Origin of the sequence: Sulfurovum sp. AR (genome assembly GCF_000296775.1) — a bacterium.
GTDB lineage: Bacteria > Campylobacterota > Campylobacteria > Campylobacterales > Sulfurovaceae > Sulfurovum > Sulfurovum xiamenensis.
The window spans coordinates 57,672-115,342 of the sequence record NZ_AJLE01000006.1 but is presented as its reverse complement, the minus strand read 5'-3'; the positions used below and the strand labels follow the sequence as shown (position 1 = coordinate 115,342).

Annotated in this window: 58 protein-coding genes (2 of these 58 cut by a window edge); 43 read left to right on the top strand and 15 right to left on the bottom strand. The window is 38.9% G+C overall.

Translation table 11 applies throughout. From position 1 onward, the window contains the following. From SULAR_RS05595 to SULAR_RS05550, 10 genes are all read left to right on the top strand, one after another. Positions 1-569: the 3' portion of a cell division ATP-binding protein FtsE gene (locus SULAR_RS05595; RefSeq protein ID WP_008243902.1), read on the top strand. The gene continues 106 nt to the left of window position 1, outside the view; only the last 569 of its 675 coding nucleotides appear in the window; its start codon lies beyond the left edge, outside the window; the stop codon is at positions 567-569. Then, the gene (locus SULAR_RS05590; protein ID WP_008243901.1) at positions 556-1,371 is read left to right on the top strand and encodes a hypothetical protein; all 816 of its coding nucleotides are present in this window, start codon (positions 556-558) and stop codon (positions 1,369-1,371) included. The genes SULAR_RS05595 and SULAR_RS05590 overlap by 14 nt, the downstream gene beginning before the upstream one ends. Continuing rightward, the gene (locus SULAR_RS05585; protein WP_008243899.1) at positions 1,368-2,735 is read left to right on the top strand and encodes a murein hydrolase activator EnvC; all 1,368 of its coding nucleotides are present in this window, start codon (positions 1,368-1,370) and stop codon (positions 2,733-2,735) included. Before SULAR_RS05590 ends, SULAR_RS05585 begins: the two co-directional genes overlap by 4 nt. Before the next feature lie 70 nt (positions 2,736-2,805). Then, positions 2,806-3,513, top strand: coding sequence for a UMP kinase (pyrH, locus tag SULAR_RS05580; protein WP_008243898.1), 708 nt, complete (start codon positions 2,806-2,808; stop codon positions 3,511-3,513). A gap of 28 nt (positions 3,514-3,541) precedes the next feature. Then, entirely contained in the window at positions 3,542-3,748 is a 207-nt protein-coding gene (locus SULAR_RS05575) for a DNA-directed RNA polymerase subunit omega (RefSeq protein ID WP_038000277.1), read from the top strand. A 6-nt stretch (positions 3,749-3,754) separates the two neighbouring features. Continuing rightward, a complete protein-coding gene (locus tag SULAR_RS05570) occupies positions 3,755-5,908 on the top strand; it encodes a bifunctional (p)ppGpp synthetase/guanosine-3',5'-bis(diphosphate) 3'-pyrophosphohydrolase (RefSeq protein ID WP_008243893.1) in 2,154 nt (717 codons plus the stop codon). 16 nt (positions 5,909-5,924) lie between these two features. Then, positions 5,925-7,124, top strand: coding sequence for a tyrosine--tRNA ligase (gene tyrS, locus SULAR_RS05565; RefSeq protein ID WP_008243891.1), 1,200 nt, complete (start codon positions 5,925-5,927; stop codon positions 7,122-7,124). Then, a complete protein-coding gene (locus SULAR_RS05560) occupies positions 7,124-8,233 on the top strand; it encodes a nitronate monooxygenase (protein ID WP_008243889.1) in 1,110 nt (369 codons plus the stop codon). Before tyrS ends, SULAR_RS05560 begins: the two co-directional genes overlap by 1 nt. After that, positions 8,217-9,386, top strand: coding sequence for an N-acetylmuramoyl-L-alanine amidase (locus tag SULAR_RS05555; RefSeq protein WP_008243886.1), 1,170 nt, complete (start codon positions 8,217-8,219; stop codon positions 9,384-9,386). Before SULAR_RS05560 ends, SULAR_RS05555 begins: the two co-directional genes overlap by 17 nt. 32 nt (positions 9,387-9,418) lie before the next feature. Further along, positions 9,419-10,189: an N-acetylmuramoyl-L-alanine amidase gene (locus SULAR_RS05550; protein ID WP_008243884.1), complete on the top strand. Its 771-nt coding sequence runs from the start codon at positions 9,419-9,421 to the stop codon at positions 10,187-10,189. 51 nt (positions 10,190-10,240) lie between these two features. Here the strand turns inward: SULAR_RS05550 and ppa are convergent, their stop codons facing one another. Next, positions 10,241-10,759, bottom strand: coding sequence for an inorganic diphosphatase (gene ppa / locus SULAR_RS05545; RefSeq protein WP_008243882.1), 519 nt, complete (start codon positions 10,757-10,759; stop codon positions 10,241-10,243). 206 nt (positions 10,760-10,965) lie between these two features. On the opposite strand from ppa, the gene SULAR_RS05540 reads away from it, so the two are divergent. The 9 genes from SULAR_RS05540 to SULAR_RS05500 all read left to right on the top strand — a co-directional run bounded on the left by SULAR_RS05540 (position 10,966) and on the right by SULAR_RS05500 (position 22,258). Continuing rightward, positions 10,966-12,606: a cache domain-containing protein gene (locus SULAR_RS05540; RefSeq protein ID WP_008243880.1), complete on the top strand. Its 1,641-nt coding sequence runs from the start codon at positions 10,966-10,968 to the stop codon at positions 12,604-12,606. Beyond that, positions 12,587-13,249, top strand: coding sequence for a response regulator transcription factor (locus SULAR_RS05535; RefSeq protein WP_008243878.1), 663 nt, complete (start codon positions 12,587-12,589; stop codon positions 13,247-13,249). Before SULAR_RS05540 ends, SULAR_RS05535 begins: the two co-directional genes overlap by 20 nt. Positions 13,250-13,398: 149 nt before the next feature. Beyond that, on the top strand, positions 13,399-14,787 hold the full coding sequence (locus tag SULAR_RS05530) for an OprD family outer membrane porin (RefSeq protein ID WP_008243876.1): 1,389 nt from the start codon (positions 13,399-13,401) through the stop codon (positions 14,785-14,787). Between the two features lie 61 nt (positions 14,788-14,848). Continuing rightward, positions 14,849-15,169 carry a DUF485 domain-containing protein gene (locus tag SULAR_RS05525; RefSeq protein ID WP_008243874.1) on the top strand — a complete coding sequence of 107 codons (321 nt, stop codon included), beginning with the start codon at positions 14,849-14,851 and terminating at the stop codon, positions 15,167-15,169. Then, a complete protein-coding gene (locus SULAR_RS05520) occupies positions 15,169-16,836 on the top strand; it encodes a cation acetate symporter (protein ID WP_008243872.1) in 1,668 nt (555 codons plus the stop codon). The genes SULAR_RS05525 and SULAR_RS05520 overlap by 1 nt, the downstream gene beginning before the upstream one ends. A gap of 42 nt (positions 16,837-16,878) precedes the next feature. Next, positions 16,879-18,705: a putative nucleotidyltransferase substrate binding domain-containing protein gene (locus SULAR_RS05515; RefSeq protein WP_008243871.1), complete on the top strand. Its 1,827-nt coding sequence runs from the start codon at positions 16,879-16,881 to the stop codon at positions 18,703-18,705. Continuing rightward, complete coding sequence (locus SULAR_RS05510; RefSeq protein ID WP_008243868.1) at positions 18,706-19,320, top strand: 3'-5' exonuclease; 615 nt, start codon at positions 18,706-18,708, stop codon at positions 19,318-19,320. 19 nt (positions 19,321-19,339) lie between these two features. Beyond that, positions 19,340-21,295, top strand: a complete 1,956-nt coding sequence (acs, locus tag SULAR_RS05505; protein ID WP_008243866.1) for an acetate--CoA ligase — start codon at positions 19,340-19,342, stop codon at positions 21,293-21,295. 66 nt (positions 21,296-21,361) lie between these two features. Then, positions 21,362-22,258, top strand: coding sequence for an AEC family transporter (locus SULAR_RS05500; protein WP_008243863.1), 897 nt, complete (start codon positions 21,362-21,364; stop codon positions 22,256-22,258). A 15-nt stretch (positions 22,259-22,273) separates the two neighbouring features. Here the strand turns inward: SULAR_RS05500 and SULAR_RS05495 are convergent, their stop codons facing one another. The 4 genes from SULAR_RS05495 to rpoD form a co-directional block, all read right to left on the bottom strand. Continuing rightward, positions 22,274-22,882, bottom strand: a complete 609-nt coding sequence (locus SULAR_RS05495; RefSeq protein WP_051002498.1) for a tRNA-uridine aminocarboxypropyltransferase — start codon at positions 22,880-22,882, stop codon at positions 22,274-22,276. Continuing rightward, a complete protein-coding gene (locus SULAR_RS05490) occupies positions 22,869-24,065 on the bottom strand; it encodes an MFS transporter (protein ID WP_008243860.1) in 1,197 nt (398 codons plus the stop codon). Before SULAR_RS05490 ends, SULAR_RS05495 begins: the two co-directional genes overlap by 14 nt. A 5-nt stretch (positions 24,066-24,070) precedes the next feature. Next, the gene (locus tag SULAR_RS05485; protein WP_008243858.1) at positions 24,071-24,820 is read right to left on the bottom strand and encodes a molybdopterin-binding protein; all 750 of its coding nucleotides are present in this window, start codon (positions 24,818-24,820) and stop codon (positions 24,071-24,073) included. Positions 24,821-24,933: 113 nt separating this feature from the next. Continuing rightward, a complete protein-coding gene (gene rpoD / locus SULAR_RS05480; RefSeq protein ID WP_008243856.1) occupies positions 24,934-26,787 on the bottom strand; it encodes an RNA polymerase sigma factor RpoD in 1,854 nt (617 codons plus the stop codon). A gap of 241 nt (positions 26,788-27,028) precedes the next feature. Here rpoD and SULAR_RS05475 point away from each other — a divergent pair, with 241 nt between their 5' ends. The 8 genes from SULAR_RS05475 (at position 27,029) to mnmC (ending at position 35,069) form a co-directional block, all read left to right on the top strand. Then, complete coding sequence (locus tag SULAR_RS05475) at positions 27,029-27,532, top strand: 3-isopropylmalate dehydratase small subunit (protein ID WP_008243853.1); 504 nt, start codon at positions 27,029-27,031, stop codon at positions 27,530-27,532. Positions 27,533-27,536: 4 nt separating this feature from the next. After that, positions 27,537-28,607 (top strand): 3-isopropylmalate dehydrogenase, encoded by a 1,071-nt coding sequence (gene leuB, locus SULAR_RS05470; RefSeq protein ID WP_008243849.1) that lies wholly within the window; start codon positions 27,537-27,539, stop codon positions 28,605-28,607. Positions 28,608-28,680: 73 nt separating this feature from the next. Next, the gene (locus SULAR_RS05465; RefSeq protein WP_008243847.1) at positions 28,681-29,829 is read left to right on the top strand and encodes a CCA tRNA nucleotidyltransferase; all 1,149 of its coding nucleotides are present in this window, start codon (positions 28,681-28,683) and stop codon (positions 29,827-29,829) included. Between the two features lie 36 nt (positions 29,830-29,865). After that, positions 29,866-30,702: a formyltetrahydrofolate deformylase gene (purU, locus tag SULAR_RS05460; protein ID WP_008243845.1), complete on the top strand. Its 837-nt coding sequence runs from the start codon at positions 29,866-29,868 to the stop codon at positions 30,700-30,702. Further along, positions 30,702-31,193, top strand: a complete 492-nt coding sequence (locus tag SULAR_RS05455; RefSeq protein ID WP_008243842.1) for a tRNA (cytidine(34)-2'-O)-methyltransferase — start codon at positions 30,702-30,704, stop codon at positions 31,191-31,193. The genes purU and SULAR_RS05455 overlap by 1 nt, the downstream gene beginning before the upstream one ends. Positions 31,194-31,580: 387 nt before the next feature. Next, complete coding sequence (glyS, locus tag SULAR_RS05450) at positions 31,581-33,629, top strand: glycine--tRNA ligase subunit beta (RefSeq protein WP_008243838.1); 2,049 nt, start codon at positions 31,581-31,583, stop codon at positions 33,627-33,629. Beyond that, positions 33,629-33,943 (top strand): hypothetical protein, encoded by a 315-nt coding sequence (locus tag SULAR_RS05445; RefSeq protein WP_008243836.1) that lies wholly within the window; start codon positions 33,629-33,631, stop codon positions 33,941-33,943. Before glyS ends, SULAR_RS05445 begins: the two co-directional genes overlap by 1 nt. Position 33,944: 1 nt before the next feature. Next, positions 33,945-35,069, top strand: a complete 1,125-nt coding sequence (gene mnmC, locus SULAR_RS05440; RefSeq protein ID WP_008243834.1) for an FAD-dependent 5-carboxymethylaminomethyl-2-thiouridine(34) oxidoreductase MnmC — start codon at positions 33,945-33,947, stop codon at positions 35,067-35,069. Here the strand turns inward: mnmC and SULAR_RS05435 are convergent. Continuing rightward, positions 35,061-35,816, bottom strand: a complete 756-nt coding sequence (locus tag SULAR_RS05435; RefSeq protein ID WP_238536365.1) for an arginyltransferase — start codon at positions 35,814-35,816, stop codon at positions 35,061-35,063. The two genes, mnmC and SULAR_RS05435, sit on opposite strands and share 9 nt — an antisense overlap. Before the next feature lie 50 nt (positions 35,817-35,866). Between SULAR_RS05435 and SULAR_RS05430 the strand changes: the two genes are divergently transcribed. The 4 genes from SULAR_RS05430 to trpC are packed head-to-tail and all read left to right on the top strand — an operon-like array spanning position 35,867 to position 39,026. Beyond that, on the top strand, positions 35,867-36,562 hold the full coding sequence (locus SULAR_RS05430) for a tRNA1(Val) (adenine(37)-N6)-methyltransferase (RefSeq protein WP_038000195.1): 696 nt from the start codon (positions 35,867-35,869) through the stop codon (positions 36,560-36,562). A gap of 2 nt (positions 36,563-36,564) precedes the next feature. Further along, a complete protein-coding gene (locus SULAR_RS05425) occupies positions 36,565-36,939 on the top strand; it encodes a YkgJ family cysteine cluster protein (protein WP_008243827.1) in 375 nt (124 codons plus the stop codon). After that, a complete protein-coding gene (locus SULAR_RS05420) occupies positions 36,921-38,174 on the top strand; it encodes a lipopolysaccharide assembly protein LapB (RefSeq protein WP_008243825.1) in 1,254 nt (417 codons plus the stop codon). Before SULAR_RS05425 ends, SULAR_RS05420 begins: the two co-directional genes overlap by 19 nt. 57 nt (positions 38,175-38,231) lie before the next feature. Then, entirely contained in the window at positions 38,232-39,026 is a 795-nt protein-coding gene (trpC, locus tag SULAR_RS05415) for an indole-3-glycerol phosphate synthase TrpC (protein WP_008243823.1), read from the top strand. A gap of 153 nt (positions 39,027-39,179) precedes the next feature. Here trpC and SULAR_RS05410 read toward each other — a convergent pair whose 3' ends face one another. Then, positions 39,180-39,623, bottom strand: coding sequence for a GatB/YqeY domain-containing protein (locus tag SULAR_RS05410; protein ID WP_008243821.1), 444 nt, complete (start codon positions 39,621-39,623; stop codon positions 39,180-39,182). Positions 39,624-39,671: 48 nt separating this feature from the next. On the opposite strand from SULAR_RS05410, the gene SULAR_RS05405 reads away from it, so the two are divergent. Further along, entirely contained in the window at positions 39,672-39,941 is a 270-nt protein-coding gene (locus tag SULAR_RS05405; protein WP_008243818.1) for a hypothetical protein, read from the top strand. Between the two features lies 1 nt (position 39,942). On the opposite strand, the gene msrB is transcribed toward SULAR_RS05405, so the two are convergent. Further along, positions 39,943-40,341 (bottom strand): peptide-methionine (R)-S-oxide reductase MsrB, encoded by a 399-nt coding sequence (msrB, locus tag SULAR_RS05400; RefSeq protein ID WP_008243817.1) that lies wholly within the window; start codon positions 40,339-40,341, stop codon positions 39,943-39,945. Between the two features lie 93 nt (positions 40,342-40,434). On the opposite strand from msrB, the gene SULAR_RS05395 reads away from it, so the two are divergent. After that, entirely contained in the window at positions 40,435-41,079 is a 645-nt protein-coding gene (locus SULAR_RS05395; RefSeq protein WP_008243815.1) for a tetratricopeptide repeat protein, read from the top strand. Then, positions 41,072-41,296 (top strand): hypothetical protein, encoded by a 225-nt coding sequence (locus SULAR_RS05390; protein WP_008243813.1) that lies wholly within the window; start codon positions 41,072-41,074, stop codon positions 41,294-41,296. The genes SULAR_RS05395 and SULAR_RS05390 overlap by 8 nt, the downstream gene beginning before the upstream one ends. A gap of 110 nt (positions 41,297-41,406) precedes the next feature. Here the strand turns inward: SULAR_RS05390 and pdxA are convergent, their stop codons facing one another. Both pdxA and SULAR_RS05380 read right to left on the bottom strand, forming a co-directional pair. Beyond that, a complete protein-coding gene (pdxA, locus tag SULAR_RS05385; protein WP_008243811.1) occupies positions 41,407-42,327 on the bottom strand; it encodes a 4-hydroxythreonine-4-phosphate dehydrogenase in 921 nt (306 codons plus the stop codon). A gap of 1 nt (position 42,328) precedes the next feature. Continuing rightward, positions 42,329-43,111: a pyridoxine 5'-phosphate synthase gene (locus SULAR_RS05380; RefSeq protein WP_008243809.1), complete on the bottom strand. Its 783-nt coding sequence runs from the start codon at positions 43,109-43,111 to the stop codon at positions 42,329-42,331. 94 nt (positions 43,112-43,205) lie between these two features. Between SULAR_RS05380 and SULAR_RS05375 the strand changes: the two genes are divergently transcribed. The 3 genes from SULAR_RS05375 (at position 43,206) to SULAR_RS05365 (ending at position 45,632) form a co-directional block, all read left to right on the top strand. Next, positions 43,206-43,547, top strand: coding sequence for a thioredoxin family protein (locus tag SULAR_RS05375; protein WP_008243807.1), 342 nt, complete (start codon positions 43,206-43,208; stop codon positions 43,545-43,547). Positions 43,548-43,711: 164 nt separating this feature from the next. Beyond that, positions 43,712-44,275 (top strand): hypothetical protein, encoded by a 564-nt coding sequence (locus tag SULAR_RS05370; protein WP_008243803.1) that lies wholly within the window; start codon positions 43,712-43,714, stop codon positions 44,273-44,275. 85 nt (positions 44,276-44,360) lie between these two features. Then, positions 44,361-45,632, top strand: a complete 1,272-nt coding sequence (locus SULAR_RS05365; RefSeq protein WP_008243802.1) for an argininosuccinate synthase — start codon at positions 44,361-44,363, stop codon at positions 45,630-45,632. 6 nt (positions 45,633-45,638) lie between these two features. On the opposite strand, the gene SULAR_RS05360 is transcribed toward SULAR_RS05365, so the two are convergent. The 5 genes from SULAR_RS05360 to SULAR_RS05340 form a co-directional block, all read right to left on the bottom strand. After that, positions 45,639-46,154, bottom strand: a complete 516-nt coding sequence (locus SULAR_RS05360; RefSeq protein WP_008243799.1) for a hypothetical protein — start codon at positions 46,152-46,154, stop codon at positions 45,639-45,641. A 61-nt stretch (positions 46,155-46,215) separates the two neighbouring features. Then, positions 46,216-48,165 carry a M3 family metallopeptidase gene (locus SULAR_RS05355; RefSeq protein WP_008243797.1) on the bottom strand — a complete coding sequence of 650 codons (1,950 nt, stop codon included), beginning with the start codon at positions 48,163-48,165 and terminating at the stop codon, positions 46,216-46,218. A gap of 89 nt (positions 48,166-48,254) precedes the next feature. Further along, positions 48,255-50,744 carry an RND family transporter gene (locus SULAR_RS05350; RefSeq protein WP_008243795.1) on the bottom strand — a complete coding sequence of 830 codons (2,490 nt, stop codon included), beginning with the start codon at positions 50,742-50,744 and terminating at the stop codon, positions 48,255-48,257. A gap of 42 nt (positions 50,745-50,786) precedes the next feature. Further along, positions 50,787-51,350: an ABC transporter substrate-binding protein gene (locus tag SULAR_RS05345; RefSeq protein ID WP_008243793.1), complete on the bottom strand. Its 564-nt coding sequence runs from the start codon at positions 51,348-51,350 to the stop codon at positions 50,787-50,789. A 19-nt stretch (positions 51,351-51,369) separates the two neighbouring features. After that, positions 51,370-52,206 carry a VacJ family lipoprotein gene (locus SULAR_RS05340; RefSeq protein WP_008243790.1) on the bottom strand — a complete coding sequence of 279 codons (837 nt, stop codon included), beginning with the start codon at positions 52,204-52,206 and terminating at the stop codon, positions 51,370-51,372. 138 nt (positions 52,207-52,344) lie between these two features. Between SULAR_RS05340 and rplI the strand changes: the two genes are divergently transcribed. The 6 genes from rplI to SULAR_RS05310 form a co-directional block, all read left to right on the top strand. Next, the gene (gene rplI, locus SULAR_RS05335) at positions 52,345-52,788 is read left to right on the top strand and encodes a 50S ribosomal protein L9 (protein ID WP_008243788.1); all 444 of its coding nucleotides are present in this window, start codon (positions 52,345-52,347) and stop codon (positions 52,786-52,788) included. A gap of 2 nt (positions 52,789-52,790) precedes the next feature. After that, positions 52,791-53,321 carry an ATP-dependent protease subunit HslV gene (gene hslV, locus SULAR_RS05330; protein WP_008243785.1) on the top strand — a complete coding sequence of 177 codons (531 nt, stop codon included), beginning with the start codon at positions 52,791-52,793 and terminating at the stop codon, positions 53,319-53,321. Between the two features lie 9 nt (positions 53,322-53,330). Next, positions 53,331-54,659, top strand: coding sequence for an HslU--HslV peptidase ATPase subunit (gene hslU / locus SULAR_RS05325; protein WP_008243784.1), 1,329 nt, complete (start codon positions 53,331-53,333; stop codon positions 54,657-54,659). A 121-nt stretch (positions 54,660-54,780) separates the two neighbouring features. Continuing rightward, complete coding sequence (gene era, locus SULAR_RS05320; RefSeq protein ID WP_008243783.1) at positions 54,781-55,689, top strand: GTPase Era; 909 nt, start codon at positions 54,781-54,783, stop codon at positions 55,687-55,689. 184 nt (positions 55,690-55,873) lie between these two features. Next, positions 55,874-57,406 carry a hypothetical protein gene (locus tag SULAR_RS05315; RefSeq protein ID WP_008243782.1) on the top strand — a complete coding sequence of 511 codons (1,533 nt, stop codon included), beginning with the start codon at positions 55,874-55,876 and terminating at the stop codon, positions 57,404-57,406. Further along, positions 57,403-57,671: the 5' end (the start) of a hypothetical protein gene (locus SULAR_RS05310; RefSeq protein ID WP_008243781.1), read on the top strand. Its footprint extends 388 nt past the window's final position; 269 of the gene's 657 nt are visible here — the first part of the coding sequence; its start codon is at positions 57,403-57,405; its stop codon lies beyond the right edge, outside the window. The genes SULAR_RS05315 and SULAR_RS05310 overlap by 4 nt, the downstream gene beginning before the upstream one ends.

Below are 57,671 nucleotides of genomic sequence, written 5' to 3'. Positions count from 1 at the left end.
TTATCACCGGACCGAGTGGTTCAGGTAAATCTACACTGCTCAAAGCACTGTACGGAAAGCTAAGACCGAGTGAAGGCAACCTTGTTGTGGGTGGATTGGATCTGGCACATGTCAGTCAACGTAAACTGCAAGAACTCAGAACCCATATGGGTATTATTTTCCAGGATTATAAACTTGTGAATGAATGGACCGTGAAAAAAAATGTTGTTTTACCGTTAATGATAGCTGGATACGATAGTGAGATACAGGAGACTCAGGCACGAAGACTGCTTAAGCATGTAAAACTTCCTGATCATGCCGATAAGTATCCGTTAGAATTGAGTGGTGGAGAACAGCAGCGTGTGGGTGTGGCAAGAGCATTGTCTAAAAATCCGGTGGTGATATTGGCAGATGAACCTACGGGTAACCTTGATGATTATTCATCTAATGTGATCTGGGACCTCATGGAAAATGCCTGTCAACAGCTTGATACAACCGTTTTGGTCGTAACACACAAAATCCCAACGATCTTCTCTTTACCTTACAGACATTTTATTATAGAGAGTAAGGGTGTCTATGAAGTTCATTAAAAACCATCTTATGTTTATTTTGCCGCTGATGGCAATTTTATTGGGTATTGAATTTTATCTGGTATTTGAACGTACAACAAACACGTATGAAAAAGGGCTTAAAGAGGGTTATTTTATGCTTGCTGTGACAAAAAAGTCTATGGAGCTTTCTGATTTTCAAGCACTGAACGACCACATCAGCACGGCTGAAAAGATCAAGCGTGAGAGTATCGTCTCCGAGGTCGCAAAAGGTATCAGTCAAAGCAGCAGTAAAGAAATATTGGCTGCACTCCCATATTTTTATAACCTTGGGTTAGATTCCTATCTTCATACTTCAGGGTTGGAAGAGATCAAAAAAACTCTTGAAGCGGATGCCAACATTAAACAAGTCGAGACATTCGGCAGTAGTTATCAGTCCAATTACAGACTTTTTGCATTTATTAAGTTTATACTCAAAATATTTATCGTTTTTATGGCCGTGGTGAGTCTCTTCCTTATTATCAAACAGATGGAGATATGGAAATATGCACACAAAGAGCGTATGCAGGTCATGGAGATATTCGGTGCACCATTGATGCTTAGATCAGGTATACTTTTCAAAGTTGCTTTTGTAGATGCGATATTTTCAACGATATTGGTCTCTGCGATCTTCTTTTATACCAAATTTTACTGGGCTGCCCAAAGCGGGATAGACATCATGGTGCAAAACCAGGAAGCACTTTTTAAGGTTAGCGATATCGGTATTTTGTTGGGCTCTTCGATTGTGATCGTTGTAATTGCTGTCTATACGGTTGTATTTAGCAGTAAGGGGGTACAGGAGTGAGATCTTTAATTCTGATCTGCTTTGTCGCAATAGGATTGCTTCACAGTGCATCAACGACTGTAAAGATCGAAAAGTCCAAAGAGAGACTCTCTGCTGCATCGGCTGCCCAAAAAAAGACAAGCAGGCAGCTTGACAAAATTGCTAAGGATATACAGGTTGCAGAAAAGGACATCGTTTATCTTGAAAATAAAATAGGTGAACTTGAAATAGAGCAAAAAAAATCAGAAGAGCAGTATGCCGTATTAAAAACCGAATTGGCTAAATCTGAAAAAGAGTTAGATTCTACAAGTCAGGCATTGGAAGAGAAACATCAAAAGTTCGTCTCTTTGCTTTCTGAACAATTCTCTATTGTTTTTGCTATGGAAAAAGCACATGAACCTACGAAAGAATCTATACTTTCTCATGAAGTCTACATTGCCTATAAAAACCATAATACCAAAATGTTAGCGGAATTAAAAAGAGATCTGGAAAAGCTGAAAAAACAGAAAGAAGACAAAGTCTATCTGCGCAATAAAACAAAAAACGAGATTGCACGTATTGTGAAAAAAAGAGAGGAGTTTACGCAAAAAAAAGCAGCAAAAGAGAAGTTGCGTAAAAAGCTTGCTTCAGATGAAGAGAAATACAATGTAAAACTTGCAAAGATCGTGGATAAACAGGATTCCCTTCGGTCTACACTGGCTAAACTGAATATCTTACGTACACAAGAGGTCAATGAAGCACGTAAGAGGGCAGAAGCTGAAAAAGAAGCAATGCGTCTTGAAAAACAGAGACAAAGAGAGATACGTGAAGCAAAGGCATTGGCTCGTATCAATGCAAGAAAAGCCCAAGAGGCCTTAAAACAAGCAAAAACAGAGCAAGAGAGAAAAAGAGCACGTTTGGCTGCATCTGAAGCAAGAAAAGCAGAGCAAAAAACCTATAAAGAGAGTGAAAAAGTACGACAGGTAAACTCTTCGTATCAAAAGTCTAAAACCTATGCGTATAGAGGCGGGAAAACAATCTCTCCATTACCGGGAGCAAAGCTCGTCAAAAAGTTTGGTACCTATGTGGATCCTATTTACAAGATCAAGATCTTTAATGAGTCTATTACACTCAAATCACCTGTGGCAAACTCAAAAGTAAAAAATATTTTGAACGGGAAAGTGGTTTTTGCCGGGAAAAGCAGTATGTTGGGCAATGTGGTGGTCGTTTCTCATAGCAGCAAGATACATACAGTCTATGCAGGACTTTCTAAAATTGCGCCTACGATACATGTCGGGGCAAAGATACAAAAGGGATATGTGGTAGGAAAAGTGAATGAAAAACTCATTTTTCAGGCAACAAAAGACTCCAAGCATATTAACCCCTTGAAACTGATAACAATTTAGGCATTTAAGAGTTTAAACGCCTCCTAAACCACAATTAGATATAATCGCGAAATTATATAAAGGTGCATCTGTGACTAAAAGAGTTTTGGTAAAATTTTCTGGTGAAGCATTGGCGGGTGAAGAAGGGTATGGTATAGATACTCAGATTCTTAATTTTATTGCAGGTGAGATCAAAGACCTTGTAGACAATGGTGTTGAAGTCGGTATCGTTGTAGGCGGTGGTAATATCATTCGTGGTGTGACGGCTGCTGCAGATGGTATCATCAAAAGAACATCTGGTGACTATATGGGAATGTTGGCTACAGTGATCAATGGTGTAGCGATCCAAGAAGCATTGGAACATGCTGGGCTTGAAGCAAGACTACAGTCTGCCATCGATATGCAAGAGATAGGTGAAGCATTCATTGTACGTCGTGCAAGAAGACATTTGGAAAAAGGACGGGTTGTTGTATTTGCCGGTGGTACGGGTAACCCATATTTCACAACGGATACCGCGGCAACCTTGAGAGCCTCTGAAATAGAATCTGACCTTCTTATCAAAGCAACCAAAGTCGATGGTGTTTATGATAAAGATCCGAATAAATTCGATGATGCTGTAAAACTTGATACGTTATCGTATGATCAGGCATTGGCAGATAATATTAAAGTCATGGATGATACTTCCATCGCTTTGGCGAAAGAGAATGGATTACCTATCGTGGTGTGTAACATGTTTGAAAAGGGCAATCTTCTTAGAATTATCAAAGGTGATATGAGCCTTTGTTCAGTAGTAAAATAGAGAATGAAATAATAAAGGAAAGAATATGATGAGAACAGAACAATTAACAGCAAAAGCACTTGAAAAAGTAGATTTTGATAAATACCTTCTTGCAAATGCAGTAGGAAAAAGAGCAGAGGCTATCGCTAACGGTGCTGAAGTACTTTTAGATATCGATACATCAGGCATGAAATATTCAGATATTGCATTGCAAGAAATAGCTGAAGGTAAAATCACTGTCAGCCTAGAAGGTTAAACTCCTTTGGATGCTTTTCTCGATAAAGCTAAAAAGATAAAGACTATAGAAGAGGCAAGTGCCCTTCTTTGGGAAGTAATCCCATCTCCTCTACCTGAAACAACCAAAGCACTAGAACATTCACTCGAAGCACATAAAGGGCAGACACGCAAAAGTGGAGAACCTTATATTGTCCATCCTATTTTGGTTGCAGCGATCACTGCAAAGATCTCCAATGATGAAATGATGGTACAGGCTGCTCTTTTGCATGATGTGGTGGAAGATACACATTATACGATCGAAGAGTTGGAAGACGAATTCGGGTACGATGTTGCCCATATGGTTGAGGGACTCACCAAGATCGTCGAGATACGTGATGAAGAGTTGGTTCCTTCAGGCTCCGATGAAAGATTGATCAACTCCGCGCTTTCATTTCGCAAAATGCTGATTGCATCGATCAAAGATGTACGTGTACTTGTGATCAAACTGTGTGACAGACTGCACAATATGATCACACTGGATGCACTGAGTTTTGCAAAACAAAAACGTATCTCTGAAGAGACCCTTGTCGTATATGCACCTATTGCGCATAGACTAGGTATCTCAAGACTTAAAAATCATTTGGAAGATCTGAGTTTCCGTTATATCTATCCTGAAGATTATAAACGTATAGATACGTATATGAAGTCCAATGCACAAAATTTGAAGTTTAAACTCAACGCTTTTATTCAAAATGTTAAAGATACGATGTTAAAAGACGGGTTTGATGAAGATGATTTTGAGATCATCGGAAGGGTCAAACACTACTATTCCATCTATTTAAAGATGCATCGTAAGGGTGTGAGTATAGAAGAGGTATTGGACATGCTGGCGATCCGTATCATTGTGAAAAAGCCCATAGAGTGTTACAGGGTCTTAGGACTTGTACATTTAAGGTTTACACCTCTTATCTCCAGGTTCAAAGATTATATCGCAGTGCCTAAGGAAAATGGCTATAAGACCATCCATACGACACTGTTCTCCGAGGAGGGGATCGTGGAAGCGCAGATACGAACCGTAGAGATGCATAGACTGGCAGAGTATGGTGTTGCAGCACACTGGAAATACAAAGATGGAAATATGGGTGTGAACCTGTCATGGCTAGAGAGTTTGCATTATCAAAATGAATCTATAGAAGAGTTCTATGAACTGGCAAAATCCGATCTTTTCTCTGAAGATATTACTGTGTTTTCACCTAAAGGGGATTACTTTACCTTACCGAAAGGATCAGTGGCCCTTGATTTTGCCTATGCCGTCCACTCTCAGGTTGGTGCCAATGCAGCAGAAGCTTTGGTCAATAAGCAAAAAGTACCACTCTTGACCATTTTAAAAAATGGTGACATTGTGAATATTATCAAAGACAGTGAAGTGCATTTGTACTGTTCATGGCTTGATACTGTAAAAACATCCAGGGCCAAAGAGGGTATTAGAAGCTCATGCAGAGCCAGAATAAAAGAGGCAGATACCTTAAGTGCATACAATATCCTGGGAACACTGTTCTCTCAGGAGAGCAGTGCTATGAAAGAGCTTTTAGAAAGTATGGGGCATATGGATGCCATTTATAAATTGCCGGTTCAGCTTGACTATTACAAAGAGACCATACACAAAGTGGCAGATTATATGGGTACCAAAGTCGTACGTTTTTGGGAATTACTCAAAAAAGGGTATAAAAAACCGTATCTTAAAGAGTTAGAACACTTTAGATTCTTTACGAACAAGCCTATAGACGGTGTAGAGTTTGATTATTGTTGTCATCCTAAAGTTGGTGACCAAATCGTTGCATTTTATAAGGGTAGTAAAGCTATTATACACCACAAATTATGCAAGAAAGCCTACGATAAGATGTTAGAGGGGCAAGAGATGGTCTATGTGAGTTGGAGTGGTTCCAAGCTCTCCAGATATAGACTCACTATCAGTCTTCAAAACAAAAAAGGTATTTTGGCAGACCTGCTGGTGAAACTTACTGATCTTAATCTCAATATTTTGAGTATAGAGTTGGGGATCAGGAATTCAGAACAAGCAGAGTTCTGCCAGATAGAAGTGGAGAGCAATGAGTCTAAAAAGCAGCTTCTTGCAGAAAAAATTTCACGTCAGTTCAAATTGATCGAGATCATTAGTTTGGATGACGCATATAATAAATAAACAAGGGTAAGTAAAAATGGTACAAAAAGCATTAGAAGAGATCAGTAGAGGTACTGCAGAAGTTATAGATATGGAACGCATTGAGAAATTGGTTTCAAAATATTATAATGATGGCAGTACATATACAGTGAAAGCAGGATTTGACCCTACCGGTGCGGATCTGCACCTGGGGCATACTGTCCTTCTTCAAAAGCTTCGAACATTTCAAAACCACGGAGGAAGGGTACAACTTCTTATCGGTGACTTTACGGCAACGATAGGGGATCCTACCGGTAAGAGCGAAACAAGAAAAGTACTGGATAATGATACGATCATGGCCAATGCAAAAACGTACCAGGAACAGGTGTTTAATATTCTTGATGAGAGTAAGACAGAGGTAGTATTTAACTCTACCTGGCTCAATAAATTAGGTGCTGCGGGTATGGTTGCATTGACAACAACCTTTAGTGTGGCACGTATGCTTGAGCGTGATGATTTTACAAAACGTTTTAAAAATGAACAGAGTATCTCTATCTCAGAATTTTTATACCCACTGCTTCAGGGGTATGATTCTGTTGAACTCAAAAGTGATATTGAGATCGGTGGAACAGATCAGAAATTCAACCTTTTGATGGGAAGACACCTTCAGCGTGTGTATAATGTAGGGAAAGAGCAGGCTGTATTGATGATGCCTATCTTGGAAGGACTGGATGGTGTACAGAAGATGAGTAAGTCTTTGAACAACTACATCGGTATCACTGAAGAGCCCAATGATATCTATGCAAAAACACTTTCAACTTCAGATGAATTGATGTGGCGTTATTATGAGCTTTTGAGCGAGAGATCACTGGAAGATATCGCTACGATGAAAGAGGATGTACAAAAAGGCACACTTCACCCTAAAACAGTGAAGGAAAATCTGGCACTTGAGCTGGTTACAAGGTTTTATAATGAAGAGTTGGCTACACTAGCCAAAGGAGAGTTTGATAATGTATTTAAATCAAACCAGCTCCCAACAGATATGAATGAAGTAGAAGTAGAAGAGGGTATCTGGATATGCAAGGCATTGGTAGATGCGGGTATCGAACCTTCTACATCCCAAGCAAGAAGAGATATTAAACAAAATGCAGTCAGCATTGATCAGGAAAAGATCTCTGATGAGAAGTTAAATCTTACAGCAGGAGAGTATATCCTGCAGGTAGGAAAAAGAAAGTTTGCAAAAGTGAAGGTGAAGTAGTGGCATTTAAATCTTTAAAAATTGGAAAATATACCATTGAAAAACCTATCGTGCAAGGTGGTATGGGTGTTGGTATATCTTGGGATCAATTAGCCGGAACTGTTTCAAAAGAGGGTGGTCTCGGTGTTATCTCTGCTGTAGGAACCGGTGTGTATAAAAATAGAAAATACCTTGATGCTAAAGAGATGGTAGGTAAAGAGCACAGACCACTTGATGCGATCAACTTTTACTCCTATACAGCACTCAAAAAAATATTTGAAAATGCAAGAAAAATTTGTGGAGATAAGCCTTTAGCTGCGAATGTACTCTATGCACAAAGTGAATACAACCGTGTGGTAGAAGATGCATGTAAGGCTGGAGCAAATATTATCATCACAGGTGCAGGTTTACCACTTACGATGCCTGAAGCAACGAAGAACTATCCTGATGTTGCATTAGTTCCTATTGTATCAACGGCGAAAGCATTAAAGATATTATGTCGTCGTTGGAAAAAGACACATAATAGACTCCCCGACGCTGTTATTGTCGAAGGTCCGCTCAGTGGAGGACACCAGGGATTCAAATATGAAGAGTGTTTCATGCCTGAAAATCAGTTGGAAGCGATTCTACCTCCTGTGGTTGAGGAAGCTAAAAACTGGGGTTCTATGCCTATTATCGCTGCAGGTGGTGTGTGGGATCATGATGACATTGTCAAAATGATGGAACTGGGTGCAGATGGTGTACAGATGGGTACACGCTTCATAGGTACAGTGGAATGCGATGCCAGTCAAGTAATGAAGGATATTATCATTAATGCAAAAGAAGAGGATATTAAACTCTTCAAATCTCCAGTAGGATATCCTGCCCGTGGTGTAAAAACACAGCTTCATGAAGATATAGAAAAAGGCACTGCACCAAAAGTGGCATGTATCTCAAACTGTGTTGCACCATGTCATCGTGGTGAAGAAGCGAAAATTGTAGGATATTGTATTGCAGATAGACTGACCGATGCGTATGATGGTATTAAAGAGACGGGTCTCTTTTTTACAGGTGCCAACGGGTATCGCCTTACAGAGATCATCACAGTGAAAGAACTGATGGATAAATTGATGAATGGAGAAGATAAGTAAAACGATGCCTAAGTTGAGTAGGGTTTTTCTTTTACTGCTGCTACTGAATACACTACTGTTCCCCAGCGGAAACATGTTACAAAAGGCTATTGTCAAAAAAGATGAACTGCGTCTTCTTTTTTCTAAAAATTTTAATAAAAAGAGTGTCAAACACTTTACACTCAGTAATCCCCCTAGAGAAATTTACGACTTTAAAGATACACGTATCGCGCATAATCGCGTACCGCTGGGACTGGGACCACATGTCCGCCTGGCTCAGAATAAAGCCGATACTGTACGTGTGGTGATCACAGGGTATGGATCGTCAAAACCACTAGCGTATCAACCATTTTTTTCAAATAAGAGTTATCATATTTCTTTACCTAAAAATAGCAGTGTGCTTCCTGCTAAACGCTATCATAAACCTCATGGTAACACTAAAAAAGTGACAAAAAAGCCTACATTGATCCGATCCAATAAAGATAAATTGATTGTGATAGATGCTGGACATGGTGGACACGATACGGGTGCCATAGGAGGAGGAAAAAGAGAAAAAGACCTTGTGCTTCAAATATCAAAAAGACTCGAAAGACAACTGAAAAAAGAGGGTTATTCTGTACATATGACACGCAGGAAAGACCGTTTTTTAAAACTTCCGCAGCGTACCAAAATCGCTGATAAGAAGAATGCAGCAATCTTTATTTCTATCCATGCGAACTCCGTACCCAAAAGAAAACGCAACAAGGTACACGGTGTTGAAACATTTTTCTTACAAAAAACAAGAGATGCAAAATCTCAACGTATTGCAGAACGGGAAAATAGAGCCGTACTGAAAGGTATGAACAAACTGAGTCGTAATGTTGTTATTGATTCAGTGCTTTCCGGACCCAAGATCGTTGAGTCTAATAAGCTTGCCATTGACGTGCAGCGAAGGATCATGACCAATTTGCATACAAGGTATAAAGGCGTGAAAGATGGTGGAGTGAGACATGCACCTTTTTGGGTACTTGTGGGTGCCAGTAGACCTTCCATACTTGTGGAAGTAGGATATATTTCACATCCAAAAGAGCGTAAGAGGCTCTTTACTCCACGTTATCAGGAGTTGATTGCTAAAGGTATTGCCGAGGGTGTAGATATCTATTTAAATAATCGAAAAAAAGAAATTGACTTATAATAAATGATATGCATTTTAAAATAGGATAAGAAATGACAAAACTCATAGTTGGATTTAGTGCACTATTTTTATTAGTGGGGTGTGGTGGTCCCAGTGTTGACAGGTCAGACAGTCTTGTTGTGATAGATGCAGGGCATGGTGGGCATGACTGCGGGGCATTGTGCGATAGCAGGAAAGAAAAAGACCTTGTTCTTCAAATCACTAAAAAACTTAAAAGAGAATTTAAAAGTGAAGGGTATAAGGTCTATCTCACAAGAAACCGTGACAGATTCCTGACACTAGGACAGCGTACAAGAATAGCAGACAGGAAAGATGCGAAGGTGTTCATCTCTATCCATGCCAATGCCATTGGTGACACCAGCCGTTTTGATGAAGTTGAAGGGGTTGAGACTTATTTTTTACAAAAAACAAGAGACGAAAAGTCCCAACGTATTGCTGCAAGAGAAAATGCATCCGTTCTCAAAGGCACTGATAAGTTAAGTCAAGAGGTGATCATTGATTCTGTATTGAACGGACCTAAGATCATACAGTCTCATAAGCTTGCTATAGATGTACAACAGAATATTATGAAGCATTTAAAGAGTGAGTATGACGATGTAAAAGATGGCGGTGTAAGGCCGGCACCATTTTATGTACTTGTGGGAGCCAGCAGACCTTCTATTCTTGTAGAGGTAGGGTATATTACTAATTCCAAAGAGCGTAAAAGACTCTTTACATCAGATTATCAAGAAGAGATCGCTGAGGGTATTGTTGAAGGAGTGAACAGGTATTTAGATAATAGAAAAAGAGAAATTGGATTTTAAATTTAGAGAATTGATTGATTCCCGGGGATATCCCGAGAATGATAACATATATTATTTGTAGTTTTTGATCGCTTTTTCCAAGATAGCTGTTGCAGCTGCTTTGTCTTGAAAACCAGATACTTTTACCCATTTGTTTGGCTCAAGCATTTTGTATGTTTCAAAGAAATTCTTGATACGGTTGAGTGTATGCTCCGGCACATCACCTAAGTCTTGAATGTTTTTATAAGTTGGATCTATTTTTTCTGTAGGAACAGCGATCAGCTTTTCATCTCCACCACTTTCATCTTCTGTCATCAGTACACCTACAAGTCTACATTTAATATATGAACCTGCTTGAAGCGGATAGTCACATAGTACAAGGATATCAGCCGGGTCACCGTCATCTGACAATGTATTGGCTACAAACCCGTAGTTTGCAGGGTAGTGCATAGCAGAGTAAAGTACTCTATCTACTTCAACAGCACCTGAATCTTTGTCTATTTCATATTTGATCGCTGAGTTAAGTGGTACTTCTATAATTGCTTTTACAGCATCTGGGTTTTCACCAGGTCCGATTTTAGTAATATCCATAAGAACATCTCCATAGGTTAAATTTTGGAGATTCTATCATAAATATCATAAATAGTTTATCAAATCATGGTATTATCTTACATATCATAAAACTTAATATACTGGGTCCTATATTAAAAAAGCTTTTTGGTTCTTGGTATGATTTGAAAGCAGAATGGCAGTGAAGTCGAACAGACTGACCCATGCTGCCACTGTAGATGGAGCGTATGATCAATTTTTTAAAAAATAAAACCATTGCAAGTATACATGTAGCCGGTATGCTACTGATGCTTATGGTCATCGTAGTTTTTTCGGCTATCGTTGCCTATAAAGAGTATCAAAATTTTGAAATTGAAGCACAAAGTCTGCATGCTGAATTTATTCAGAAACAAAAAGATACGATCGTTTTTGATACCACACGTGTACTTAACTTTATTAATGATGCCTATGACTATAGAGACAAAGTACAAGATGAAGCAACTGTAAAGAAACAGATACTTCATGCCATAGAAGAACTTTACGGACGTCAAGACGGTACAGGATACATTTTTGTCTATGATTTTAACGGTGTGGTAGTTTCTGACCCTATCCAAAGACAAAATGTAGGTAAAAACCTCTATGAGACTCAGGATACCAATGGAGTGATGGTGATCAAAGATCTTATAGATATCTCACGGACCAAAGGGGGTGGGTTTGTTGAGTATCAATGGTTAAAACCTACTACAGGTCTGTTAAGCCCAAAGATATCGTATGCAAAATCATTCGAACCCTGGGGTTGGATGGTCGGAACAGGTGTCTATCTTGATGAAGTAGAAAAACTGATCCAAAACCAAAGGGAAACACTCAAAAATAAACTCAATCACTATTCTCTTCAAATGGTACTCCTGCTCGTTATTTTATTTATCGTAGGAATGGTAGGAATTCTCATTACGAATCATATACTTAACAAAGAGATATCACTATTCAACCGTTATTTTGAAAAAGCTGCATTCACGTATGAAAGGATAGATGAAGAGAATATACGGCTCTTTGAGTTTAAAAAGATGGTACATTACATCAATACCATGATCACTGCTATTCAGGAAAGAAAACAGAAACTCAAAGAGTTGAATCTTACACTCGAATCAAAGGTTGAACAAAAAACAAAAGATTTGAGTGAACAGAATATCTTACTGGAACAGGAAAAAGACTTCAATGCTTCACTGGTGAAGGCTCAAGACAGTTTCATCAAACATTCCATTCATGAGATCAATACACCTTTGGCAGTCATCATGACCCATATAGATCTGTTTAAAATGAAAGAAGGAGAAAACAGGTATCTGACTAAAATAGAAGCAGCAAGCAAGATCATCTCCAATATCTATGCCGATTTGAGTTATATGGTGAAAAAAAACCGTTTTGACTATAGAAAAAAGCATTTTAATATGTCTGATTTTCTTAAAGAGAGAGTGGACTTTTTTGAAGAAATTGCAGCAGGTAATAAACACAAGATCATAGAAGAGATACAAAATGACCTTTGGATCTATTTTAGTGAAGAAGAGCTGCAAAGAATAGTGGACAACAACCTATCCAATGCGATCAAATATGCTAACCGGGGTACAGACATAAAGGTAGTACTGAAAGAAGAAAATGAAGAGATCATTTTAGAGTTCATAGGTAATTCACCCAAAATAGAAGATACTGAACGTATCTTTAAGCCCTTCGAACGTGAGAATGATGTCAGGGGTGGATTCGGATTGGGACTGGAGATCGTCTATAGCATATGTCAAAAAGAAAATGTTAAAATAGAAGTACAGTCTGATGATGACAGAACCGTGTTTTGCTATAGGTTCAAAAAAAAGGAGCAGGATGAAAGTATTATTACTTGAAGATGAGTTGATGCTCCAGGGTGCTATCAAAGAGTATCTGTCAGATACCGGGTTTGAAGTGACAGCATTTGAAGATGGCAAGGAAGCCTATGAGAATATAGCTTCGAACAGCTATGATCTTTTTATCTTCGATATCAATACACCAAGTATGGATGGGCTCTCTTTACTTGACAAACTGCAAAAAGAGAAGATCTATGTGCCTACTATCTTTATCTCTGCTATTACAGAGATAGAGCAGATCAGTCAGGCCTATGCATTGGGCTGCTATGACTACTTGAAAAAACCTTTTCATCTCAAAGAGTTAAGTTTACACATTGAAAGATTGTTAAAAATGGCAGATATTAGGGCAAAAGATTTGATAAAGATATCAAAGATGTACAGCTATGATGCAGAAAATCAATCTCTATTTTTTGATGGAGAAGCACAGCTGCTCACACAAAAACAATTACAGATCATGGACCTGTTCGCAAAAAATATAAACAAAGTGGTAGATTTTGAAATGCTCAGACACTATGCCTGGGATGACAACCCTGTAGATAATGCCATTATACGGGCAGAGATACATCGACTTCGTCAAGTACTTAAAGAAGATCTCATCACCACACTGAAGGGCGTAGGATATACACTTTCTAAACAAATATGATCTTCTGGATACATTTTTATCGCTTTAATTGTAACCAATATACACACCTATAATTTTTTTTAATACAACTTTTCCTCTCTTTGATCGAATGCTATGTTAATGCTACGTTCACCCTTCATACTGCCAACGTATAAATATAAGGAGACACAATGAGAAAACATTTAGCATTATCTGTCATAGCATCAACATTGCTCATGGCGGGAGGAGATATTGCACCGGTAGAACCGGTTGTAGCTGTGCAAGAAACAGAAGTAGATTATGGTGAAGTGTTTGGACAATTCAGAACATTTTATGTTGATAGAACATATTTAGGAGGGATAGAAAATAACCGTAATACACTTGCAACAGGGGGTTATATAGGATATAAGTCGCCAGACTTTAATGGATTTACAGCAACTGTGGCAGCTTATGGTGTATATGGATTTGATATGCATGATGAAGATCTTGACGGTGGTGGTTCTGCTAGTTATGACCCTTCACTGACTGGTCGTGATGGAGAGAATTATGTATTTATAGGGCAAGCATACCTTAACTATGCATTTGGAAATACAAACATCAAAGTGGGCCGTCAAAGACTTGATACACCATTAGCAGGGGCTGATGATGCAAGAATGCTGCCGAATCTTTTTGAAGCAGCGGTATTGACAAATACTGACATTGAAGATACGACATTGACCTTGGCACATATTACTAGAGAGACGACTGGTACATTCAGTAACATTTATGACGATGGTTATGGACTTGGTATTATCAGTGGTTACGGTGCAGGTACAACATTGGCACAAAGTGGCGATTTTGTTAATATGGGTACTGTCGCATTGGGTTATAATGATTTTAATAACGATGGAAGTATTGATAATAAAACAGATGGTGTAACGGTGGGAGCTGTAATCTATAAAGGATTTGATGGACTCACTTTACAGGCATGGGATTATTATGCACATGATATCTTGAATGCAGTCTATCTTCAAGCTGATTATGGTTGGAAGTGTTTGTTGAACGAGAATGTAAAAATGAATGCTTCAGCACAGTATATCGGCCAAAGCGATGTAGGTGGTTCACTCGCAGGTAATGTTGACAGTGATTACTGGGGTGTAAAATTAGGTGCAAGTTCAGGTGCATTAAGTGGATATGTTGCTTATTCTCAAACAGGTGAGAGTGGTGATAGTAATTTTATGAATGGCGGTATCATTACGCCATGGGGTGGAATGCCGGCATTTACCCAAGCAATGGTAACAAGACACCAGTTCTTTGCAGATACTGATAGCTGGAAAATCGCAGCAGCATATAATTTCAATGAACTACTTGATGCAGATGTGAAAGCTTCTGTCTATTATACAGAATTTGATGTTGGAGAAAACTCAAGTGCTTATGCTGCCGGATTAAAAGCAACAGAGCCTGGTTTTGACATTCAATACCAAGCAACAAAAGACTTGAATCTAAGATTTAGAGGAAATTTCCCAAATAAATTTGGTTATAAAAATGATGTTCCATTTGACTGGGATGAGTATAGACTGATTGTAAATTATAACTTTTAATAAAGTTTAAACATTATGGTATGTGAATCAATATACCATATGATAATAAAAAGGAGAAAAAATGACACAAGAACAAGTACAATTGATTAAAAACAATCCTAAGTACCAAAAACTTGTAAGTACAAGAAGCAAGTTTGCCTGGACACTCACAATTATTATGTTAGTGGTCTATTATGCATTTATTTTATTTATTGCATTTAGCCCAGAAACATTGGGAACTAAAATCAGTCCAGACGCTATGGCTACATGGGGTATACCTATTGGTATTGCTATTATCGTTTTTGCATTTGCAATGACGGGAGTTTATGTAAGAAGAGCCAACGGTGAATTTGATGGACTCTTAAATGATCTAAAAATTGACATTGAAAAGGAGATGAATTAATGTTAGGTAGAATTTTATCTCTATTTATGATTGCTTCTATTACAGTTGCATTTGCAGCGGGAGCTGATCTGGGGGCTGGTACAAAAGCTGAAGAATTGAATGTGCCTGCTATAGTTATGTTCTTTATTTTTGTTGCTGCAACCCTAGGTATTACTTACTGGGCTTCAAAAAGAACAAAATCTGCCAGTGACTTCTATACTGCAGGTGGTGGGATCACAGGTACGCAGAACGGTACAGCGATTGCAGGTGACTACATGTCAGCAGCATCGTTCCTCGGTATTACCGGTATGGTTTATCTTAAAGGGTATGATGGTCTTATCTTCTCTATCGGTTTCCTGGTAGGTTGGCCGATTATTCTTTTTATGATCTCTGAGCAGCTTAGAAACTTGGGTAAATATACATTTGCCGATGTGACTGCCTATAGATTAAAGCAAAAGCCTGTAAGAATTTTAGCTGCACTGGGTTCCATTTCAGTGGTGATTCTTTACCTTATTGCTCAAATGGTAGGTGCTGGTAAATTGATCGAGATCTTATTTGGATTGGATTATGAGTTTGCCGTGGTACTTGTTGGTATCCTTATGATCCTGTACGTTGCGTTTGGTGGTATGCTTGCCACTACATGGGTACAGATCATTAAAGCAGTATTGTTACTTGCAGGTACGACGTTTATGTCGATCATGGTGATGGCAAAATTCGGATTCAGTTTTGATGCACTCTTTACACAAGCAACAGAGATCCACTCAAAAGGTGTGGAGATCATGAGCCCTGGTGGTCTTGTTTCTGATCCTATTTCAGCCATTTCACTTGGTATCGCTTTGATGTTCGGTACAGCAGGTCTTCCTCATATCCTTATGAGATTCTTTACGGTTGCAGATGCAAAAGAGGCTAGAAAATCAGTATTTGTTGCCACTGGACTTATCGGTTACTTCTACGTACTTACATTCATCATGGGATTCGGTGCGATCGTTCTTGTACTTGGGGATCCGGCTGGTACATATTTGGCGGCAGATGGTGTAACACTTAAAGGGATGAACAACATGGCAGCAGTATGGCTAGCTCATGCAGTAGGTGGAGACTACTTCCTTGGATTTATCTCAGCGGTTGCATTTGCTACGATCTTGGCAGTTGTTTCCGGTCTGACACTTGCAGGTGCATCAGCGATCTCTCATGACCTTTATGCCAATGCATTTGCAAAAGACAAAGTCGATGAGAAAAAAGAGATGAACGTTTCTAAAATGGCGACTATTGCCATTGGTATTGCTGCTATCTTCTTTGGTATTGCCTTTGAAAAGCAAAATATTGCATTTGTTGTGGCACTGGCATTTACCATTGCAGCATCCGCTAACTTTCCTGTCCTCTTTATGTCGATATTCTGGAAGAAGCTTACGACAAGAGGTGCAGTGCTTGGTGGGTATGTTGGATTGATCTCTGCATTGGTTCTTGTTATACTTGGTCCTGTAGTATGGACTCAGATACTAGGTAATGCTGAAGCGATTGTCCCATACAAGTTTCCGGCAGTATTCTCTGTGCCAATGGCATTCATAGCAATATGGTTCTTCTCGATCACTGACAGCAGTGAAGATGCGAAGAGATGTCAAGAGGAGTTTGATGCACAAGATATTAGATGTCAGACAGGTATCGGTTCTGATGGGGCAGTAGCCCACTAATCAATATTTTCCAAGGCTTTGGCCTTGGGCCTAGGAATGTCAGTGATAACATTATTAGAAAACTTAAAATCATATCTTCCTTTTACGATTCTGAATAAACATGAGTTTGATCGTATAGAAAGCTATGCACAAATTGCATACTATCCGAACGAAACAGTGCTTATCGATCAAGATAATATCCCCCAAAATCTTTTTATTATTATTAAAGGTATGGTAGAAGTACTTGATGAGAATGATGAACAAATTGATATCTATCAAACCCATGATATTTTTGGCGGTATAGAGATCATAGAAGATCAACCGTCCTCATATAGTTACATCGTTACAGAAGAATTGATATGTTTTGAAATTTCCAAAGCACTGTTTTTAGAACTTTGTGAAAGCAATAAAGCATTCAAACACTATTTTTTTTCGAGTATCGTAGAACGTATCGAAATGCTTAAAGAGAAGAAAGAATATGCCTCTATGAGTGATCTGATGATAGCAAGATTGGATGCATCTATTTTGCATCAAGGGGTTGTGGTTGATCCAAATATGCCTATCGTTGAAGCACTTCAGCGTATGGATGAAGAGGGTGCAAGTGCTCTATTGGTACAGAATGATCAAGGATATGGGATCGTGACTGATGCTGATTTCAGAAATTATATTCTGCAAAAAGAAGAAAAAAGTTTAGAAACAATCTCACAGATACAAACCTATCCTGCCATTTCTATCGAGAATGGGGAATTGCTTTTTAATGTGTTGCTTGTGATGACAGAACACAGCATTAAACATCTTCCTGTGTTAGATGAAGAGAGCAATGTTGCGGGCGTACTTGAACTTGTCGACCTGTTAAGTTTCTTCTCTAACCAGTCTCATCTGATTACCGTTCAAATGGAAAGAGCGAAAGATCTTGAAAGTGTCATTGATGCAGCCAAACGTTTGGATGTGATGATAGGTGCTTTGCATGCAAAAGGGGTGAAAAGTAGGTACATAGCCAAGTTGGTCTCTGAGATCAACAAAAAAATGTATACCAAGCTCTTTGAAATGATCATCCCACGTTCATGGCATGATAAATGTACACTTGTATTGCTTGGAAGTGAAGGGCGTGGTTCACAGATTCTTAGAACAGACCAGGATAATGCCCTTATCTTTGAAGAAGGTTTTATGCCTAAAGATGCACCATCTGTCACACAGAGGTTTATCGAAACACTTGATGAGATTGGTTTCCCTCGCTGTGAAGGCGATATTATGATGATCAATCCTAAGTGGTGCAAATCGATTGACATGTATAAAGAAGATATCTACCGTTGGGTTGAAGAACCAAACTATGAGCATTTTATGGATATGGCTATTTTCTTTGATTCGACACCTGTAGCAGGTAAGCGTGAACTTCATACTGAATTGGTTGATTACCTCTTTAGTAAAGTGGAACAAATGCCGTCCATCCTTATGCATTTTGCACGGGCGATCGAGACTTTTGAATCCCCATTGGGACTCTTTTCACAATTCATACATGATAAGGAGCACAAGCATGAAATAGACATTAAAAAAGGTGCACTTTTCGCTTTGATACATGGTGTACGTTCATTGGCCTTGGAGCATAAGATTAGAGCGACCAATACGACTGTACGTATCAAAGAGCTCAATAATAGTGGTTTTTTGAGTAAAGAAGATGCAACAGAGATGATGGAAGCACTCGAGATTTTCAATACTTTGAGACTTCATTCACAGCTTCAGCAGTTGTCAAAAGGAGAGAAGATGACTAATTATATTTCAGTGACTCATATAGGAAAACTTGAACGTGATCTTCTCAAAGATGCCATTAAAACAGTAAATAAGTTTAAAAAGATGGTGAGTTATCACTTTCACCTTTCTATGGTAGGGTAAATGTTCAGATCGTTGAAAAAAAAGTGGAATCTGAAGTACCTGAAGGATGAACGTTTTAGGTTTTTATTTGATGACTCTGAAGAGGATGAGATAGTTGTTTTTGATTGTGAGACAACAGGTCTCAATCCAGCTGTGGATACTATTGTCTCTATCGGGGCGGTAAAGATCAAGGGCAACAAGATTTTAACCAATGAGGCCATACATATTTATGTTGATCAAGATAAAGAGATCGATCATAAAAGTATTACGATCCATCAGATCAGGAACTGTGATCTTCATGGTGCCATACCAATTGAGGAGGCTATCGAAAGATTTCTTTTTTATGTTGGGAACAGGTCCTTAGCAGGTTACTACCTGAAATTTGATGTGGCAATGATAAATAAATATATCAAACCAATGTATGGCATTACACTGCCCAATAAACAAGAAGAGGTATCAGCGATCTATTATGATAAAAAGATCTCGACCATACCTCAAGGAAATATAGATCTGCGTTTCGATACGATCTTAGAAGATTTGGATCTACCCAAACTTCAGGCCCATGATGCATTGAATGATGCCATCATGACGGCTTTGATCTATCTTAAATTAAAACATACAACGAAATTAAAATAATAACTTTATAGGAGAAACAATGTTACAAGAACTCTATCAACCAAACCAAGACTTTGCAAAAGATGCAAGAATAAAAAATATGGATGAATACCATGCTCTGGTTAAAAAAGCAACGGATGATTATGAAGGATTCTGGAAAGCTTTTGCTGATGAGAAGATCGATTGGTTTAAACCGTACGACAAGGTGTTGGATGAGTCGAATGCTCCATTTGTAAAGTGGTTTGATGGTGGAAAGCTCAATGTTGCACACCAGTGTATAGACCGTCATTTAGAGACACAGAAAAATAAAGCAGCGATCATTTTTGAAGGTGACAGAGGGGACAAGCAAGTGATCACTTATCTTGATCTCTATGAGGAAGTAAACAAATTTGCCAATCTGCTTAAAGAAGATTTCGGTGTACAAAAAGGTGATAGGGTCGTGATCTATATGCCGATGATCCCTGAAGCGGCCTATGCAATGCTTGCCTGTGCACGTATAGGTGCTATCCACTCTATCGTATTTGGAGGATTCTCTTCAGAAGCACTGCGCGACAGGATCGAAGATGCTGAGGCAAAAGTAGTGATCACTGCAGACGGTGCTTACAGAAAAACAAAACCATACATGCTAAAACCTGTAGTGGATGAAGCACTGACAGGTGAAACACCGGTTGAAAAAGTGCTGGTTGTCGAGAGAAACCATGAAGAGGTTACATGGGTAGAAGGACGTGACTATTCGTACAATGAACTTATCAAGAACAAATCTGCTCAATGTGATGCAGAACCTATGGAGAGTGAAGATCCTCTCTTTTTGCTCTATACTTCTGGTAGTACGGGAAAACCAAAAGGTGTACAACACAATACGGCCGGATACATTCTTTGGGCACAAATGACAATGGAATGGGTCTTTGATGTAAAACAAAATGATACCTACTGGTGTACAGCAGATATCGGCTGGATCACAGGACATACGTACATCGTATATGGACCGCTTGCAATGGGTGCAACCACTATCATGTTTGAAGGTGTCATTACCTTCCCTGATGCTGGTCGTCCTTGGAAAATGGTAGAAGAGCATAAAATTAATCAGTTCTATACCGCACCAACAGCGATCCGTGTACTTCATAAAACTGGTGAAGATGAACCGGCCAAATATGATCTTTCATCACTTAAGGTACTTGGAACAGTAGGAGAGCCGATTGATCCCCCTGCATGGAAATGGTACTATGAAGAGGTAGGTCAAAGTAAATGTGCAATTGTAGATACCTACTGGCAGACTGAGACAGGTGGTCACATTGTTTCTCCACTTCCTGGTGCAACACCTATCAAACCGGCATGTGCAACACTTCCATTGCCAGGTATCATGGCTGAGATACTTGACCCTGAAACGGGTGAAAAAGTAGGTGAGGGCGAGAGCGGATATATGTGTGTTACACGTCCTTGGCCGTCACAGATCCGTGGTGTATGGGGTGATGATGAACGTTTCAAAAAATCTTATTTCGGTGACGTGACAAAAGAGGGCAGACCTGTATATTTTACAGGTGACGGAGCGATCTATGGTGAAAATGGTTATATTACGATTACCGGTCGTACCGATGATGTGATCAATGTATCTGGTCACCGTATGGGTACAGCCGAGGTAGAAGCAGCGATCAAAAAGCATGACAATGTTGCTGCTGTAGCAGTGGTAGGTAAACCGCATGAACTTAAAGGAGAGGGAATTTTTGCTTATATTGTACTCAAATCTGTTAAAGATGATGTAGCCAATGAACTTGAGACCATGAAAGAGATCAACGCGATCATTAAAACAGAGATCGGAAACATCGCACTGTGTGATGATATGGTCTTTGTCCCGGACCTTCCAAAAACAAGATCAGGAAAGATCATGAGAAGGATACTAAGAGCACTGGCAAAAGGCGAAAAGATCACGCAAGATACTTCTACACTTGAAGATCCAACTATTGTAGGTCAGATAGAGGCACTTGTTAACGCATCATAATAAAAAGAATTTGCCTTCTTTTTTGTAAAGGAGGCTGATGCAACATAGGTAAGAGGTATTTCATTGATGGAAAATTTTATTTTAATCGTATTGGCTATTTTCATTGGCTATCTATTCAGGAAATTACGTATTTTCCAGGAAGAGGCAGCAGCTATACTAAACAGATTTGTTATATTTATTTCTCTCCCTGCAATGATTTTACTGCAAATACCTAAACTGATGCTTTCGATGGATATAATGATCCCTGTGATCATTGCCTGGGTTGTTATGTCATTGACAGCCCTTTTGACACTGTTCATTTCCAATAGATTTCATTTTAGCAGAGAGGTGACAGGTGCACTCATGCTTGTTGCTGTATTGACGAACTCCTCTTTTTTGGGTATTCCTGTCATCAATGCGTATTTAGGTGATGAGGCACTGCCTTATATCTTGGTCTATGATCAAATGGGTACTTTTTTGGCGCTTGCCACGTATGGTATATTTGTCACTGCATATTATTCGAATAAAAGTGAGATCAATGTACAGATCATGGCAGTAAAGATCCTTACATTTCCTCCATTTATTTCATTGGTCATTGCACTGTTTTTTATAGGTACACCTTTCCCTGAAGAGATATTAAAAGTATTAGCAACTTTGGCCAATACGATCGTACCTCTTGCATTGGTTGCAGTGGGATTACAATTACAACTCAAGCTACCGGGTCATGAGATAAAACCGTTTGGTATCGCACTGTTTATCAAATTAGTGATCGCACCTCTGATCGCACTTGTTGTAGTGTCTATGGCAGGATGGTCAAATTTGGCAGCAAGCGTATCTGTGATGGAAGCAGGCATGGCACCGATGGTTACAGCAGGAGCGATGGCTTCTTTATCTGGGCTTGCTCCAAGACTCAGTTCTGCGATCGTAGGCTATGGAATACTGTTTTCTTTTTTTACTACAGCACTCCTGTTTAAACTCTTGTAGAGTGAACACTCCTATTTAGACACAAGAGAGTTGGTATTCCACCATCTTCTCAAAAGGAAGCAAAAAGCGTTCCAGTTTTTTACTCTCAATATCTTCAATATGATGCGTGTTCAAACGTTTCAATACACATAAGGTAGATTCCATAGTACTGAGGCAGTACTCTTTAGGCTGTTCTTTAAATGTAAATTTTGAAACTTCCGTATGCATGAAACTCACTTTAGGTAAAGCATCGATATTGGGGCTTGCAGCAAGTATGGCCTTTGAACAGGGCCATGTAGAGTCTATAAGAAAGATGACCGTATTTTTTTGATTTTCTCCTATAGGTTCTTCATTAAGATTGATACTATTCTCATGCGGGTAGAGCGTGTAACAGATATTTGAAGGATCGTTGAGGATAGCATTGATAGCTGTATGCTTTGTAAAATCTATGCCTACATGGATCTCGCAGTTTTTCAAAGAGAGGTTGGTAAAGTGACCGGTGCCGTTCTTTGTTTTTTTAAACTCCTTTGGATGCATCAAGATGACAAATCGTGTGTTGGTTTCTATAGGAGTGATGTAGGTGCACATGCAAGAAGTTTGTGGACGGTAGCAAGTGTAGCAGACGCTTCTGTTAGTTATTTTCATCAATGTATCGCTTTTTAAACCAATGATAATATATTGCAAAAACTATAAAGCCAAATCCTAATGTAAATGTAATACCTTCAAGAGATAAGCCCCATTTTGCAGCATATCCAATGAAGAGTGCTGTTGTGACATTTGAAAGCATAAAAACCATGTCATTATAAGAGATGACCCTTCCCATGTATTTACTTTCTGTCTCTTCTTGTATGAGCAAATAGGTATATGACCATAATGTGGTAATGAACAGACCGGTAATAAAAAGTCCTATCAGTGCCAGATAGAAATTAAATTCTAAAAAAGACCAAAGCATAATAGCCAGTCCCTGTAGTATGAAAAAGTAGTGTAAATTATTTTTGGAGATAATCCTGCCTATGATAAAGGGACCGATCATTAAACCTATAGCTCTTGTAGCATTCATCCAACCAATAGCAAGTGGCACAGCGATGAACTCTTTATATTGCAAATCTGCAAGCAAGGTAATGAGTGCATCAAAAGAGGTTAGACCTATGGCAGCGTGTAAAAATATGAGATGTTGTATCTTTTTTTGCGATATGATGTAGTTAAATCCATCTTTAAGCATCTGCATATTTGATTCAACATGGGTGATTTTTTCTATAGAGATATGTAGCCCTATAAGTAAAAGTACCGCAACAGTGTAGAGCATCGCATCTATCATAAAAGCCAGGTCAAATCCTACATAATGAGTAGCGATTCCCCCAGCAGCCATACCTAGTGCATAACAAAGTGACCAGATCACTGAGTGTATCTCATTCGTATTTTTTAGCATCTTCCCGGATACCAGTTTAGGGAAGAGTGCCATCTCTGCTGAGAAGAGAAGTGAGGCCGCAGCCGAACGGATAAAAATAAGTATCATCAATATCCATACATACTCTAATGAGTTTATAAATATAAATCCAAGAGTCATTAATATTTCAATCAGCAGTAGTACACTCATAAGTTTTTTAAACTCTATACGATCGATAATAAGTCCTATGATCGGCGCAAGTACGACTGCAGGTAGCATTGCCATTGCGGCAGTAAGAGCGATGGTGACTTCACTTGCACCAAATGAGACGATCATGGAGAAGATGGCTACTTGAGAAAACCATGTACCAAAGTATGAGATGAATTGGATAAGTGAAAGTCGTCTAATAACAGGGTGTTTCAGTGTGTCTAGATAGGTCATATGTGTTATTCGCCATCATTCAGTGCATAGATGATATTTCTACTTTTAAGAAGATGAATATACTTATCAAATGATTCTTTGGCCAATACTTCATCCTCTGATGCCACAGAGATAGTAACCTTCCAACCAGTACTATGGAGTTTTGGTAAGGAAGAGAATTCCACACCCTTAGGCATACTTTCCATCAATTGTATAAAAATATTTTCTTTGCAGTGTGCAGTGAGCGTATGACGATAGTATGCTTTTTTATTAGGTATCAGCTGTGTGAGTATCTTTTCTACCATAGGATGGCTCATTTCCGGGAAGCCTGGCATAAAATAATAACGTTCATCCAATGCAAAAGCAGGCATTTGATTGACAGGGTTTTCCAAGAGTGTTGCACCTTCGGGGAGCTCCGCCATACGTACGGAGTAAGGGTAGGCTTTTTCACCAAGTTTGTTGACGATGATCTCTTTAGCCTCTTCATGTAGGTGTAGGGTTCCATCCCTAAGTGCTATGGCTGCACATTGTCTGGTATGGTCATCCGGTGTAGACCCTATACCGCCAAATGAAAAGAGTACAGCATTTTTCTGTGAAGCGATGAATATAATCGTTTGAACGATCAGTGCAGGGTCATCTTCTATAATAAAAGATCCGGTGAGTTTGTGACCCTTTTCCGCCAATGCTTTGGTGACAAAGTCAAAGTGCTTATCAGTCCTTCGACGATTAAGGATCTCTGTACCTATGATAAGAGCAAAAAATCTAGGTTCAGACACAGTATTCTCTCTTTTATAAATTATGTCACTGCGAACGCCTTTGTAAGCAAAGCGATTCGAGAGCAGTGACGACTTTTGTCTACTTTTCTAGAAAAGTAGACAAAGAATAAGCATTATTCTTCAATGTAGTTTTTAAGGTTTCTTCCCACTTTAGGGTGCTTGAGTTTCTTGATCGCAGAAGATTCGATCTGTCTGACTCTTTCACGTGTTACACTCAGCTCTTTACCGATCTCTTCAAGTGTTCTGTCACTTTCATCTTCAAGAAGACCAAAACGCATACGGATCACGGCTTTTTCTCTTTCATTAAGCTGGTCAAGTACGTCATCTATCTGGTTGTTAAGGTCATCTTTGAGTACGACATCTGTTGGGCTCAATGTTGTTTTATCTTCGATGAAGTCACCAAATCTACCATCATCCTCATCCCCTACCGGTGTTTCAAGACTGACAGGTTCTTTCGTGATCTTAATGACATTTTTTACTTTGTCTACAGAGAGTCCCACTTCTTCAGCGATCGTATCAAGATCCGGCTCTTTTCCTGTCTCCTGAAGGTGTTTTCTGATGATCTTGTTGATACGGTTGATCGTTTCTATCATGTGAATAGGGATACGAATGGTTCTAGCCTGATCTGCAATGGCTCTAGAGATAGCCTGACGTATCCACCATGTTGCATAGGTTGAAAATTTGTATCCTTTTTCATATTCAAATTTATCAACAGCCTTCATCAGACCGATGTTCCCTTCTTGAATAAGGTCAAGGAATGGCAGCCCTCTGTTCGTATAACGCTTAGCGATAGAAACAACCAATCTAAGGTTAGACTTTGCCATTCTAGTTTTGGCCACTTCACTTTTCGCTTTACCTTGACGGATCTGTTCTAGGATCTCCTGGAGCTTCTCTTCAGAAAGATCAAACCCGCCTTTACTCGCTTCTCTGGTTTCAAAAAGTTTTTTGATCTCAACATAAGTGCTTACCATGGTTGTCTCTGGTACAGCATCGATAATGTCATCTTTATCCATCTTAATGATATTATCGAGCAGTTTTTTATGGTTCGCTTTGAGTGTATCATTAAACAGTGGGAGTTTGTATTCTAAACGTTTAAGCTCTTTCTCAAAACTGTCATCACTTTTGAGTGCAGTTTCCATAGCTTTCACAAGTTCATTGATCAGTTTAGAGGTCGGTCCAAGATTTAAAAGTGCAGCTTTTAGTGCTTCTTTTTTAAAGGCTATTTTGAGACGTTCATGAAGGATCTTAACTTCATCTGTCTCTGTTTCCAAGAAGGTATCTAGGTCTTCACGTGCCTTCATCCACTCTTTTTTTGCTTTTTCAAGTCGTTTAAAGCTGTCAACTACCTGTTTAACTCTTTTATCATCTTTAGGTGCACTTGTTTCTGTTTCATCATCAGAGTCATCAGAATCATCAGAATCATCTTTATCTGATTTGTCATCTTCAAAGCTTTTGAAAAGTTCTTTTACACGTCTTTCACGGTTCAGTAAAGGCTCTTTATAGTTGATGATGTAGCCTATAAGGTAAGGGACAGAACAGATAGCATCGATGATGATATCTTCTCCCTCTTCGATACGCTTAGAAAGGTCAACTTCCTCTTCTTTGGTCAGAAGAGGGATCTTCCCCATTTCACGTAAATACATTCTGACAGGGCTGTCTGAACGGCTCCATTCAAGAAGCTCTTTTTCCTTATGGAGATCGAACTCATCTTCTGCACTGCCTTCTACAAGTTTTTTTCTTGCCTCTTCTTTCTTTTTCTTCTCTTTGGTTGTGACAAATTTTGCATATTCTGAGGCAGATATGATTTCTATGTTGGCATCTGAGGCAAGTTTATGGATCTTTTTTGCTTGTGCTGCTGTGGGTTGTTTGGTAAATTCTTTTGCGATGTTCTCTAGTGTGACCACATCACCTTTTTTCTTAGACTGAATTAATGTTTCTATACTCTTCATACTGTCTTTTGGTGCCATTGAAAACCTTTGATGTGTGAGGTGAAAATCCTCTGGAGATAATTAAGATGGATTATACCGAAATTTTATTAGTTTTTGGCATGGAATTTGTTAATTTTCCTTTTTTTGGTTATAATCGCGAAAATTTTTATCGTATCAATATCTAAAATGTCGAACTATTTTGAATGGCGTTTGAGTGAGAGGAGTTACAAAGAGACATTGGTCTTTTTTGTAAGGAGATAGTAGAAAAAAGGATAATACTTTGCAAGGTAAAGTTTGGAAATTTGGTGACAATATCGATACGGATTTGATCATCGCAGCAAGATATCTTAATACAAGTGAGCCATCGGAATTGGCAAAATATGTAATGGAAGATGCAGATCCTGAGTTTGTTTCGAAAATGACAGAGGGCGACATTATCGTTGCAGGTGAGAACTTTGGTTGTGGTTCAAGTCGTGAGCATGCACCTATCGCATTAAAAGCAGCGGGTGTAAGTGCTGTGATCGCACCTACATTTGCACGTATCTTTTACAGAAATGCGTTTAATATGGGATTGCCTATCTTTGAACTTAAAGAAGCGTCTGAGATCAATGAAGGTGACGTTGTGAGAATTGATATGGATGCGGGAGAAGTGATCAATGTCACACAGGCTAAAACCTATAAGTTCTCTCCTATTCCTGAATTCATGCAAGAGTTGGTAGATGCAGGCGGCTTGATAGCGTTTGCAAAAAAAGAGATTGAAAATAAAAAAGAAGCGAAGGCATAAGCAGATGGGTAAAAGTTATAAAATAGGTGTAATCAAAGGTGACGGGATTGGCCCTGAAATTATTGATGAAGCAATAAAAGTACTGGATGCAGTTTCTGTCACACAAGGATTTAACCTTAAGTATGAAGAGATGCTGCTTGGTGGTGCTGCGATAGATGAGACAGGTGTACCACTACCGGAAGAGACGATCCAGGGTGTAAAGAAGTGTGATGCTGTTCTCTTTGGTGCGATAGGCGGACCGAAATGGGACAATCTTGAGAGACATTTACGTCCTGAAACAGGGCTTTTGGGTCTCCGTAAGGAGATGGGAACATTTGCTAACTTAAGACCTGCTATGGTCTATGATGAGTTAGTGAATGCATCCAGCCTTAAGCCTAAGATCATTAAGGGTGTAGATATCATGGTTGTACGTGAACTGACTGGTGGAATCTATTTTGGTCAGCCAAGAGAACTGAATAAAGACAATGCATTTAACACGATGATCTATACAAGAGAAGAGGTTAGACGTATTGCTGTTGTGGCATTTGACATCGCGATGAAACGTAAAAAACGTATCTGTTCGGTTGATAAAGCCAATGTACTAGAAGTAAGCCAGTTCTGGAGAGAGATCGTAGAAGAAGTATCTAAAGATTATCCGGAAGTTGAACTTTCACATATGTATGTAGATAACGCTGCAATGCAGCTTATCCGTGATCCTAAGCAGTTTGACGTGATCTTGACGGGAAATATCTTTGGTGATATCCTTTCAGATGCTGCGAGTATGTTGAGTGGTTCTATCGGACTTCTTCCGAGTGCCAGTACAGGTGAGGGTGTAGGGTTGTTCGAACCGATTCACGGTTCTGCACCGGATATCGCTGGACAGGGTATCGCTAATCCGTTGGCGACCATTTCATCGGCAAGTATGATGCTTCGTTATGCTTTAGGTGAAAGTGAAGCAGCAGACAAAATAGATGCTGCGATTAAAAAAGCATTGAGCGAAGGGTATCGTACAGGTGACATTGGTGACTACGATGCAAAAGAGATTTGTACGTGTAGTGAGATCGGTGATATTATCGCTGACTATGCATCCAAATAGGACTTAAACGCTGATATCGAGCCAACTTTTATAGTTGGCTCTTCTAACTTCCAATGATTTCAAAAGGGATGCCATGCCCACTATTAAATCTTTCCCAAACTTTTTCTCACAAACAGACCCAGATATACTTCAAAATATCAAAACAGTCACAGAGTATTTGACACAAAAGTATCATGCCAAATGTTACATCGTCGGTGGTGCTGTACGTGATCGTATCTTGGGAGATGAGTGTAAAGATTATGATATCGAGTGTTTTGGGATCAGTATAGATGATTTTGAAACGGCGATGGAGCATTTAGGTGCACAAGGTGTGGGGAAAAGTTTTTTTGTCTATAAGTACCATGACCTGGATATTTCTTTACCCCGTACTGAGAAAAAAATAGCCAAGGGGCATCGCGGATTTGAAGTCTCTTTGGCACTAGAAGAAAAAGAGGCATCAAAAAGACGGGATTTCACGATCAATGCATTGATGTATGATATTCAAAATGAACAGATACTCGACTTTTGGGACGGATTGGGTGATCTAGAACATAAAGTAATTCGGGTAGTCGATGAAGATACATTTGTGGAAGATAGTTTACGTGTATTACGTGCTATGCAGTTTGCGGCACGTTTTGGGTTTAAGGTGGATGAAGAGAGCTGTAGACTGTGTCAGAGTATTTCGTTGGATGACCTGCCTAAAGAACGTATATTCAAAGAGTTTGAGAAAATGTTCAGAGGAAGATACTTGCACTACGGCCTTTATTATCTGCTTGCGCTGGGTATCGCGAAACAGCTTTTTGATGAACATATGGAGAGAAAGACATTTATCGCTTTAAGCAGGGTTTTGCAAAAGAGTCAAAAAAACTTTGTAGAAAAACTTAGACCCTATTATTTCCTTTTTATTTGCAAAGCGTATTTCTCATTGGATATCACAGAACTCTTAGAGAGATTAGGTGCACCCACTGTTTATTATAAAAAGGTTGCAGCATCACCGTCACCTACAGAGATCAGCATCCCCTTCATAGCACATTTGTCACTGAGAGAGGGCATTAGAGAGTATGTAGGGAACTATCATATGGATGTGATAGCGATGGCAAAGAAATTGGATGTATGGGATAAACCTTTTGACAGAGGTGTCACTCCCACAGAGTTATTGGAGGAAGGCTTTTCAGGTAAGGCCCTGGGTGATGAGCTTGAGAGACGGACTGAAGAGAAAATCATGAGTTTGAAAGAAAAATAGGTATAATTTTACAATTTAATAGCAACTAGGGTGGATATGGTAACAAGAGCAAGAGTTTTAATTGATTGTGAAGATGCAAAAGGTTTAGTCTATCAGATCGCGAAAGTCTTTTATGATAGAGATTTAAATATCGATAATAACCGCGAATTTGTTGACAAAGAACAGGGACGATTTTTTATGCGTACAGTCGTTTCAGGTATGTTTGATATTCAGGAGTTACTAGAAGAGTTGAAAACAGTAGCACCTGAGGATGCACATATCCGGGTCGTAGAACCAAAAGATAAGAAAATCATCCTTATGGCTACAAAAGAGTCTCATGCTCTTGGTGATATTCTTGTACGTCATGCAAATGGTGAACTTGATGCACAGATAGAGTGTGTTATTGCTAACCATGATACACTTGAGAATTTCGTACGGAGATTTGATATCCCGTTCTTTCATGTCCCGGCAGAGGGTATGAGCAGAGAAGAGCATGAAGAACATGTGATGAAACTGATAAGCGAATTTGAGTTTGACTATATCGTACTTGCAAAGTATATGCGCATACTTACACCTGCATTTGTCAAAGCATACCCTGAAAAGATCATTAACATCCATCACTCTTTCCTCCCTGCATTCATAGGTGCTAATCCGTATAAGCAGGCATTTGAAAGGGGTGTAAAGATCATAGGGGCTACAGCACACTTTGTGACAAATGATCTGGATGAAGGCCCTATCATCGCGCAAGACGTGATTCCGGTCAATCATCGTCTTTCGTGGAGAGATATGCAAAGAGCAGGTCGAGACGTGGAAAAGATCGTTCTTTCACGCGCGTTGTCATTGGTACTTCATGACAGAGTATTTGTTAACGGTAATAAAACGGTTGTATTTTAATGTTTAATATTGTTTTAGTAGAACCTCAGATTCCTCAGAATACAGGTACTATAGGCCGTCTTTGTGTCAATTTGGGTGCGACACTGCATCTCATCAAACCGCTTGGATTTGACATTGATGATAAAGCGGTAAAGCGTGCTGGGTTGGATTATTGGCAGCATTTAGACTTGGTGGTTTGGGAGAGTTTTGAGGCATATCTTAAAGCACATCCTATCACCCAAAACAGTTATATGGCTACAACGAAAACAGATAATCTTTACTTCAACGCACCATTTAAAAAGGGTGATCACATTCTCTTTGGCTCTGAGACCAGAGGGATCAATGAACAAGTGCTACTTGACAATCCAGAGCAGTGTATCACCATTCCTATGGGTGGGAAAGGCAGAAGTTTGAACCTTGGTGTGAGTGTGGGTATCGTCATCTATGATGCACTGCGTCAAAACTATGAAGGGTTTGAGAAGATCACCATAGCCAATACACTGGAGCAATAACATGTCGTTTGGAGATATCCTTTATATCATTGCTATATTTTTATTTGTATTTATGACGTTTGGCATAGTGAAAAATTATTATAAAAGTAAATTTGATGATGAGGGTAGACGCATAGATATGTTAGATGATAAAGAGGATTAAAAGTAACTTTCCAAATCCAACTTATTCTTTCATTTTTTATATTTGATTTCATCAATGCACACATCCTGAAAAATTGTAGTTGAATGGGTAACAGATGTCCATCAAATGTGTCCTAGTATACTCTAATGTATTGCTATGGTAGTGCAAAATTAGTTTTATACATAACTATTCCTAGTGTTATAACCCCCTCTTTACCAACTCTTAGGTAAAATAAAAGTTATTATTATTTCACTAGGAAACCCTAAATGACACAAGCACTACTCATCGAAATCGGTGTAGAAGAATTACCGGCTATACCACTACTTAAAATCGTGAATAACATTGAAAAATCTTGGGCAAACATACTTACAGAGTACAACCTTAGTAATGATTTTGAATTTATCTATACTCCTAGAAGATTGGTCCTTAAACATGTTGCAATGCCAGTCAGTCAGGAAGATACTACAGTAGAGTTTTTTGGTCCTCCAATGGTTGCTGCAGTAAAAGATGGTGAGCCTACACAAGCAGCCCAGGGATTCGCCCGTAAATGTGGTGTAAGCTTTGGTGAACTTGGTCGTGCAGAAAAGAATGGTAAAGAGGTACTTTATTTCAAAAAAGAAGAGAAAGGATCCGAAACGGTTTCTCTTCTTCAGGAGATGTTAGGTAAATGGCTGGCTTCGATGTCCTTTGGAAAGATGATGCGTTGGGGATCTAGAACAGATGAGTTCATCCGACCTCTTAGATGGCTTCAGGTAAGACTCGGAGAGCGCTCTGTTCCTGTAGAACTTTTTGGTGTAAAGTCAGATACAAAGACCTATGTACACCGTATGGTGACCTATGATGCAGTAGAGGTGCCTACGATAGATGCTTATGAAGGCCTATTGGATGAGTGTGCAGTGATGCTGTATCCTGAAGATCGTGAAGCGAAGATCTTGGCTGAATTCGATGCTTTGGAGTCGACGCATAATATCATTATAGAACGGGATAGAGAACTCTTGGCTGAAGTTGTCGCTATCACAGAGAACCCTAAAGCACTTGTAGGATCTTTTGATGAACTTTTTTTAGAACTCCCGCCAGAAGTGATCATTACTTCTATGAAAGAACACCAGCGTTATTTCCCTGTCTTTGAACATGGAAAAATAGCAAACAAGTTTGTGGTTGTTTCCAATGCCTATACAGATGATTACAGTAAAGTAATCGCAGGAAATGAACGTGTACTTAAACCACGTTTGGCTGATGGACTCTTCTTCTACAAAAATGACCTTAAAAATGGATTGAGTATCGATGGCCTTGAAAAAGTGCAGTTCATCGATGGTCTGGGGACACTTTCAGACAAGATCAAAAGAGAAAACAATATCGCGATCAGACTGCTAGCCCTTTACATGGATAGAGTAGAATCAACTACTGAGAAAAGTTCTACGGTACTTGAAAAAGCCATGGATAAAGCTATAAACCTTGCAAAAGCAGACCTTATGAGTGAAATGGTGTACGAGTTTACAGAGCTGCAGGGACTCATGGGGTATTATTATGCCAAAGCACTGGGTGAAGAAGAGCTGGTATATAACGCGATAAAAGAGCAGTATATGCCAGTGGGTGAGGGTGCTGAACTTCCAAGTTCTGTATTCTCATCTATTGTAGCAATGAGTATTAAACTGGATACACTCTTTGGACTCTTCAGCGTGGGAAAAATCCCTACAGGTTCTAAAGATCCTTTTGCGTTACGTCGTGCGGTGAACGGTATTGTACGAATTGTGACAGTGTATGATCTACCTTTCAACATTGATGATATCATCGCGTTGCTCAAAGGCAATTATGAAGAGTTTGATACCAACCTCTTAAGTGAATTCATTATAGAACGTATCAACAAGTCACTAGATGCCAATCCATCGGTCATCGCTTCTGTACTTGCTTCAGGTGAAAGAGATATCAATGAGATAGCGAAAAAAGTCTCTGCACTCAATAACATCGTAAGCAGTGATGCATTTAAAGAGCAGTTTACTACCTTTAAACGTGTAGCGAATATCTCTAAAGATGTAGACCTTGAGTCAAGCATGGAAATTGATGTCGCATTGTTTAAAGAAGATGCTGAAGTCACACTCTATAATGCGTATGAAAAAGTGATCAATTCTACCTACAGTAACTATAAAGAAGAACTTGAAGCACTCTTTGGACTCAAACGTGAACTTGATGCTTATTTTGATGATGTGCTTGTGAATACAGAAGATGAAGCGTTACAACAAAATAGACTTCATACGATAGGGTCTATCTATAAAACATTTAGAAATATTGCGGATATCAAAGAGATATCAATTTAATGGGAAATAAACAACAAAAGTTAACTTATAGTAAAGTAGGATTAGCTTTTGTTGTTTTCTATCTTATTCTTACATTAATTTGTGTGATTTGGGCTTTTACTGTTTCCGATCCAAAAGGTAAATTTGTTCTTTTACAGCTTCCTGTTGCTCTGCAATTAGCAGTTATACAAGAGCTTGGGTATATAAAATTATTTGTTGGATTGTCGTGGTTTGTTATTTATCCTCTGATTATTATTCCAACACTTGTTATACTATATCAAATTGGGGCAATGATAAACAGTTTTTGGAACATTTTACGAGTCAATAGAAAATAGTATGTTAAATGCTTATGATACTATCATTATCGGTGCAGGTATCGCAGGAGCTTCTACAGCCTATGTACTGACACAAAAAGGCCAAAAAGTACTTGTGCTTGATAAAAAAGGTATCGCTTCTGGCGGCTCTGGAGCAGCAGGGGCTTTTGTCTCTCCTAAGATAGGCAAGGGATCGCCTCTCCAGACACTTACGAATGAAGCTTTCTCTTTTGCCAAAGATTTTTATCTTACGACCTGTCCTTCCCATTTTCATCAGACCGGTGTGATACGCATCCCTAAAGATGAGGCGGATGCTCAAAAGTTTACTGAGTATGCACCTTTTAATGAAAACAGATATGAAAAGTACTCATCTGAACAACTTCAAGCACAAGGTATAGGTGTTGCGTTTGAGAGTTTTTATTTCCCCGAGGCGGGGGTATGTGATGCAAAAGAGGTGTGTGAAGCTTTACTCTCAGACATCACAGTCATAAAGCAGGAAGTAAAAGAGATCATACAAAAAGATGGATGGTGGTATGTGGGTGAGTACAGTGCTCAAAATCTCGTGTTGGCAACAGGATATGAGAGTGACCTGGCCGACTTACGTTATATGGGCATCAAAGGTACATGGGGGACCAGAGGAGACTTCACTTCTACGCTCTCGTTAGGTGTCAGTATGCATCAGTCTATCTCTGTGGGTGCCAACATAGATGGCATCATCAAACTGGGTGCCACACATGAGAAAAGAGTGAAAGAAGTGGTCCCCTGCAAGGAAGAACAGGCACTGCTGCTAAAAGAGAAAGCCTCTTCCATGATCGATACATCGGACCTGGAACTCAAAGAAGTGTTTTGTGGTATGCGATCAGGGTCTAAAGATTATTTTCCTTTGGTAGGGAAGGTGATAGATGTACCTTTCATGCTAGAAAAATATCCAGCCATCATGCGTGGTAGTAAGCCTGAGATGAAGTATGTAGATCATTTATATATTTTGAATGGTCTAGGGGGAAGAGGGTTTGTTTTTGCACCGCTTATGGCAAAGGTCTTGGCTGAATGTATCGTTGAAGGAAAAGAGGTGGATGCCAGAGTAGCCCCTGACAGACTTTTTTTGAAATGGTGCCGTAAGAGTACGGAGTTGGACGCTTTACGTTAAATCCCAATTTTCCCAGTCAGGTTCCTCTGTAACATGCGGGAAACCGTCCAGTATCTCTTGGGGCTGGAACTTTGGCTTGTAAGCAAACGCTTTACAGCCCTCAACCCAGTACCCCAAGTAGATCCAAGGCAGTTCAAGTACATGGGCCAATTGTATCTGATAGAGCAGTGAATAGGTCCCAAGTGATAGTCTCGCATAATCAGGGTCATAGTAAAAGTATATAGAACTGATACCGTCATCGAGTATATCGATGAGGTCAACGCCGATGAGTTTACCATCTCTGATATAGAGTACTTCTTTCCCGTAATCATGTGCACCATCTACAAAGTTCTCATGGTATTCCCGATGTGAAATATTACGGTGCTGCCACTGGTCTTTTTCATGTTTAAAAGAGTGGTATTTATTGTAGAGATGAATATGTGCATCGGTCAGACTGGGTTTTTGAATAATGATCTGCGTGTCGGCATTCCGTTTAATTGCTTTTTTTTGTGATTTGGTGTAGTGATAGTTATTGACATCTATACGTACACTTTTACACTCATTACACCCATTACAGATAGGGTGGAAGAAGTACTTTCCAAAACGTCTCCATCCTCTTGCTATTACAGCAGTGGCAAATTTTTTACTTGCATGGGAAACATACTTATAGTTCATACGTACCTTATTTCCAGGAATGTATGCACAATCGTAGTCCAGCATTGAAAAATCTGTTGATGGCGGGTTGAGTAGATCTAGTTCTTCGTTCATAATCGCGATTATACTGAAAATATAGTAAAATTCATAAAAAAAGGCATTATTTGTTTCTCTATCAACCTACAAGTGGCTACTGCTATAACAGTGACTCAATTTTCTTGTACGACTTCATCTCTTCGTTTAAACCTAAGGGTAAATTGCTTGATGTAGGATGCGGTGTAGGGATCATCTCACTTTTATTGACCCGGGATTTTAACATCCAGACGAGCATTATAGACAAACAGGAAAAGATGCTTGATTATGCAAAACACAATTATGCACTTAATAACCTCGAAGCGCAAAGTCATCTTGGGGATTTTACTGAGTGGATGACGGATGAAAAATTTGACTATATCATCTCAAACCCGCCTTTTTATGACTCAAGCGTGCAACAAAGTGAAAATACGCATTTAAACATTGCAAGATATGCACACCATTTACCTATAGATGATTTCATAGCCAAGGTCAAAACACTGTTGAAGCCAAGAGGCTATTTTATCTTCTGTTATGATGCAAAGCAGGTCGACCTGTTATTACATCATTTAACTTCTTATGGTATAACTGTTGAAACAATGCAGTTTGTGCACTCTAAAATAGACAGAGAATCCAAACTAGTGATGATCGCAGCGCGTATGGGCTCAAAATCTATGACAAAGATACTTCCCCCATTTGTGGTCTTTGATGAGAAGAGTGTCTATAGAGAGAAAGCGTTAAAAGCATTTGAACGTGCAAATACGAACAGTATAAAAGGTGATTTTTGATCATGGAAGTCATGACACATGAACAGTACAATTTTAAATTTAACCCCAATGCATGCGAAGCGTGTGGGGGACACTGTTGTACGGGAGAGAGCGGCTATATCTGGGCTAAATATAGTGAGATAGAGAAAATGGCAGAGTTCGTTAACCTTAGTGTAGAAGATTTTGCTACAATGTATCTCAGAAAAGTGAAGCATCGCTACTCTTTGATAGAAAAGAAACTGGCAGAAGATAACTATGCTTGCATATTTTTTGATGAGTCGATGAAACGCTGCTCCATTTATCCTGTACGGCCTTTACAATGTCGTACTTTCCCTTTTTGGGAACAGTTTAAAAATGATGAAGAAGAGGTACGTAAAGAGTGTCCTGGTATCGTATAGCATTACCCTTATTGATGGTATTTATCTTTAGCACTGTGATGAGCTCTGCCAAAGAGATCATGAAGATCAGTGAAGATGAACTCATCATGAGAGGACTTTTATATGATGAATATAAAGCCTATGAAAACAGTTATCAAGTCTATAAAAGACTCTATGATGATACGGGAGAAGAGATCTATCTCTTTAAAGAGGCCACTTCCGCATTGATGAGCAGAAATCATATTTTGGAGAGTATCACACGTTTAAAAAGATGGGATAAGGTAAATCCAAACAGAATTGAAGTGCGTCGTTTACTTATTCCTCTTTATCTCACGATAAGACAAGTGAAAAATGCGACAATAGAAGCAGAACATTTACTTGAACAGTCAAAAGAACCTATGGATCTGGATCTGGCATCCAATTCATTTTTATATGCCGGAAAATTTAAAAGAGCATTAGATCTTTTAAATAGGGTCTATGAAACAGTGCCTAGAGAAGAGATATTGCTCCGTATGGTTGATATCATGGATGAATTTACAAGGGAAAGTAAAAAGGCTATACAGTTACTTGAAACGCATCGTCGTATGAATATCGTGAGTCATGATGTCTATGTGAAGTTGCTTTTGCTTTATCAAAAAGAAAAAGATATTGACGGTATTTTAGGGACCTATAAAGCATTATATAAACAAGACAATGACGAGCAATATTTGACAAAGATCATAGATGCCTATATCTACAAAAGAGATATTGACGGTGCTATCACTTTTTTGGAAGCAGACCAAAGCAGAAACGATATACTTTATGAACTCTATAAGACAAAAAAATATTTTTCTAAAGCATTAGCGCTTGTCGATAAACTTTATGAGGAAGATCAGAATTCAAAGTGGATAGCAGAGAAGGGTGTACTTATTTTTGAGAACTCAGAAGATAAAAATGATAAAAAAATGATACAAGATGTGATCTCTCATTTTGAAAAAGCGATTGCGTTAGGGAATGATGACAGTATTTACCTCAATTATTATGGCTATACACTGATAGATAAAGAGGTCAATGTTAAAAAAGGTATCAATGTGATAGAGAATGCATTGATCCAGCAGCCTGACAACATCTATTATTTAGACTCTTTGGCATGGGGATACTATAAACAGCGTAAGTGTGATAAAGCCTATAAACTGATGAAAAGAGTCGTCGATGAAGAGGGATTGGAAGAACCTGAGATCATAGAACATTGGAATGCTATCAGACAGTGTAAATAAATTCGAGCTTCTTTTAGATATAATACGCGAAACTTATAGAAATATGGAAAGTGATATATGGCTCAAATATTAGATGAAATCATTAAAAAAACAAAATCAGATCTAGAAAAAAGAAAGGTAGACTACCCAGAAGAGTGGTTGGGACGTTCTCTCTCTTTTAACCCATTTATCCCTAAAGATGTGAAAAGTGCTTTACGCGCTACGGAAGAAAATCCTTACCGTATCATTGCTGAAGTAAAAAAAGCAAGTCCAAGTAAAGGGATCATCCGTGAAGACTTCAATCCTGTAGAGATAGCACAAGCCTATGAAAAGGGTGGAGCTGATTCTCTTTCCATACTGACGGAACCACACTTTTTTAAAGGTGACAAAGAGTATCTGGGAATGGTACGCCGTTATGTCAATCTCCCATTGCTCAGAAAAGATTTCATAGTGGATAAATATCAGGTACTTGAAGCATTGGCATTTGGAGCAGATTATATCTTGCTTATCGCTATGGCACTGAGTCGTAAAGAGCTCAAAGAGTTGCATGACTATGCACGTCATTTAGGTCTGGATGTATTGGTGGAAGTACATAATAAAACAGACCTTGTCAAAGCGATCTTCGCTGGGGCAGATATCATCGGGATCAACCATCGAAACCTTGAAACATTTGAGATGGACATGAGTTTGAGTGAAAAATTGATACCGTTGATTCCAAATGGTAAGATCATTGTGGCTGAGTCCGGTATCAATGATCATGAGACAGTCGTAGAACTTTCCAAAATAGGTGCAGATGCATTTTTGGTCGGTGAGCATTTTATGAGACAGGATGATATTACTGCGGCTATTAAAGCTTTGAAGTATGGGAATTAATTTTTTATAGTATTTTTCTCTAATTACCTAGTATTAAAAGTTGAGGTATTGTTTCTCTCATCATTTTTTTAGAAAAAATGAAGCAAAAAATCGTCACTGCTCTCGAATCGCTTCGCTTTCAAGGGCGTTCGCAGTGACAGTTATTTAGTTTAATTAACTTAGTAACTTTTTTACCATTACATTGATGCGTCCGCCGTCGGCTCGGCTTCCTATGGCAGCTTTTGCAGCACCCATTACTTTACCCATATCTTTCATACTTTCAGCGCCCACAGAAGCAATCACCTCTTTCAGTACAGACTCAAGCTCTGCATCGTCCATAGGCTCTGGAAGGTAGGATTTGACTATGGCTATCTCTGCATCTTCTTTTTCTACAAGGTCGTTTCGTCCCGCTTCTGTGAATTGTACTTTGGCATCTTCTCTTTGTTTTAAATATTTCATTAACACAGCTTCAACATCAGCATCCGTTACATCTCTTCGCTCGTCTACTTCTATCTGCTTGATAGAGGCTTGAATATTTCTCAGTGTATCTCTTTTGACGATCTCTTTTGCGCGCATTGCTTCTTTAATTTCATTTTTTAACTGTTCTTTTAAACTCATCTTTTGGGCTCCATTCTAGATTTAAAGTGATTATACTATAATCCCTCTATGATAATCACAATAGAAGATAAACAATTCGACACAGCTAAGATCACACAGCTCTACCCTGCAGCCGTAGTCAAAACAGGATATGAAGATGAAACGACACAAGTGAGTCTTGAATGGTTGGATATTGAGGCAAAAGGCAAGGTTGAAGTCGTAGGGTTTGGCATTTTTGTCAATCTTGGAGAAGAAGAGAAATACTCTTTTATTTTTGATACAAAAGAAGAGATGGATGAAGCTGCCGGGCGTATAGCTGCACAGCTACAGCCATCATAGTTTATGCATTTTCTTTAAAATTCAAAGATGCAGAATTGATACAGTATCGCTTGTAGGTAGGTGCCGGACCATCAGGGAAGACATGCCCTAAATGACAACCGCATGCACCACAGCGTACTTCTACACGAACCATACCATGACTGGCATCTTCGATCTCTTCTATATCGTCTTCGTTGATGGATTGAAAGTAGCTTGGCCAGCCTGTACCTGAATCAAATTTTGTCTCTGAAGAAAAGAGTGGTGTACCACAACATTTACAGCTGTAGATCCCCTCTTTTTTTGAGTCCCAGAATTCATTTTGAAACGGTGCTTCGGTACCGTGGTTCAAGCATACATTATATTCTAGCGGAGTTAACTCTTTTTCTAATTTTTCTTTATCTAATGTTATTCTATAAGCCATAATCATCCTTTGGTTCTTTTTCATCATGATAGCAGTTTTTCTTTGGATTTAAGTTAGATTATCTTATCATTCGATAACTATATTGGAGAAGCTATGACAACATTTCAACTATTACTTCTTATTATCGCAGGAGGAGTATTTTATCTTTTTTTTAAACAACTTTTTTCAGGAAATCATCCTAAAAGAGGGGTGGATTTCGAAGCGAAAGTAGCAGATGAACAAATAGGTGGTATCAACCGTCCCGACAAAACATTTTCTACACCTGAAGTACAGCCTACACGTATGGAACAACTGTTACAAATGACAGATGAAGCAGTGGCAAAAGAAGATTTTGAAGAAGCAAAAAAAGCATTAGGTTCGGCACTGATCATCGATGAGAATAATACTGAAGTGCTTCAGAGAATGGGTTACGTCTATATGCAGACAGGTGAATATGAAGAAGCCAAAGAGAGTTATGAAAAGCTTTTGAACCTAGATGATACGGATGATATGGCACATGTATCACTTGCGAATGTGCTCCATAAACTTGGAGATGAAGAGGGTGCGGAAAAACACCATGAACGTGCGATTGCTTTGGATCCTGAGTATCCACCGCACCACTTTAACTATGCAAATACTTTATATGATCTTGGACGTAAACAAGAAGCACTGGTAGGTTATACAAAGGCATACGAATTGGATAATACATTGGATGAAGCGAAAAAAATGATAAAAGAATTGGAGAGTAATAATGGGTAGTGCATGTTTTGTAACGCAAGAAGCAACAGAAGAGATACTTTTACGAGTAACGAATGTATGTGCGGAGTGTTATGATGATATACACGAAGGAGATACGATCCATTATGACATGCAAAATTACCGATACTTGTGTAAAGAGTGTCAAGAGAGACTTTGTGCACAGATGAATGAGCACTGTGAAGTAGTCGAGGATGATACGCCGAGCCTTTTTTGTTGATGCAACAAAAGAGAAAACGAACCCAAAAGAAAAAAATGGAAACTCTTGGCGGTGTAAAATAAATTTTCTTATTAGTTTTATTTTATAGGCTACGGTCTCCCGATACTTTCTTAATTATCATTTATGTATTTAACTGCGTTAAGATAACTTAGACTGCTTAATTCTACCCCTTTATAGGCTATATCAAATGCGGTGCCGTGATCTACGGAAGTTCTAAGTATCGGCAGATTCAGTGAGACATTGATCCCTTCATCAAAATACAAGGCTTTGAGAGGGGCCAGGCCTTGGTCATGGTACATAGCAATGTAGTGTGTATAGTTCGCACGTACTCTTGGTGTAAATGCGACATCCGGTACAAGTGGAGCGCTGAATATTTCAGTGCCTAATTCTTTGTGCGCATTCTCTATGGCTTTTTCTATGATACGCTCTTCTGTACCCAATACGCCATCATCTCCTGCATGAGGATTTAACCCTAGAACACCTACCTCTGTACTAGGTTTGGCTGTCCGGTAAAAGTCTATAAGAAATCTTGTTAACGCTTTTTCGTTGATACTCCCGGCTACCTCTTTCAGTGGTATGTGTTCGGTAAAAAGAGCGACATACATTTGAGGTGAACCCAACATCATAATGGCCTCTGCATCGAAAAAATCTCTCAAGGCATCGGTATGACCTTTATAGGCTACGCCTGCTAGTTCCCATGCTTTTTTATGGATGGGCAGGGTAGTGATGGCATCAATTTCTTTGTTACGTGCAAGTTCAACAGCCCTGACAAAGGAAGCATAGGCATAGGCACCGCTCTCTTTACTGACAACTCCTGGATCTATCTCAAAGTGCTCTGCAATATCTTCCATGGTTTGAAAATCAGCGGGTATGGGCAGGTTCAACTTTTTGGCTGCCTGTTCCAGCATGTTTCTGTCTATGCAGTAGACAACTTCTACCTCTTTAGAGATAGTGGCATGATTCTCAAGGGCCAGCTGTATACCTATACCATTGAGATCACCGACAGATATGGCTACTTTTTTTCTTGACATGTTATCTTATCAACATAGATTTCATATCTATGATGGCTTGTTCTAACCCAGTATAAACAGAACGGGCAATGATACTTTGTCCGATGTTCAGCTCTTCTATCGTTTCGATCTCTGCGATCTCTTTGACATTTTGCATATTAAGACCATGTCCCGCTGCCACACGTAATCCCAACCCCATCGCATCACAAGAGAGAAGACGTAGGTTGCAGAGTTCATCTTTGAGCATCTTTTTGAGCACTTTTCGTGGGAGTTCTAGTTCAGGGATAGTGTGGTGAGTTTTGGAGAGGTTTGTGTATAGCATCGCATAGATGTTGGCATATTTTCCCGTATGAAACTCTATCCACTCTACACCCAGGTCAAGTGATGCATTGACCGCATCCAGGGTAGGGTCAATGAAAAGCGATACCTCTATCTCTTCGTTTTTCAGTCTTTGAATAGCTTCTTTGAGTTTGGGTTGTTCTCCTGTGACTGCAAGACCACCTTCAGTCGTAACTTCTTCACGCTTTTCAGGCACGAGTGTGACACGATGGGGTTTAAGGTCACATGCGATATCTATCATTTCAGGAGAGATGGCACACTCTAGATTGACAGGCAGTGCAGAAAGCTCTATGATATTTTTGGCATCCATATCCTGCATATGTCGCCGGTCTTCACGAAGATGGATGGTGATCTGGTCTGCACCTGCACGTTTACAGATGCTCAGTGCATCAAGCGGATCAGGGTCCGCTACTTTTCTTGCTTCTCTCAATACTGCAATATGGTCTATGTTTACGCCCAATAACATGGTTTGATTTCCTTGAATAATATGAATTTGATTATAGCAAAAGTTTTTAAGATAGGATTTGTATAATCACCCTAATTACACGCTTGGAGTAAAAATGTCAGAAAAGAAGCCATTACCTGTGAACGAATATAGACACATAAAACATAATATCGGTAACGGTAAGCCCACCATTTTAGCATTTGGGATGTCACACTGTTATAGCTGTTTAGCGATGTCCAAAGTATTTGCTGAAGTATTGGAAGTGCATCCGGAGTTTCAGATCTATTCCATAGACGGTCAAAAAGAACGTTTGGTAAGTCGAGATATCTATAAACTTAAAGAGATGCCTACGCAGATATTTTTTGACGCATCGGGGAAAGAAGTGTTTCGTCATACCGGAGCCTATAAAAAAGCGGTGTTGGAGATCATTTTGAAAAAATATGGATTTGATTACTAGAGAAACCATACCTGTATCTATTTGGTTAAAAATTAATCAAGTTATAAAAAATATAAGTATTCCTTTGAGATAAAATATTTCTGAGGAAAGAATTAAAATCACTATAGAACTTAGATGCGACCTGTGTCATGTCATATAGTGATACTATAGACAAGGAATACTGCATGACAAATAAGGATACATATCTTCATCATCTTCATCAAGCAAGAGTAGAACATACCAGGTGGGTAGGCATGGTAAAATTATTATCTGCCGGACTGTTGGATACAAACAAACAAGACATAGAATTGAATATCTCTGACATTGATTTTGGAAAGTGGCTGGAACAGGAGGCCATGCTGTTTAGAGACAGCAGCTGTGTGGATACTTTATATGAAATTGAAGCATTATGGAAAAGTATACATAACCATTTTATGCAGATATATGACGTATGTGTTTCCAAGAATAAAAGTAGTATATTTGGCAGAAAAAAACCGTTAAGCGATGGTGCCATCAAAATATCTGCTGTACATTACCAGGAGATTATTACTTTGAGTGATAAAATGAAGCAAAAACTCAGACTACTTGAAAAACAGCTCAATGCAAAAGGTGAGGATGAATTTGAAACATTTGGCAATTATTTGGTTGCCCAAGAGTATGAAATGAACCTAAAAATGGTTGAAAAAACGAAAAAAGAAAAGTCTAAAACTTCTGTAAGTGGTGCAAGAGGAGCCTATGTCACTGAATAGAATGTATTCAAATTCATAGAATATAAAACCATCCGTAACTAAATTTACGTTAAAATTGCAACAATATTAATTAAAGGCTTATCGCATGGCAAAAAGAAAAATTAAAAAAGCAGTATTGGCGTATTCTGGTGGACTTGATACAAGTATTATTTTAAAATGGCTTCAAGATGAGTATGAGTGTGAAGTGGTTACTTTCACGGCTGATCTTGGTCAGGGTGAAGAGGTGGAACCTGCACGTCAGAAAGCATTGGATATGGGTATCAAACCTGAGAACATTTTTATCTTGGATCTTAGAGAAGAGTTTGTAAAAGATTTTGTCTTCCCTATGTTCAGAGCCAATGCCATCTACGAGGGTGAGTACCTGTTAGGTACCTCTATCGCACGTCCGCTTATCTCTAAAAAACAGATAGAGATCGCACAACAGACCGGTGCAGATGCAGTGAGTCATGGTGCAACGGGTAAAGGTAATGACCAGGTACGTTTTGAACTTGGTTATCTAGGTCTTAATCCTGATATCGCAGTGATCGCACCGTGGAGAGAGTGGGATCTAAATTCACGTGAGAAGCTTCTTTCTTATGCAAAGGAACATGGTATTGAGATCTCTAAAAAACATATGGATGAGAATGGTAACCCTAAAGCAAGTCCATACTCTATGGATGCAAACTTGCTTCATATCTCGTATGAAGGGCTTCATCTTGAAAATCCTGCAGCTGAACCAGAAGATGATATGTGGCTATGGACAAACTCTCCTGAAGAAGCTCCCGATGAGGCAGAGTATATCACCATCACGTATAAAAAAGGTGACCCGATAGCGATCAACGGTGAAGCAATGAGCCCTGCGACACTCCTTAAGACACTGAATGATTATGGAAATAAACATGGTATAGGACGTATCGATATCGTAGAGAACCGTTATGTAGGTATGAAAGCACGTGGATGTTATGAGACTCCGGGCGGTACGATCATGCTCAAAGCACACAGAGCGATCGAGTCTATCACTCTGGATAGAGAAGAAGCACACCTTAAAGATGAACTTATGCCAAAGTATGCAAAACTGATCTATAATGGATACTGGTGGTCACCTGAGCGTAAGATGATGCAAGCAGCGATCGATGCAACACAAGAGACTGTAAACGGTGAAGTCAAACTTAAACTTTACAAAGGGAATGTGATCGTAGTGGGTAGAAATTCAGATGAATCACTCTATTCAGAAGCACACTCGACATTTGAAGAGGATGAGGTCTATAACCAGGCGGATGCAGAAGGCTTTATCCGTCTGAATGCATTGAGATTCATTATTGAAGGTAAAAAACAGCCTGAACGTATCGCTTCTCTCATCAAAAATAATGAAGAGTAAATCAAACTACTCTAGCAACATCTCCATCTCCTTCAAGACTTTTGAAGGGGTGAACTTCAACAACTTCTCTTTAGAAAACAGATAGGGTATAAACTCCAATAAAATATAGAGCATTCCCATCAGCGGATAAAAAGCAATATATTCCATCTTGAATGTTTTAAAATCATAACGGGATACAAACCACGCTTTGGCACTTTCACTTCCATTATAGAACAAAAGTAGTTCCATCGCGAAGATAGAACCCCACAGAAAATAGGTGATAGCCGTGATAAGCAAAGCACCCAATACCCCATATATTAAAATCACAGCTGCAAGAAAGAGACTCAAAAAGAGGGCAAAAGAGTGAAACCCGAGTGTTGCAAAGATCACTACTACAGCAAAGATGAAAAGTAGGCTTCCGAAAAGTATAAAAAGTTCTAGATAGTTTTTTTGTTCTGCGAATGAAGGACTGAAGTAGGCAGCCAGCAGAGTGATTGCAAAGATTGCGATCACGGTAAGTGCAAGAGAACGGTATTCACTCACGAAAGGCTCCTTTCTATATGGTCACTCTTGGGATATCTAGCCTAAGAGTGAGAGAAGATCATTATGCTATTTCATACAGTTTGATCAGACTTTGAACATCTGCTTTTCGTCCAAGCCACTCCTCGTAGAGCTCAGACATCTCAATCGCACCACCGCTTGCAAGTATATACTCTTTATACCCTTTGGCACGCTCTTTGTTAAATCCTGATTCATTATCCAAGCAAGAGAAAAACGCATCTGCACTGAGTACTTCAGCCCATTTGTAGCTGTAGTACCCTGCAGCATACCCACCTGCAAAAATATGTGCAAATCCATGTTGGAATTTGTTGTAACTCGGTGGCGTGAGTAAAGAAGTCTTTTCTCTAATACCATCGAGCAATCTCTGGACTTCCTCACCTTGGTAAAGGTCTTGATGGAGTACAAAATCAAACAAAGAGAACTCTACCTGGCGCAAGATGCCAAGGGCTGCCTGGAAGTTTTTGGTCTCTTTTATTTTTGCCATCAGCTCATTTGAGATAGGCTCTCCTGTTTCATAATGAAAACCAAAACGTTTTAAGATAGCCGCCTCATAAGCAAAGTTCTCCAAAAACTGTGACGGAAACTCTACCACATCCCATGCCACACCGTTAATGCCTGAGACTGAACGCTCTTTACATTTTCCAAAGAGATGGTGGATGGCATGTCCCATCTCATGAAAGAGTGTTACCACATCATCATGTCTGAGCAAAGAAGGTGTCGTTTGTGTTGTTGGCGAGAAGTTACATACGATGAAGGCAGAAGGAAGGTGTAATTTCCCTTTAGCGTCCACATAGTGTGTCTCCCAGTCATTCATCCATGCCCCTCCGCGTTTCTCTTTACGCGCTTCAAGGTCAAAATAGATGCGTCCGGAGAGTTTCCCCTCTTCGAAGATGTCAAAAGGTTTGACACATGCGTGCCAAGTCGGTACCTCTGCAGGCTCAAATGTGACACCAAACAGTTCTGAGACAATGTATAGGAGTCCCTCTAAAACCTTCTCTTGTTTGAAGTAGGGTTTGGTCATCGTATCATCAAAGTCAAACTTTTCTTTTTTCAGTTTTTCTGAATAGTAGCCTACATCATAACCTGCCAAGTCTTCTATACCATCTATTTTAAGTGCAAATGCCTTCAGTTCAGCCAGTTCGTTTTTGGCTTGAGGCAAGGCAGCATCTGCCAGTTCATTCAAGAATGTGATGACATCATCTTCATGACTCGCATCACGTGTCTCCAGTGCATACTCTGCATAAGAGCTAAAGCCAAGAAGCTCTGACTTTTCATGTTTGAGTGCGAGGATCTGGTCTATGACCTCTGCGTTTTCAGGTGCTCTGGTTGCATAGGCTTTGGAGAGTTCTTTTCTATACTCACGGTTCGGGCCGTAAGTCATGTAGGCCATATAACTAGGAATTTGAAGTGTGAATTTGTACACGCTCTTTCCATCGATCTCCTCTTGTGCTGCATCGATGTCAGACTGAGGCATCCCCTCGACATCTTTTTCATCTTCGATGATGAGTTCATAGGCATTCGTGGCATCAAGAAGATTCTGTGAAAACTGGTTAGAGAGTTCAGAGAGTTTGAGGCTGATCTCTTCCATACGTTTCTTCTTATCTTCTGGGAGATTGACCCCAGAGAGTACAAAGGCTCTGACTTCATGTTCCAGTACTTTTTTCGCTTCTTTGGAATCTGCTTTGATAGCCTCTATTTTTTTAAACAGGGCTTCATTCTGTGCCATTTCTGAATTGAACTTGGAGAGCAGAGGGATAGACGCTTCATAGGCTTTTTGTGTCTCTTCCGAGTTCATTACCGAGTTAAGATGAGAAAGCGGGGTGAAGAAAAGCCCTAATTCTTCATCTAGGTCTTGCAGGGGTTTAAGGACTTTTTCATAGCTTGTCTCTGCATTTGAAGTGATGTCGTCAATGATCCCTCTTTGCTCGTTTAAAAGGGTGTCTAACTCTTTGGGAAATTGTTCTAAATTGTTTATTTTGAATTCTTGAAACATAAATGATTGATCCGTTGTTTTATTTTTTTTGATTGTAACATATTTTATAAAAGGAGATATTAATTCTTAGGTGATGGTCTAAAATTGGTTTACTTTACTCTTTTGAATGGTTTGAACAGGAGTAAAAGTTTAGGTAACAGTACCAAATCTGATATCAGAGCAGCTACCATCACCAACATCGTGAGTAAACCAAAATAGATGGTAGGGATCAAATTTGAGAGTATTAGGATGGAAAAACCTATTACGATCACCAGGGTAGTGAAGTACATAGCATTTCCAATACTGTTGTTAGTTCTATGCATACTCAAGTAGTAATGGTTGTCTTTTTCAAATTCTACTTGAAATCGGTGGATATAGTGTATCGTGTCATCTATCCCTATACCCATGGCTATGGCGGCAATGGTGATAGTCATAATATCCAACGGAATATGCAGCCATCCCATGAATCCAAAGACCATACCTATGGGAACGATATTGACGATCAAAGCAATCAATGTGAGCTTGAATGATCTAAAGAGGAGCAGGAACATAATAAACACAATGAACAGAACAAGACCGACCATTGTGATCTGTGAATGGAACAAGGACTGGAGCATATTGTTGTAGAGTACCATGAGGTTTGAGAGTCGCACGGTTGCAACATCAGGATCGATGCTTTGGCTTAGTTCATTTTGTATTTTTTTCAGTAATGCATCTCTGCGCAGAGTTTCATTAGAGTCTACAACACGTGTAAAGAATCTTAATTGATCATGTTCAATGTTCACATAGGGAGTCAGGATGACATCTCTATATTTTTGAGGCAGTTTTTGGTAGATAATAGCAAGGTCTACACTGTCCAACTCTTTGTTCTCATTGAGTATCTTTCCAGTATCAAGCAGGGTGGCAAAGGATTGTACTTCTCCAATTTGAGGAAGTTGTGTTAAATACCCATGGACTTTCTTGATAAGCTTGATCTTTTCATCTGTAAACCAGTATTGGTCCTGATCCTCTACTGCACTGAATTCATCCTCGAATGAGTCCAGGAACGCTTCACTATTTTCTTCTGTGGCAGTATCGTGTGGAAATGTACTGTTATCCTCAGACAAGGTAAGGATAACATCTAAAGGTGTTGTCCCTCCTAACTCCTGGTCAATGATCTTCATCCCTTGGTAGATAGCTGTATCTTTTTTAAAGTAGCTGATAAAACTGTTCTCTACGATAAGCTGAGAGGCACCGGTAATACTAAAAATAATAGTAAATAATGTGATGAGGTAGATCGATTTTTTATCATGCAACACAATTTTAGCGGTCAGAGAAGGTATAAAAGAGAGGGATCTCTTTTGATCTCGAGGAGGTGTTTTCTTCAGCAGCATCAGTACAGTAGGAAAGACAATAAATGCAATGATAAGGGACATACTGATCCCTGCACTCATCATCCAACCCAAGTTGATCACAGGGTAAATGTGCGAATAGAGCAATGAAGAGAACCCTGCTATCGTAGTAAGTATGGCAAAGAAGGTGGGTGTTGCTTTGGTAAGCATGGTGTATAGGATCAATCTTTTGGAGGATGCACGCGGATAGAGTGCTAAAAGTTCCTCATATCTTACAATAAGATGTAAAACGATCGAAATGGTGATGATCAGTTGTAAGGCAATAAAATTTGAAGAGATGACAGTGATCTCCCAATTAAAAAAGCCTAAGCTACTGGTGATGGTAATGACGGACAGTGTACAGATAAGAATAGGAAGTATTATCCATCTTGGTTGCCTAAATACAAAACCTAAAACGAGGATAATAAGGAGGATCAAGGTACTTCCGTAAATGAGTAGATCATTTTTGACAAATCCAACAATATCGTTGGAGATCATTTGTGCCCCGCCTAGAAAAAACAACGCATTATTCTGGTATTTGGTTATAAGTGCACGAATCTCCTTAATGTTGTTCTCATCAAATATACGTTGCTTGTCCCTGTGTTCTTTAAAGGCGATCCTTACATCATGAAGCGCTTGTTTTTCCTCTTTTGTCAAAGAGTTGACTGCTTGTTTATCACGTAAACGGTTTCGTTCTTCCAACAGCGAAAAATATTCCGGGTCTTGATGTAAATGGATGATGATGGAAGATATCGTGAAATCTTTGTTGACAAGGAAGTCTTTATAGAGAGGACTGGTTAAAAACTCTTGTTTAACCTGGGATAGATTGACATCAGCACTTTTTAGTGTTCTTGTCTCACTGATGAGGTCATCCATCTCTCTTATAGGTGAAAAAAACAGAGGTACATTGATCAGTGAATCTACAGACTTAACACCAGGCAGTTTTTCCAGGTCAGTACTCAGGTGTGTCAACGTTTCCAGACTTTGTTCTGAAAGTAGACCCTGTTTTGGTTTATAAGCAAGTATAAGTACATCATCGGTTTTGAATCGTTTTGCTATGGTTCTGGAAAACTCCAGGTCTTTGTCATCATGAAGAAGCAGTGTTTCTGCGGAAGCATCAATCTCCAGTTTTGTAATATTCATACTAAAAATGAATATGCTGCTGATGAGTAAGATCAAAATAGATAATGGATATTTTAATATCACTTTCTGATATAGTTTATGCAGCATAGGTCATCTTTGTATTATGAGAAGTTTTTTCTAGAGGATCACTTAAAGTGATTCTATAAGCTCTTGGACTGTTTTTGTTTGTAGAAATTCAGAAAACTGTTTTCTATAGGTTTGCAGGATACTTACACCGACCAGATTGACATCATAGATATACCAATGGTTAGTGTTCCTTTTCTTATAAAACATATAAATAACTTTATAAGTGTCCTCACGTCCTATAATGAGAGTCTCTAATGTACTCCTGGTGGGCTTGACTTTTTGTACCTCTTTGAGGATCACTTTTTCATTGTTATAGAGTCTTAATTTATCGAGATAGGAAAGTTTCAGTTTTTTTTCAAAACGTTTTGAAAAGAGTGTTTTTTCACTTTTTGTAAGAGATCTCCATCTCTTTCCCAGACTGATCTGTGCCATGATATCGTAGTCAAAGACATCATCGATCACAGCAATACACTTTTGTTCTTTTTGGTGTTGGGATAATGTGTTGTCTTTTAGTATGGTCAGGACCTTATTTACTTTAGTATCCATTACGTGTTTGATATCTTTCTCTTCTATAGCATAGAGTGATACGACAGATAGAAGCAATATCAGCATCAGTTTTTTTACCATATGTTTCTCCTGTCTTTAGTTACTCAGCGATGTCAGAATCACGCTTCTGTTCATACGTGTCCCGTAAAAATTGATAGAATTGTATCGCATCTTCTTTAAGACTTTCATACTCTCCCAGGTGTAGAGAGGTTTTATTGATCATTTCTCCTGAGAGAATAGCGATCGAGTGGTCCGGGTGGTCTGGTATTTTATACTCTTCGAGGCCTTCTGTGTAGACAAGAGGTGAGACATAAGCGTCTGCGGTAAGCCCAACCACATCTCTTATATTGGACGGTCCGATGAACGGTAAGACAATATGAAAACCGGAACCTACCCCGTAGTGGCCTAAAGTTTGTCCAAAATCTTCCTTATGCGCAGGAATATGCATATATTCTTTTGCAGGATCCATCAATCCTCCCAAACCTATGGTCGAGTTGACCAGAAATCTTTGGAGTTCATCGGAACTGTTTTTAAATTTCAGTTGGAGAAGGTTATTGGCAAAGCGGACAGGAAACTGTATGTTATCAAAAGCATTAGAAATACCTATACGAAAAGGTTCAGGCAGGACAGCTGCATAACCCTCTGAAACAGGGTTTAAAAGATAGGTGATAAAGAGATCATTGAATGATGTCATTGCGCTGTTGTACCCGCTGAATGGATCACTGACACTTTTTGTCTCCTCAAATGAAAATTCTTCTTCAAACTCTTCTATTTGCGTTTCTGGTTCTTGATCGTCAGTGATGCTTTCAGAGAACTTTTCTGACGAGGTGACTTGCGTATCAACTTGTGGAGAATTTAAATGTGCAGCGGCGTCATTGGTAGCACATCCCTGAAATATAAAAAGTGTAATAGCAAAGAAGAAGTATAAAAGTTTCATTACAAATCCCTGTTTATCTTTCATAAACTATAGTTCGTATAGTGTCACTTTATGTGAAACCCCGGTCTCTCTTTAACCGATGTCTAGTAAAAGTTTGTTAAAATTATAACACTATATAGCACAATAAGGAATAAATGAATGAAAGTACTATTGATAAAAGATGTGAAAACACTTGGAAAAGCAGGTGAAATAAAAGAAGTGAAAGATGGCTATGGACAAAACTTCCTTATAGGCAAGGGGTTGGCAAAGTTGGCTACACCTGAGGTTGTAGAAAACTGGAAAGCCGAACAAGAAGAGATGGCAAAAAAACTTAAAGAGGAATTGGCCAGACTTGAAGCTGAAAAAGTAACACTTGAAGCAGCAACCATTAAAATTGAAAAACCATTGGCCCCAGTGGGTATCAAAGGTTCAGTAGGAAATGCCGATATATCAAATGCTATAGAAGCACAATTGAATATAGCACTTGACAAAAAAAATATTAATCTTAAAAAAGCACTCAAATCAACAGGCACACATGAAGTAGACGCAAAACTGGGGCATGCGATACATGCGACACTCAAAGTAGAAGTGGTAGGTGTCTAGTCATGTTTGACGCAACTACGATACTGGGGTATAAAAGTAATGGTAAAGCAGTCATAGGCGGTGATGGTCAAGTGACTTTTGGGGATACGGTACTCAAAGGTAATGCTACAAAGATACGTACACTGCATGAAGGAAAAGTATTGGCGGGCTTTGCAGGAAGTACAGCAGATGCATTTAACCTTTTTGATATGTTCGAAGGTATATTGGCCGAAAAAAGAGGTGATCTTTTCAAGTCTGTCATTGGTTTTTCCAAAATGTGGAGAAAAGATAAACATCTGCGTCAGCTTGAAGCGATGATGATCGTACTGAACCAGGAACATATCTTTATACTTTCGGGTACTGGTGATGTGGTAGAACCTGAAGACGGAAAAATAGCAGCGATAGGATCTGGCGGTAACTATGCCATCTCTGCAGCGCGCGCCTTGGACAAACACACAGACCTTGATCCAAGAACACTGGTACAAGAGTCACTTGAAGTCGCAGGTGAACTTTGTATCTATACGAATAAGAATATTAAAATATTAGAACTGTAAGGAAGTGTAGTGGATAATTTAACACCTAAAGAGATAGTCACTTACCTGGATAAATATGTCATAGGACAGAATGAAGCAAAAAAGACGATCGCCGTAGCCCTGAGAAATCGTTACAGACGTATGCAGCTCACTCCAGAGATGCAGCAGGATGTCACGCCTAAAAATATCTTGATGATAGGGAGTACAGGGGTTGGTAAAACAGAGATCGCCAGACGTTTGGCAAAAATGATGAACCTGCCATTCATCAAAGTAGAAGCCAGTAAATATACGGAAGTGGGATTTGTAGGACGTGATGTCGAGTCGATGATACGTGATCTGGCTGCAACCTCTATGACTCTGGTCCGTGAGAGTGAAAATGAAAAAAACAAAGAGAAGATAGAAAACTATATAGAAAACAAGATCATAGAAAAACTTCTTCCACCCCTTCCAGCCGGTGCAAGTGAACAGAAGAAAGCAGAGTATGATGCCTCTTTTGCACGTATGCAGGAGAAGTATGCCAAAGGTGAGCTTGACCATCTCAAGATCAAAGTAGAAGTACCGAATAAACCTGCCATGCCGGAAGAGGGACTTCCTCCGCAGATGATACAGGTACAGGAGTCTATTGTAAAGGTCCTAGGCGGTATGGGTAAGAAAGGTCCTGAGAAAGAGGTCACTGTGAAAGATGCCAAAAAGATATTGGCATCTGAGGCAAGTGAAAAACTTCTTGATGAAGAAGAACTTAAATCTCTGGCACTTGAAAAGGTAGAGAAGGGCGGTATTGTATTTTTAGATGAGATAGATAAAATCGCTGTAGCCTCCAACTCACAAAGCAGGCAAGACCCTAGTAAAGAGGGGGTACAAAGAGATCTCCTTCCAATTGTGGAAGGCTCCGCTGTCAATACGAAGTTGGGTATGGTCAATACAGACCATATTCTTTTCATCGCTGCAGGTGCATTTCATGTGAGTAAACCCAGTGATCTTATGCCAGAGCTCCAGGGACGATTTCCTCTTCGTGTTGAGCTTAACAGCCTGGATGAAGAGACTTTATATCGTATCCTTACTGAACCAAAAAATGCACTGATTAAACAGTATGAAGCATTGATGAAGGTCGAAGATGTGGAATTGGTCTTTGAGGAGGAAGCACTGAGAGCCATTGCACACTATTCACTGCTTGCCAATGAAAAGACTGAAGATATAGGTGCCAGACGTCTACATACAGTAATGGAGAAAATCCTGGAAGAGATCAGTTTCTCTGCGGATGAACACAAAGGTGAAACCATCCATGTGGATAAAGCATTGGTAGAAGAGAAGATAAGTAAAGTGGTTGAAGATGAAGATGCAACCCGTTATATATTATAAATAAGTACGCATTTAGAATAAAACACCAATGATAATATTGGCACTATGTCTTATTAAATCACTATACTAGGATGATTTTAGAAGTAGATGCAAGTCACGATTCACTTAAAAGGAAAATGAAATGTTTGAGCATGAGAAAGAAGAAATAGATACAAAAGCTGGCTTTGTTGCAGTAGTGGGAAGACCCAATGCAGGAAAAAGCACATTACTTAATCATATAGTAGGTGAAAAGCTTGCCATGGTCTCAAAAAAAGCGCAGGCAACCCGTAAACGTATGAATATCATCGTCATGCATGATGATGCACAAATTATTTTTGTAGATACACCGGGAATTCATGAAAAAGAGAGACTATTGAATCAATTCATGTTGGATGAAGCACTCAAAGCGATGGGAGACAGTGATCTTATCATTTTCCTTGCACCTGTCACAGACAAGCTAACAGAGTATGAAAAATTTTTAAAACTTACTCAAGCCAAAGGTGTCAAGCACATCGTTGTGCTTACCAAGATCGATCATGTAAAGCAGGGTGATATATTGGCCAAGCTGGGTGAGTATCAGAAATATCAAGACTCTTTCGAAGCGATCATTCCTTTTTCTGTCAATAAAAAAGTAGGGAAAAAACAACTGCTTGATGAGATATGTAAGCATCTACCGATATCTCCTTTCCTTTATGACCCCGAGATCCTTACAACAGAACATATACGGAATATCTATAAAGAATTGATCCGTGAGTCTATTTTTGAGAATCTTAGTGATGAAATTCCTTATGAGAGCGATGTCACCATCGAAAAGATCGACGAGAGTGATACGATTGATAAAGTCTATGCAACGATCGTTGTTGAAAAAGAGACACAAAAAGGTATGATCGTAGGTCAAAAAGGTGCAGGGATCAAGCGTGTAGGAAAACTTGCACGTGAACAGATGGAACTTTTTTCAGGTAAAAAAATATTTTTAGACCTTCATGTAGCGGTTAAAAAAGGGTGGAGTAAAAATAAAGATGGCTTAGAAGAGTTTGGTTATATTATTTAAAACTTCTATGTATGAGAGAAAGAATCATTTTTATAAACCGTATAAATAGCCTATATAGGGGCACTTCTCGTTAAATTAAAGACCAATGATTAAAAAAAGTTATATTTTTAGAAAGTTTTACATTTTGTAAGATTGTTTTAATATTATAACATATATAATTGGTCAACAAGGAAGGAAGTTTAAAATGTTTTTGAAAAAAAAATCGTCAGAATCGACTGTAAAAAATGTTGTTACGGTTAATGCATATACAGGTAAAAGTTATGCATTTAAAAATGATGTCTTTAAACCTTTAGATAAGCTCACCTACAATACTTCAAACTTTATTACCTCGTATGTGAATAATAAAGATATTATTACTACAAAAGTAAATATAAGTAGAAATATCCCAGAAGAAGATATTGTAGATATCATCGATATCAAAGCGTATGAAGAGTTAGGCCTGGATCAGGCTAATACCTATACGATCTCTTCGGTTGAAGTTGAAACTTCAGGAGAAGAGAGGGAATATCATATCTTTGTGGCTGAACCGGAGTCTCTTGATGAACTCTATCTTCCATTAAAAGAAGAAACGAAATATATAGACCTCATAGTTCCTGCACCACTTCTGTATAAACCACTTTATAAAAAAGAGATACTCCAAGACAATAAAGCACACTGTTTTGTTTATTTCATGCAAAATGATGCGTTTGTAACAGTGTATGAGAATGGTCAATATCTCTATTCGAAATCCATAGAGTTTTCATTAGAACAAATTTATGATAAATATTGTGAATCCATAGGTGAAAAAGTGGATGAAAAAGAGTTTTACAGTGTTTTAGAATCAGAGGGTCTTAAAACAACGAATAGTGACTATCAACAAACCTTTATGAAAATTTTTGCTGAAGTCTTTATTACTATTAATGACATTATTATTTATGTAAAGAGAGCATTTGAGTTAGATAGTATAGATCAAATATTTATAGGTAGTGAAAAAGGTCCTATTATTGGACTAGATGATTATAGTCAGAACTATTTAGGCCTCCACTCATCAGATTTTAATTTTAATTATAATGTATCAAGTGATGAATGGTATACAGATCAATTACAGTATTTGATGCTTTTAAGTTCATTTGATTATATGGAAGATGAGTCTTCTTTAGTCAATTTATCTACGTACCCACGCGCACCATCTTTTGTTAATAGAGCAAGTGGTCAGTTCATTATTTCTACCGCTGCCGCTATTGCTTTGAGTCTGGCCTATCCTTTGGTTTACCTGGTCGGGTCTTATGTAAATGATGCAAAGATTTATGCCTTAACGATTGAAAATAATGAACTTACAGCTGAATCGAATAAGTACAAAAAAATTCTTAGCGAGAAGAAAAGCCAGATCAAAGTTTTAGATGAAAAGATAAAAGTATTATCAGATACATATGATGGAAAATCAAAGATGCTTACCTCTATTTATGATAAAAAAGTAAATTACCGTCTGAAATCTGGCATATACCATACACTTGCTAAAGAACTTGATCAATTTGATGTGCATGTAGAGATGTTAAAAAGTGAGAAGGATACATTATGGTTGTCCTTGCTTAGTTCAGATGATAGAAAATTTACAGAAGTCATTAAATATATGTCTGATACCCATTTTGATGAAATTATTGAAATAGATATTGAAAAAATCCAAAAAGACCCTGCGAGTAACTACTATAAAGGTCTGTTAAAGGTGGTGTTGAGATGAAATATTTAGAAGATAAACTAGAAGCATTAGATATCTACTTTGCTCCTAAAAAAGAGAGTGAAAAATGGGTAGTGATTTTGGGGTTAGCAGCCGTTATCGCATATCTTGGCTATGAGTTGCTCTTACCTTATACAGAAGACCTTTACAAAAAAAGTGAACGAAGTAAAAAAAGCATACAAAAAAGTATTACAGATAATCATACATATCTCAACTCTATCACAGTGGGTGGTGATCGTGAGTATTATGTGAAAAAATTTGATAATGA

Excerpts from the sequence above, each read along its gene's own strand:
- SULAR_RS05590 (WP_008243901.1), top strand. The coding sequence starts at position 556 with ATGAAGTTCATTAAAAACCATCTTATGTTTATTTTGCCGCTGATGGCA.
- SULAR_RS05575 (WP_038000277.1), top strand. The coding sequence starts at position 3,542 with ATGAGAACAGAACAATTAACAGCAAAAGCACTTGAAAAAGTAGATTTT.
- tyrS (WP_008243891.1), top strand. The coding sequence starts at position 5,925 with ATGGTACAAAAAGCATTAGAAGAGATCAGTAGAGGTACTGCAGAAGTT.
- SULAR_RS05555 (WP_008243886.1), top strand. The coding sequence starts at position 8,217 with ATGGAGAAGATAAGTAAAACGATGCCTAAGTTGAGTAGGGTTTTTCTT.
- SULAR_RS05550 (WP_008243884.1), top strand. The coding sequence starts at position 9,419 with ATGACAAAACTCATAGTTGGATTTAGTGCACTATTTTTATTAGTGGGG.
- ppa (WP_008243882.1), bottom strand. The coding sequence starts at position 10,759 with ATGGATATTACTAAAATCGGACCTGGTGAAAACCCAGATGCTGTAAAA.
- SULAR_RS05540 (WP_008243880.1), top strand. The coding sequence starts at position 10,966 with ATGATCAATTTTTTAAAAAATAAAACCATTGCAAGTATACATGTAGCC.
- SULAR_RS05535 (WP_008243878.1), top strand. The coding sequence starts at position 12,587 with ATGAAAGTATTATTACTTGAAGATGAGTTGATGCTCCAGGGTGCTATC.
- SULAR_RS05530 (WP_008243876.1), top strand. The coding sequence starts at position 13,399 with ATGAGAAAACATTTAGCATTATCTGTCATAGCATCAACATTGCTCATG.
- SULAR_RS05525 (WP_008243874.1), top strand. The coding sequence starts at position 14,849 with ATGACACAAGAACAAGTACAATTGATTAAAAACAATCCTAAGTACCAA.
- SULAR_RS05520 (WP_008243872.1), top strand. The coding sequence starts at position 15,169 with ATGTTAGGTAGAATTTTATCTCTATTTATGATTGCTTCTATTACAGTT.
- SULAR_RS05510 (WP_008243868.1), top strand. The coding sequence starts at position 18,706 with ATGTTCAGATCGTTGAAAAAAAAGTGGAATCTGAAGTACCTGAAGGAT.
- acs (WP_008243866.1), top strand. The coding sequence starts at position 19,340 with ATGTTACAAGAACTCTATCAACCAAACCAAGACTTTGCAAAAGATGCA.
- SULAR_RS05500 (WP_008243863.1), top strand. The coding sequence starts at position 21,362 with ATGGAAAATTTTATTTTAATCGTATTGGCTATTTTCATTGGCTATCTA.
- SULAR_RS05495 (WP_051002498.1), bottom strand. The coding sequence starts at position 22,882 with ATGAAAATAACTAACAGAAGCGTCTGCTACACTTGCTACCGTCCACAA.
- SULAR_RS05490 (WP_008243860.1), bottom strand. The coding sequence starts at position 24,065 with ATGACCTATCTAGACACACTGAAACACCCTGTTATTAGACGACTTTCA.
- rpoD (WP_008243856.1), bottom strand. The coding sequence starts at position 26,787 with ATGGCACCAAAAGACAGTATGAAGAGTATAGAAACATTAATTCAGTCT.
- leuB (WP_008243849.1), top strand. The coding sequence starts at position 27,537 with ATGGGTAAAAGTTATAAAATAGGTGTAATCAAAGGTGACGGGATTGGC.
- SULAR_RS05465 (WP_008243847.1), top strand. The coding sequence starts at position 28,681 with ATGCCCACTATTAAATCTTTCCCAAACTTTTTCTCACAAACAGACCCA.
- purU (WP_008243845.1), top strand. The coding sequence starts at position 29,866 with ATGGTAACAAGAGCAAGAGTTTTAATTGATTGTGAAGATGCAAAAGGT.
- SULAR_RS05455 (WP_008243842.1), top strand. The coding sequence starts at position 30,702 with ATGTTTAATATTGTTTTAGTAGAACCTCAGATTCCTCAGAATACAGGT.
- glyS (WP_008243838.1), top strand. The coding sequence starts at position 31,581 with ATGACACAAGCACTACTCATCGAAATCGGTGTAGAAGAATTACCGGCT.
- SULAR_RS05445 (WP_008243836.1), top strand. The coding sequence starts at position 33,629 with ATGGGAAATAAACAACAAAAGTTAACTTATAGTAAAGTAGGATTAGCT.
- mnmC (WP_008243834.1), top strand. The coding sequence starts at position 33,945 with ATGTTAAATGCTTATGATACTATCATTATCGGTGCAGGTATCGCAGGA.
- SULAR_RS05435 (WP_238536365.1), bottom strand. The coding sequence starts at position 35,816 with ATGAACGAAGAACTAGATCTACTCAACCCGCCATCAACAGATTTTTCA.
- SULAR_RS05425 (WP_008243827.1), top strand. The coding sequence starts at position 36,565 with ATGGAAGTCATGACACATGAACAGTACAATTTTAAATTTAACCCCAAT.
- trpC (WP_008243823.1), top strand. The coding sequence starts at position 38,232 with ATGGCTCAAATATTAGATGAAATCATTAAAAAAACAAAATCAGATCTA.
- SULAR_RS05410 (WP_008243821.1), bottom strand. The coding sequence starts at position 39,623 with ATGAGTTTAAAAGAACAGTTAAAAAATGAAATTAAAGAAGCAATGCGC.
- SULAR_RS05405 (WP_008243818.1), top strand. The coding sequence starts at position 39,672 with ATGATAATCACAATAGAAGATAAACAATTCGACACAGCTAAGATCACA.
- msrB (WP_008243817.1), bottom strand. The coding sequence starts at position 40,341 with ATGGCTTATAGAATAACATTAGATAAAGAAAAATTAGAAAAAGAGTTA.
- SULAR_RS05395 (WP_008243815.1), top strand. The coding sequence starts at position 40,435 with ATGACAACATTTCAACTATTACTTCTTATTATCGCAGGAGGAGTATTT.
- SULAR_RS05390 (WP_008243813.1), top strand. The coding sequence starts at position 41,072 with ATGGGTAGTGCATGTTTTGTAACGCAAGAAGCAACAGAAGAGATACTT.
- pdxA (WP_008243811.1), bottom strand. The coding sequence starts at position 42,327 with ATGTCAAGAAAAAAAGTAGCCATATCTGTCGGTGATCTCAATGGTATA.
- SULAR_RS05380 (WP_008243809.1), bottom strand. The coding sequence starts at position 43,111 with ATGTTATTGGGCGTAAACATAGACCATATTGCAGTATTGAGAGAAGCA.
- SULAR_RS05375 (WP_008243807.1), top strand. The coding sequence starts at position 43,206 with ATGTCAGAAAAGAAGCCATTACCTGTGAACGAATATAGACACATAAAA.
- SULAR_RS05370 (WP_008243803.1), top strand. The coding sequence starts at position 43,712 with ATGACAAATAAGGATACATATCTTCATCATCTTCATCAAGCAAGAGTA.
- SULAR_RS05365 (WP_008243802.1), top strand. The coding sequence starts at position 44,361 with ATGGCAAAAAGAAAAATTAAAAAAGCAGTATTGGCGTATTCTGGTGGA.
- SULAR_RS05355 (WP_008243797.1), bottom strand. The coding sequence starts at position 48,165 with ATGTTTCAAGAATTCAAAATAAACAATTTAGAACAATTTCCCAAAGAG.
- SULAR_RS05350 (WP_008243795.1), bottom strand. The coding sequence starts at position 50,744 with ATGCTGCATAAACTATATCAGAAAGTGATATTAAAATATCCATTATCT.
- SULAR_RS05345 (WP_008243793.1), bottom strand. The coding sequence starts at position 51,350 with ATGGTAAAAAAACTGATGCTGATATTGCTTCTATCTGTCGTATCACTC.
- SULAR_RS05340 (WP_008243790.1), bottom strand. The coding sequence starts at position 52,206 with ATGAAACTTTTATACTTCTTCTTTGCTATTACACTTTTTATATTTCAG.
- rplI (WP_008243788.1), top strand. The coding sequence starts at position 52,345 with ATGAAAGTACTATTGATAAAAGATGTGAAAACACTTGGAAAAGCAGGT.
- hslV (WP_008243785.1), top strand. The coding sequence starts at position 52,791 with ATGTTTGACGCAACTACGATACTGGGGTATAAAAGTAATGGTAAAGCA.
- era (WP_008243783.1), top strand. The coding sequence starts at position 54,781 with ATGTTTGAGCATGAGAAAGAAGAAATAGATACAAAAGCTGGCTTTGTT.
- SULAR_RS05315 (WP_008243782.1), top strand. The coding sequence starts at position 55,874 with ATGTTTTTGAAAAAAAAATCGTCAGAATCGACTGTAAAAAATGTTGTT.